General features: G+C 59.7%; 56 protein-coding genes and 1 tRNA gene (2 of these 57 cut by a window edge). 21 read left to right on the top strand and 36 right to left on the bottom strand.

Annotation, left to right across the window (positions count from 1 at the left end; translation table 11 throughout):
* The 4 genes from B3527_RS08555 to B3527_RS08570 all read left to right on the top strand — a co-directional run.
* A protein-coding gene (locus tag B3527_RS08555) for an SUMF1/EgtB/PvdO family nonheme iron enzyme (protein WP_290478946.1) crosses the window boundary here: on the top strand, positions 1–74 show its 3' portion. The gene continues 1,657 nt to the left of window position 1, outside the view; the window shows 74 of its 1,731 coding nt (coding positions 1,658–1,731); its start codon lies off the left edge, out of view; it ends in the stop codon at positions 72–74.
* Positions 75–77: 3 nt separating this feature from the next.
* Entirely contained in the window at positions 78–485 is a 408-nt protein-coding gene (locus B3527_RS08560) for a hypothetical protein (RefSeq protein WP_206992710.1), read from the top strand.
* On the top strand, positions 482–1,858 hold the full coding sequence (locus B3527_RS08565) for a hypothetical protein (protein WP_206992711.1): 1,377 nt from the start codon (positions 482–484) through the stop codon (positions 1,856–1,858). Before B3527_RS08560 ends, B3527_RS08565 begins: the two co-directional genes overlap by 4 nt.
* A gap of 79 nt (positions 1,859–1,937) precedes the next feature.
* Positions 1,938–2,144 (top strand): DUF3126 family protein, encoded by a 207-nt coding sequence (locus B3527_RS08570; protein WP_206992712.1) that lies wholly within the window; start codon positions 1,938–1,940, stop codon positions 2,142–2,144.
* A 21-nt stretch (positions 2,145–2,165) separates the two neighbouring features.
* Here the strand turns inward: B3527_RS08570 and B3527_RS08575 are convergent, their stop codons facing one another.
* The 4 genes from B3527_RS08575 to xseA all read right to left on the bottom strand — a co-directional run bounded on the left by B3527_RS08575 (position 2,166) and on the right by xseA (position 8,194).
* Entirely contained in the window at positions 2,166–2,609 is a 444-nt protein-coding gene (locus B3527_RS08575) for a hypothetical protein (RefSeq protein WP_206992713.1), read from the bottom strand.
* Between the two features lie 308 nt (positions 2,610–2,917).
* The gene (locus tag B3527_RS08580) at positions 2,918–3,964 is read right to left on the bottom strand and encodes a glycerophosphodiester phosphodiesterase family protein (protein ID WP_290478945.1); all 1,047 of its coding nucleotides are present in this window, start codon (positions 3,962–3,964) and stop codon (positions 2,918–2,920) included.
* A 61-nt stretch (positions 3,965–4,025) separates the two neighbouring features.
* Positions 4,026–6,467, bottom strand: a complete 2,442-nt coding sequence (locus tag B3527_RS08585) for a TonB-dependent receptor (protein ID WP_206992715.1) — start codon at positions 6,465–6,467, stop codon at positions 4,026–4,028.
* A 329-nt stretch (positions 6,468–6,796) separates the two neighbouring features.
* Positions 6,797–8,194, bottom strand: coding sequence for an exodeoxyribonuclease VII large subunit (xseA, locus tag B3527_RS08590; protein WP_290478944.1), 1,398 nt, complete (start codon positions 8,192–8,194; stop codon positions 6,797–6,799).
* Positions 8,195–8,317: 123 nt separating this feature from the next.
* Here xseA and B3527_RS08595 point away from each other — a divergent pair, with 123 nt between their 5' ends.
* The gene (locus B3527_RS08595) at positions 8,318–9,325 is read left to right on the top strand and encodes a sensor histidine kinase (RefSeq protein WP_206992717.1); all 1,008 of its coding nucleotides are present in this window, start codon (positions 8,318–8,320) and stop codon (positions 9,323–9,325) included.
* Between the two features lie 6 nt (positions 9,326–9,331).
* Here the strand turns inward: B3527_RS08595 and B3527_RS08600 are convergent, their stop codons facing one another.
* The 3 genes from B3527_RS08600 to B3527_RS08610 all read right to left on the bottom strand — a co-directional run bounded on the left by B3527_RS08600 (position 9,332) and on the right by B3527_RS08610 (position 13,743).
* Positions 9,332–11,188, bottom strand: a complete 1,857-nt coding sequence (locus B3527_RS08600) for a PAS domain S-box protein (RefSeq protein WP_290478943.1) — start codon at positions 11,186–11,188, stop codon at positions 9,332–9,334.
* A 225-nt stretch (positions 11,189–11,413) separates the two neighbouring features.
* A complete protein-coding gene (locus B3527_RS08605; protein ID WP_290478942.1) occupies positions 11,414–12,850 on the bottom strand; it encodes a TadE/TadG family type IV pilus assembly protein in 1,437 nt (478 codons plus the stop codon).
* A 185-nt stretch (positions 12,851–13,035) separates the two neighbouring features.
* A complete protein-coding gene (locus tag B3527_RS08610; RefSeq protein WP_290478941.1) occupies positions 13,036–13,743 on the bottom strand; it encodes a hypothetical protein in 708 nt (235 codons plus the stop codon).
* A gap of 261 nt (positions 13,744–14,004) precedes the next feature.
* Between B3527_RS08610 and B3527_RS08615 the strand changes: the two genes are divergently transcribed.
* Genes B3527_RS08615 through B3527_RS08625 form a run of 3 tightly spaced genes read left to right on the top strand, consistent with a single transcriptional unit; the run spans position 14,005 to position 17,464 of the window.
* A complete protein-coding gene (locus B3527_RS08615; RefSeq protein WP_290478940.1) occupies positions 14,005–14,625 on the top strand; it encodes a fatty acid desaturase CarF family protein in 621 nt (206 codons plus the stop codon).
* 58 nt (positions 14,626–14,683) lie between these two features.
* Positions 14,684–15,973: a phosphoribosylamine--glycine ligase gene (purD, locus tag B3527_RS08620; RefSeq protein WP_290478939.1), complete on the top strand. Its 1,290-nt coding sequence runs from the start codon at positions 14,684–14,686 to the stop codon at positions 15,971–15,973.
* Between the two features lie 18 nt (positions 15,974–15,991).
* On the top strand, positions 15,992–17,464 hold the full coding sequence (locus tag B3527_RS08625) for an amidohydrolase family protein (RefSeq protein WP_290478938.1): 1,473 nt from the start codon (positions 15,992–15,994) through the stop codon (positions 17,462–17,464).
* Here B3527_RS08625 and sigJ read toward each other — a convergent pair.
* The 16 genes from sigJ to B3527_RS08705 form a co-directional block, all read right to left on the bottom strand.
* Positions 17,457–18,329, bottom strand: a complete 873-nt coding sequence (sigJ, locus tag B3527_RS08630) for an RNA polymerase sigma factor SigJ (protein ID WP_290478937.1) — start codon at positions 18,327–18,329, stop codon at positions 17,457–17,459. The genes B3527_RS08625 and sigJ overlap by 8 nt on opposite strands.
* Positions 18,326–18,862 carry a hypothetical protein gene (locus B3527_RS08635; protein WP_290478936.1) on the bottom strand — a complete coding sequence of 179 codons (537 nt, stop codon included), beginning with the start codon at positions 18,860–18,862 and terminating at the stop codon, positions 18,326–18,328. The genes sigJ and B3527_RS08635 overlap by 4 nt, the downstream gene beginning before the upstream one ends.
* Positions 18,859–19,251, bottom strand: a complete 393-nt coding sequence (locus B3527_RS08640) for a hypothetical protein (protein WP_290478935.1) — start codon at positions 19,249–19,251, stop codon at positions 18,859–18,861. Before B3527_RS08640 ends, B3527_RS08635 begins: the two co-directional genes overlap by 4 nt.
* 93 nt (positions 19,252–19,344) lie before the next feature.
* On the bottom strand, positions 19,345–19,809 hold the full coding sequence (locus B3527_RS08645) for a hypothetical protein (protein WP_206992727.1): 465 nt from the start codon (positions 19,807–19,809) through the stop codon (positions 19,345–19,347).
* A gap of 208 nt (positions 19,810–20,017) precedes the next feature.
* The gene (locus B3527_RS08650; protein WP_290478934.1) at positions 20,018–21,895 is read right to left on the bottom strand and encodes an ABC-F family ATP-binding cassette domain-containing protein; all 1,878 of its coding nucleotides are present in this window, start codon (positions 21,893–21,895) and stop codon (positions 20,018–20,020) included.
* A gap of 505 nt (positions 21,896–22,400) precedes the next feature.
* Entirely contained in the window at positions 22,401–23,147 is a 747-nt protein-coding gene (locus tag B3527_RS08655; RefSeq protein WP_290478933.1) for a hypothetical protein, read from the bottom strand.
* Positions 23,144–23,920 (bottom strand): hypothetical protein, encoded by a 777-nt coding sequence (locus B3527_RS08660; RefSeq protein ID WP_290478932.1) that lies wholly within the window; start codon positions 23,918–23,920, stop codon positions 23,144–23,146. The genes B3527_RS08655 and B3527_RS08660 overlap by 4 nt, the downstream gene beginning before the upstream one ends.
* On the bottom strand, positions 23,917–24,648 hold the full coding sequence (locus B3527_RS08665; RefSeq protein ID WP_290478931.1) for a hypothetical protein: 732 nt from the start codon (positions 24,646–24,648) through the stop codon (positions 23,917–23,919). The genes B3527_RS08660 and B3527_RS08665 overlap by 4 nt, the downstream gene beginning before the upstream one ends.
* Positions 24,645–25,397, bottom strand: a complete 753-nt coding sequence (locus B3527_RS08670; protein WP_290478930.1) for a hypothetical protein — start codon at positions 25,395–25,397, stop codon at positions 24,645–24,647. Before B3527_RS08670 ends, B3527_RS08665 begins: the two co-directional genes overlap by 4 nt.
* A complete protein-coding gene (locus tag B3527_RS08675; RefSeq protein ID WP_290478929.1) occupies positions 25,394–26,107 on the bottom strand; it encodes a hypothetical protein in 714 nt (237 codons plus the stop codon). The genes B3527_RS08670 and B3527_RS08675 overlap by 4 nt, the downstream gene beginning before the upstream one ends.
* On the bottom strand, positions 26,104–26,850 hold the full coding sequence (locus tag B3527_RS08680) for a hypothetical protein (RefSeq protein ID WP_290478928.1): 747 nt from the start codon (positions 26,848–26,850) through the stop codon (positions 26,104–26,106). The genes B3527_RS08675 and B3527_RS08680 overlap by 4 nt, the downstream gene beginning before the upstream one ends.
* Positions 26,847–27,629 (bottom strand): hypothetical protein, encoded by a 783-nt coding sequence (locus tag B3527_RS08685; RefSeq protein ID WP_206992733.1) that lies wholly within the window; start codon positions 27,627–27,629, stop codon positions 26,847–26,849. The genes B3527_RS08680 and B3527_RS08685 overlap by 4 nt, the downstream gene beginning before the upstream one ends.
* Positions 27,630–27,635: 6 nt before the next feature.
* Entirely contained in the window at positions 27,636–28,124 is a 489-nt protein-coding gene (locus B3527_RS08690; protein ID WP_290478927.1) for a hypothetical protein, read from the bottom strand.
* On the bottom strand, positions 28,121–28,612 hold the full coding sequence (locus B3527_RS08695) for a hypothetical protein (RefSeq protein WP_290478926.1): 492 nt from the start codon (positions 28,610–28,612) through the stop codon (positions 28,121–28,123). Before B3527_RS08695 ends, B3527_RS08690 begins: the two co-directional genes overlap by 4 nt.
* The gene (locus tag B3527_RS08700) at positions 28,609–29,274 is read right to left on the bottom strand and encodes a hypothetical protein (protein ID WP_290478925.1); all 666 of its coding nucleotides are present in this window, start codon (positions 29,272–29,274) and stop codon (positions 28,609–28,611) included. The genes B3527_RS08695 and B3527_RS08700 overlap by 4 nt, the downstream gene beginning before the upstream one ends.
* Before the next feature lie 125 nt (positions 29,275–29,399).
* The gene (locus B3527_RS08705) at positions 29,400–29,981 is read right to left on the bottom strand and encodes a murein L,D-transpeptidase catalytic domain family protein (protein WP_206992737.1); all 582 of its coding nucleotides are present in this window, start codon (positions 29,979–29,981) and stop codon (positions 29,400–29,402) included.
* On the opposite strand from B3527_RS08705, the gene B3527_RS08710 reads away from it, so the two are divergent.
* The 8 genes from B3527_RS08710 to B3527_RS08745 all read left to right on the top strand — a co-directional run bounded on the left by B3527_RS08710 (position 29,980) and on the right by B3527_RS08745 (position 37,705).
* Positions 29,980–30,237 carry a hypothetical protein gene (locus B3527_RS08710; protein ID WP_206992738.1) on the top strand — a complete coding sequence of 86 codons (258 nt, stop codon included), beginning with the start codon at positions 29,980–29,982 and terminating at the stop codon, positions 30,235–30,237. The genes B3527_RS08705 and B3527_RS08710 overlap by 2 nt on opposite strands.
* A 48-nt stretch (positions 30,238–30,285) precedes the next feature.
* On the top strand, positions 30,286–31,374 hold the full coding sequence (locus tag B3527_RS08715; RefSeq protein ID WP_290478924.1) for a phosphotransferase family protein: 1,089 nt from the start codon (positions 30,286–30,288) through the stop codon (positions 31,372–31,374).
* Positions 31,371–32,627 carry an MFS transporter gene (locus B3527_RS08720; RefSeq protein ID WP_290478923.1) on the top strand — a complete coding sequence of 419 codons (1,257 nt, stop codon included), beginning with the start codon at positions 31,371–31,373 and terminating at the stop codon, positions 32,625–32,627. The genes B3527_RS08715 and B3527_RS08720 overlap by 4 nt, the downstream gene beginning before the upstream one ends.
* A complete protein-coding gene (locus B3527_RS08725; protein WP_290478922.1) occupies positions 32,620–33,405 on the top strand; it encodes an acyl-CoA thioesterase in 786 nt (261 codons plus the stop codon). The genes B3527_RS08720 and B3527_RS08725 overlap by 8 nt, the downstream gene beginning before the upstream one ends.
* A gap of 48 nt (positions 33,406–33,453) precedes the next feature.
* Positions 33,454–34,365: a hypothetical protein gene (locus B3527_RS08730; RefSeq protein ID WP_290478921.1), complete on the top strand. Its 912-nt coding sequence runs from the start codon at positions 33,454–33,456 to the stop codon at positions 34,363–34,365.
* A 10-nt stretch (positions 34,366–34,375) separates the two neighbouring features.
* The gene (locus tag B3527_RS08735; RefSeq protein WP_290478920.1) at positions 34,376–35,413 is read left to right on the top strand and encodes an alcohol dehydrogenase catalytic domain-containing protein; all 1,038 of its coding nucleotides are present in this window, start codon (positions 34,376–34,378) and stop codon (positions 35,411–35,413) included.
* Positions 35,414–35,437: 24 nt separating this feature from the next.
* Entirely contained in the window at positions 35,438–36,721 is a 1,284-nt protein-coding gene (locus tag B3527_RS08740; RefSeq protein WP_290478919.1) for a metal-dependent hydrolase family protein, read from the top strand.
* A gap of 114 nt (positions 36,722–36,835) precedes the next feature.
* Positions 36,836–37,705, top strand: coding sequence for an OmpA family protein (locus B3527_RS08745; protein WP_290478918.1), 870 nt, complete (start codon positions 36,836–36,838; stop codon positions 37,703–37,705).
* A gap of 63 nt (positions 37,706–37,768) precedes the next feature.
* On the opposite strand, the gene B3527_RS08750 is transcribed toward B3527_RS08745, so the two are convergent.
* From B3527_RS08750 to B3527_RS08775, 6 genes are all read right to left on the bottom strand, one after another.
* Positions 37,769–38,842, bottom strand: coding sequence for a DUF2855 family protein (locus B3527_RS08750; RefSeq protein ID WP_290478917.1), 1,074 nt, complete (start codon positions 38,840–38,842; stop codon positions 37,769–37,771).
* Positions 38,839–39,597, bottom strand: a complete 759-nt coding sequence (locus B3527_RS08755) for an enoyl-CoA hydratase/isomerase family protein (RefSeq protein ID WP_290478916.1) — start codon at positions 39,595–39,597, stop codon at positions 38,839–38,841. Before B3527_RS08755 ends, B3527_RS08750 begins: the two co-directional genes overlap by 4 nt.
* Positions 39,594–40,925, bottom strand: a complete 1,332-nt coding sequence (locus B3527_RS08760; protein ID WP_290478915.1) for a cytochrome P450 — start codon at positions 40,923–40,925, stop codon at positions 39,594–39,596. Before B3527_RS08760 ends, B3527_RS08755 begins: the two co-directional genes overlap by 4 nt.
* 48 nt (positions 40,926–40,973) lie before the next feature.
* A complete protein-coding gene (locus tag B3527_RS08765) occupies positions 40,974–41,924 on the bottom strand; it encodes a pseudouridine synthase (protein WP_290478914.1) in 951 nt (316 codons plus the stop codon).
* 20 nt (positions 41,925–41,944) lie between these two features.
* Positions 41,945–42,364, bottom strand: a complete 420-nt coding sequence (locus B3527_RS08770) for a hypothetical protein (protein ID WP_290478913.1) — start codon at positions 42,362–42,364, stop codon at positions 41,945–41,947.
* A gap of 70 nt (positions 42,365–42,434) precedes the next feature.
* Entirely contained in the window at positions 42,435–43,664 is a 1,230-nt protein-coding gene (locus tag B3527_RS08775) for a sensor domain-containing phosphodiesterase (protein WP_290478912.1), read from the bottom strand.
* 266 nt (positions 43,665–43,930) lie between these two features.
* Between B3527_RS08775 and B3527_RS08780 the strand changes: the two genes are divergently transcribed.
* Entirely contained in the window at positions 43,931–45,193 is a 1,263-nt protein-coding gene (locus tag B3527_RS08780; RefSeq protein WP_290478911.1) for a SulP family inorganic anion transporter, read from the top strand.
* Positions 45,194–45,199: 6 nt separating this feature from the next.
* Here the strand turns inward: B3527_RS08780 and B3527_RS08785 are convergent, their stop codons facing one another.
* The 5 genes from B3527_RS08785 to B3527_RS08805 all read right to left on the bottom strand — a co-directional run bounded on the left by B3527_RS08785 (position 45,200) and on the right by B3527_RS08805 (position 49,313).
* Entirely contained in the window at positions 45,200–46,159 is a 960-nt protein-coding gene (locus B3527_RS08785; RefSeq protein WP_290478910.1) for a lysophospholipid acyltransferase family protein, read from the bottom strand.
* Positions 46,156–47,151, bottom strand: coding sequence for a tetraacyldisaccharide 4'-kinase (gene lpxK, locus B3527_RS08790; protein WP_290478909.1), 996 nt, complete (start codon positions 47,149–47,151; stop codon positions 46,156–46,158). Before lpxK ends, B3527_RS08785 begins: the two co-directional genes overlap by 4 nt.
* Entirely contained in the window at positions 47,148–48,410 is a 1,263-nt protein-coding gene (locus B3527_RS08795) for a 3-deoxy-D-manno-octulosonic acid transferase (protein ID WP_290480595.1), read from the bottom strand. Before B3527_RS08795 ends, lpxK begins: the two co-directional genes overlap by 4 nt.
* Entirely contained in the window at positions 48,407–49,144 is a 738-nt protein-coding gene (locus B3527_RS08800; protein WP_051607698.1) for a lysophospholipid acyltransferase family protein, read from the bottom strand. The genes B3527_RS08795 and B3527_RS08800 overlap by 4 nt, the downstream gene beginning before the upstream one ends.
* Positions 49,145–49,238: 94 nt before the next feature.
* Positions 49,239–49,313, bottom strand: a tRNA-Val gene (locus B3527_RS08805).
* A gap of 473 nt (positions 49,314–49,786) precedes the next feature.
* Here B3527_RS08805 and B3527_RS08810 point away from each other — a divergent pair.
* Entirely contained in the window at positions 49,787–50,035 is a 249-nt protein-coding gene (locus B3527_RS08810) for a hypothetical protein (RefSeq protein ID WP_034813781.1), read from the top strand.
* On the opposite strand, the gene B3527_RS08815 is transcribed toward B3527_RS08810, so the two are convergent.
* The gene (locus B3527_RS08815) at positions 50,032–50,712 is read right to left on the bottom strand and encodes an HAD family hydrolase (RefSeq protein ID WP_290478907.1); all 681 of its coding nucleotides are present in this window, start codon (positions 50,710–50,712) and stop codon (positions 50,032–50,034) included. The genes B3527_RS08810 and B3527_RS08815 overlap by 4 nt on opposite strands.
* 85 nt (positions 50,713–50,797) lie before the next feature.
* Between B3527_RS08815 and glmU the strand changes: the two genes are divergently transcribed.
* Genes glmU through gor form a run of 3 tightly spaced genes read left to right on the top strand, consistent with a single transcriptional unit; the run spans position 50,798 to position 54,327 of the window.
* Positions 50,798–52,168, top strand: a complete 1,371-nt coding sequence (glmU, locus tag B3527_RS08820; RefSeq protein WP_290478906.1) for a bifunctional UDP-N-acetylglucosamine diphosphorylase/glucosamine-1-phosphate N-acetyltransferase GlmU — start codon at positions 50,798–50,800, stop codon at positions 52,166–52,168.
* Between the two features lie 6 nt (positions 52,169–52,174).
* The gene (rpiA, locus tag B3527_RS08825) at positions 52,175–52,876 is read left to right on the top strand and encodes a ribose-5-phosphate isomerase RpiA (protein WP_034813773.1); all 702 of its coding nucleotides are present in this window, start codon (positions 52,175–52,177) and stop codon (positions 52,874–52,876) included.
* Between the two features lie 50 nt (positions 52,877–52,926).
* Entirely contained in the window at positions 52,927–54,327 is a 1,401-nt protein-coding gene (gene gor / locus B3527_RS08830; protein ID WP_290478905.1) for a glutathione-disulfide reductase, read from the top strand.
* Positions 54,328–54,354: 27 nt separating this feature from the next.
* Here the strand turns inward: gor and B3527_RS08835 are convergent, their stop codons facing one another.
* On the bottom strand, positions 54,355–55,884 hold the 3' portion of the coding sequence (locus B3527_RS08835) for a caspase family protein (protein WP_290478904.1). The gene runs 45 nt beyond the window's last position; only the last 1,530 of its 1,575 coding nucleotides appear in the window; its start codon lies off the right edge, out of view; the stop codon is at positions 54,355–54,357.

The raw sequence follows: 55,884 nt of genomic DNA on the forward strand, positions 1-55,884 counted from the left end.
CGTTTCGTGACGGGTTTCCGGACACTGGGCGCGATGACGGGATCGGCTTCCGAGTGGCGAGGGACAGGGACTAGCGGATGAAAACGATCAGCCCCCTGATCAGCCACCACCGGGCTGAATTGAAGGCAGAGGCGCGGCTCAACCGCTATCTCTTGCTCGGGGCGATCTTCATGGCACTCGTATCTTTCAGTGTCTTCATCTCCACTCTGCTCGGGCATTATCCCCTGCCATTCGGTGAGGATTTGTTTGCGGAGAATCCGGAACGCATGATCGGCGCGTCCAATTTTTTCGTGGCGACCGCCATTGGCGCGGCGCTGCGCATGTGGCGCAAACGGCAGATGCGGATCAAACTCCTGATCGCCGAGGCGTTCATTCGGGAGGATGATGCAGACACCGGCCTTCGTCTGTTGCTGGAGCCCGTATTCGGACCAACTGTCTGGGACGGAGCCGACACGCCCATTCTCGCTCACAGGAGCCCAGCATGAGCCCGCAATCAGATATCGGCAAGACTCCGGTTACGTCACTGGACCTGCTTCGTGAGTTGCAAGGCGAGCAGAAAGCCTTTCGCTTCCTGATTCGGGCACTGGCGGTTCTGCTGGTGACGGCGGCGGTGATCGCGGTCGGCAGCGTGATCTATTTCTATATGGCGCTACAGGGGCTGAAATCCGAATATGCCTATCAAGCGCGCCTCAACGAGATAAACCTGCGCATTGTGGCAGGGGAAGCCAGCCGCCAGCGGGAATCGACGCAGGCTCAGCTGGTGGCTATCCGCGAAGAGAATGAGTCTGCCCGTCGTCAGGGCGAGCTTTCCCGCGAACTCCAACAGGCCGGATCTGCCCGCCAGATTGCGGCTTACAAGGACCGCGCCATCTCTATCGCGCGCAGCCATGTGCTTGGGAAGACGATGAATGATGTGACGTCCCAAGTGGTCAGCATGGTGCTGCGCGCCGATGATGGGGAAGTTCGCCTGCTGAAGGATGAAGAGCACCTGCTGCTGCAAGCGGCATTGAACGACTGGGGCGGCGAGGTCGAGTCGAGCGATGTTCGCGCAGCCTTTCAGCAACTCATGGATGCCGAGCAATTATCCGATCAGGCGATCGGGGCAGCGGGGCTCGCCATGCTGGAATACCGCGATGCCAATGATGCGTCCCTTGTCTGGAATGGTGGCTGCTCCACCGTTGTGGACTATGTGAACCAGGCGAGTGCCCGTGATCTGGATGAGCCGATGCTGCTGCTCTGGAAAGGCCAGTGCCTGCGCAAGCGGGGGGATGCGTTGCTGGCCTATCGGGCCTTCAGCGAGGCGGCGCATTTGATCCTGGCCGATCCTGAAGACATCACGCTGGAACAGGAACAGATGGCGCATCACGGCGTCGGGACAACTCTGGTGGCCCTTGCTGCCCAACGCCAGCTGCCGGAAGGGCGCCTCTATGAAGAAGCCCTGCAGGAAGCCTTGTCGGAACTTCGCATCGCCGCGCGTATCCGGGCCGAGCGGGGCGCGACACAAGTTGGCGTTGCCTATACTGAAGAGAATATCGGTTTCATTCACATTCTGGATGAGGATTGGCCTGCGGCGCTGGACCATACCAAGCGGATCGACGACATCCTTCCGCTCGCCTGGAATTTGACGGTTCGCCATATTGCTGCGCGCGAGAATGGTATCGCCCTGCGTCAGGCCGGTGCGAGCCGGGAAGCTCTGGAAAATATGGAAATGATCCAGGATGAGACCGCGATGGTGCTGTCCCTGATGGAGTGCAACCAGATCGACAAGCCGGAACTTCAGCGCTTGCTTCCGAGCCGGTTTGAGACTGTGCTGGAAAGCCTTTCGGCCCATTGCGCGCTGGAAGCAGAGCGCAGCTGATTTACAGGCATGGCGGTTGCAACCGTATCGAAAACCTCTACGTTGCGCCGCGAACCGAAAGACCTGAAGGAGCCCGATTATGGAGCGCGAAGAAACGCTGCGCCTTGAAGCCTATCTCAAGGAAAAACTGCATCCGGGCCTGCGCCTGGTCGCCCGCGACAAGACCGATGATTCCGTCGAATGCTATCTCGGCGCCGAATTTCTGGCCGTTGTTTACAAGGATGTGGACGAGGGCGAGACCTCTTACCAGTTCCAGATGACGGTGCTGGAAGAAGACATCAAATAAATGCCCCTGACGGCACCCGCGCTATGCGGGTGCCTTTGGGAATGGCAAATCCTTGAGGTCCGGCTCGATCCATTCGCGCCGGGCCTTTTTGTTGAACAACGTATCCTTTCGCCAGTATTCCAGCAGCCAGTCGGGCTTTCCATAGGGACCGGCCAGAAGGCGCGACAGGATTTCATGCAGGGGCATGCCGTCGGGCGCGCTCGTCAGGGCATGGGCCGCCACGCGCAGTGAGGCGATGGTAATGGTCTCGTGATAGCCTTCACAGTCGGTGTTCTGGCCGCCGACAGATTCGTTGAAGGCGCGGATCATTCCCGGCATGTCACGGAAAGCGGCGTGTTCATCCTCGGACAGCAGGCAGAGCGCGCCGGCCCAATGGGCGGCGTGGGTCCATCTTTCCTTGGGCAGCGTGCAGGCGCGGAACGCCTTGGTCAGCGCCTTGATATGGGCATCGGTTTCAAAACTCATGGTCCAGTTCCTTCAAAGTTTGGCGGGACCCAAACGAAAGCCCCGCCGGGTGGCGGGGCTTGTCGGTCGATCACCCTGTAACGATAGGTCGTCAGCAGGGCATTCGCCAGGCACAAGCATGCGCCAGCTTGGAAAGCTGAATCTGCTGTTGGAAGCGTGTCGCGGTCTTGTGCATGCGGACGGGATACCGAATCTTGCGGAATCTGGCAAGTGCGTACTTATCCGTAGGCGGAGGCTGACGACCCTTCTGGATCGCCAGCCCCGTCAGGGAGTAGGCCCGGCTTCTGCCGTGCTTGTTTCTTCAGCGACTACTCAGCCTCGTCGCGAACATTGATTGCCGTCTCGGGATAGTCAGTCCAGATGCCGTCAACACCCGCCTCGATCAGGACTTTCAGTTCCTGTTCCGCAGAGTCGAAGCCTTCAGCGGGCTCATCGTCGCGGACGGTGTAGACGTGCACGATTTTACCGAGTTCATGGGCACGGGCGACATAATCGGTCGTGCCGCCCTCCGGCGTGAGAATCATCGCCTTGTGAGCGCCGACGCCCATTGTGGGGATATCTTCCAGCTTCATGTCGAGGCCCAGCAGTGCGGCATAGGGCGGGCCGACAAGGTTCTGGATCAAAGGCAGGTCACTCTTGGCAGCGACTTGGGCGAGGAAGGTCGGCTCGAAGCATTGTATGAAGATCGGAATGCCTGCTTCGACCAGGCCGCGTTCCCTGATCGTGTTGAGGATTGGGTCGACCATGTCGAGCCCGGCAGCGGAGAAGTTCGCGGGCCATTTGGCTTCGATGTGCAGGCCGACCGGGCGGCCTGCTTCAGCATTTTCGAGAACCAGATCAATGATTTCGTCAAAGGTCGCGATGTCATACTGGCCGTCATGCTCATGCGAGCGGCCTTCGACGCGCTGGATGGCTTTCAGCGTTTTCAGTTCTGCCAGTGTGAAATCATCCGACCACCAGTCATCAAGATCCCCCATCGGAGTCTTGCGAACGGTTTTGCGATCGGCAAATTCCGCATGCTCGGAGACATTTGTCGTGTCAGACAGATACCCATCATGATTGGCAACAAGCACGCCGTCCTTTGTCATCACCAGGTCCGGCTCTATGAAGTCAGCTCCCTGATCAATGGCTGTTTGATAGGCTTTCAGCGTGTGTTCGGGATAGAGGCCGCTGGCCCCGCGATGCGCAATAATGATTGGCGGCGTACCGTCGAGCGTCTTGTAAGCAGCGGACGCTTCAGTCTCTGCGGCGCCATTTGTGTCTGTCTCCGCCGGAGATCCGGCAGGCGCTACCGTATCTGCCGCCTGGTTGCAGGCGGCCAGAAACAGGCTGGCAAGGATCAGGTATTTTCTCATGGAATGATTCCTGTGTGGGAAATCCGGGGCGAACACGGGTCCGCCCCGGTGGGTCAATCGCCTAGAACTTGATGTAGGCGCCAGCTTTCAACATTTGCGGCTTGCCACGGATGATCGTGTGCAGGCCGAACGCACCGCCGGTATTGCCAACGTCGATCAGGTATTCCTCATCGAAGATGTTCTCGCCGAGAACATAGACGCCCCATGCGTCATCTGCGCTGTCAAAACCGAGACGGAGATTGGCGACGCCATAGGCGTCCTGCTCTTCTTCCACAAAGGTTCCGTCCGGATAGGATTCACGCACACGAGCAAAGCCGCCCGCGCCGTCCGCCGCATAGTCGTAGCCATTGTCATCTTCGAAATAGTGATGATCTTTCCAGACATAGCTCGGTACGATCGAGAAGTCGCCGCGCTCGCCAGCCGGGATGGTGATGTCGGCTGCGAGGGAGAAGCTGTGCTCCGGGCTGATGCGGAAGCTGTTGCCGGCAAACTGCAGCGGGTTTCCATTGTCATCTTCGTCGTCATATTCCGAATGCGTGTAGGCATAGGTGCCGAGCAGGCGGATATTGTCGGTGACCAGGGCCTGACCATCGAATTCGAGGCCATACTGGGTGGCATTGCCCGAATTCTCGGTGATGAAGATACCCTGGATCGGGTCGAAGCGTGTGGTCTGGAAGTCCTTGTACTCACCATAATAGACCGAGCTGGTCATCTGGAAGCGGTTGTCCCAGAAGCGACCAAAGAAGCCAGCCTCGATATTGTCCAGCGTTTCCGCGTCTATGACATTATAGTCCGCGCCAGAGGCCGACAGCACTTCCGGGCGGCGGCCACGACCATAGGCAACCCAGGCGTTCACGTTTTCAGAGACACGGTAGGCCGCGTTCAGGCGCCAGGTGAAAGCGCCATCCGTATCAGCGGACCCGAAGGCTTCGTTATTCAACGTCGCTGCGCTGAGCAGCATGCTCGGGCCCATCGTCACGCCGTTCAGGCCACCAAGATATGGGTTGGACTTCAGGATCGCTGCGCGCGTACTGGCCGACAATTCCTCTTGCGTGTAGCGAAGACCACCGGTGACTTCGAGCCGGTCGGTCAATTGATAGGTCACGTCGCCGAAGAGATCATACGTGTCACGTCCGTAAGTCGCGACCTGTTGCTCGAGGTGTTCGTCATAGAGCGGAACAATGCTGCCCCCCAGCAGGAAGGCGAGCATGGAATACTGAAGCGGCGTATCAAAGCTGCCGAGGTTTTCACCGCCGGGCAGGCCAAGAAAGGCCAGCTGCGCACCCAATTGCTCGACAGACGCGCCGGGGGCCACAGCGGCAGCGAGAGACGGCGCAAACAGGGACTGCGCATAGGCTTCGTCGGTTGAGAAGATCAATTCGTCCTTGCCGCTGACCGTAAAGTAATTGCCACCGAAGAAGGCGGACAGTTTGCCACCATCATCATAGTTCAGGCGCAGTTCCTGGCTGAACGTATTCGCTTGGCGCCCCTGGTAGAATTGCAGAAGATTGAAGGCGGCGCCGTCGGAATCCCAGGCTTCGTTCGAGAACAGGTTGCGATAGTCAGTGAGCGAGGTCAGCGACCAGGCATCATTGAGATCGTATTCCACATTGGCGGTGACATAAAACAGCTCGCGGTCATTGCCGAGCTTGCCGCGGACCTGATCGTCATTGACGTTCATGGCGGTGGCGCCGAACGGGTCGACTTTCCCGTTCACTTCAAAGAAGCCGGAGGTGAACTGCGTGCCGGTGGAGTCGTCATCCTGATAGTTGACGAACAGGTCGGCGCGGAGCTTTTCGGTCGGCTCCCAGTGCAATGCGGAGCGCAAGGCCAGCGTGTCCTGACCCATCAGGTCGGGTGAGTTGGCTGTGTTCGGCACATAGCCGTCCATATTCTTGACCTGTCCAGCTACGCGCAGTGCCAGTGTGTCGCTGAGCACGTAGTTGTAGTGGCCTTCCGCGCGCACCGAGCTGTAATCGCCACCTTCGAGGCTGACCTTGCCGGAATTTCCGTCAAGAGAGGCGCGGTTCTGGATGAAGTTCACACCGCCGACCAGGGCGCCCTGGCCGAACAGGGTCGCTTGTGGGCCTTTGACGATTTCGACCCGTTCCATGTCATAAATGGCAAGGTTGGTGGCGAACGACACATTACCGATGGCAACACCGTTCTGGAACATGGCAACGCGAGGCGTGCCGCCATCTGAGACGACGCCGCGCAGGGAATAGCTCGGCGCGTTGAGGCTCTGGGCCTGAACCTGCAAGCCCGGAACAAAGTTTCCGAGATCTTCGAAGTCGTCTGCGGCCAGCAGGTCGATCAAGTCCTGGTCGGCGACCGAGACGTTAATTGGCACATCAATCAAGGATTGCTGCTGCTTTTGTGTGGTGACGGTGACGACCTGTAGGTGGCGAGTCTGTTCGGCTCCCGATTCCTGTGCGTGAGCGGACAATTGCCCGGAAAGGCTGAGCGCGGCCACGGCCGTCGCGGAAAGGTATGCATGTTTCATGATTGAACCCATTGTGAAGGCGCCCCGTGCGCTGTCGCGCGCTGGGTACTCAGCAGGGTGAATGGGCTCAAATGAAAGTTTTGCTACAGCAAATACTGCAGAACAGGCGTTCGCGCGGAGCGCGATAAATTCAACGAGATTGTCACGAAAACTTCTGGAAAGTTAGATTGTTGATACGTGCAAGAGGTATACGGATGAACAATTTCCAACTATGGCGCAGGCGATCAAGTGAAGCCATTTTGTCACACCGTGCACGTTTGCTTAACAATCTGGCAGCGCAGTGAGGGAATCACCGCGGAAGTTGTGAGGAGGCATTCAGCGCCGGAAAGCTAGAACAGGGAGCCTTGATCGCCCTTGGGCTTCGCTTTGGCAGGCTTTGCTGCCGTTGGGGGGCTGGATCCATCCGGGTGGGCGATTACGTCACCATCGCCAAAGCTGATCTTGAAAGCGTCGCTCGCCGCAGCAGAACTGGCCGAACGGATCAGGTTTCCGTTGGTGTCGCGCACAATAGTGTAACCGCGCTTCAGTGTGGACTGATACGATAGGGTCTCAAGCAACTTTCCCTGAGAGGCGAGGGCGGTGCGGCGGGTTTCGATCAAACGGGCCAGTGCCGGGCGGGCGCGAACAGCTGTGTCGCGCAGGCGCTGTTTCGACGCGCGTATGTCCGATTTCAGGCTGGCCGGACTAATCGCGAGCCGAGACAGCCGAAGGCGGGCCGTCTGGACGAGGGCGAGCGCGGCCTTGGGCAAGCTGGCGCTGGCATAGTCCAGGCGTTGGCGTTTGGGTTGAAGCAAGGCTTCTGGTCGGGGTAGGCGTGCCGCAGCCAGCTTGTCCCTGGCCTGCCCGGTGCGGCGGGCCAAGGCGCGCTTGAGGCGTTCACCCTGTTCGCCGGTTGTCAGCAGCAGCTCGGAGCGAACCGGTACCGCGATTTCTGCCGCGCCGGTCGGAGTGGGCGCGCGTGCATCAGATACATAGTCGATCAGGGTCGTGTCGGTCTCGTGACCGACGGCAGAGATCAGCGGGATCTCACTGTTGAAGGCCGCGCGGACGACATTTTCCTCGTTGAACGGCCAGAGGTCCTCGATCGAGCCCCCGCCGCGCGCAACGATCAGCACGTCGGGTCGGTCGGCGCCAGTCATGGCGTTGAAGCCCTGGATTCCCGCTGTGATCTGGCCTGCGGCGTTGTCGCCCTGAACCAGCGCCGGCCAGACGATGACGCGAACCGGGAAGCGGTCCCCGATGCGGTGCAGAATATCCCGGATGACTGCGCCGGTCGGGCTGGTGACCACGCCGATTGTGCGAGGCAGGTAGGGCAAAGGCTTCTTGTGTTCCGGGGCAAACAGGCCTTCGGCAGCGAATTTCTTCTTCCGCTCCTCCAGCAGCGCCATGAGCGCCCCCGCGCCAGCCGGGCGCATGGAGGCGGCGATCATCTGGTAATTTGAGCGCCCCTCATAAATGGAGAGTCGGCCAGTAGCGATGACTTCAAGTCCTTCTTCGGGCTTGAAGGGCAGGCGGCTCACTTGGCCTTTCCACATTACAGTGTTCAGGACTGCCCGTTCATCCTTCAGGTCACAATACATGTGGCCGGAACGCGCAATCGTGACCCGGCCGAGCTCACCGCGCACGACGACATGATCGTAATTGGTCTCCACCGTCCGTTTCAGGCTTGCGGCGAGATCAGATACGGACAGGGCGACATCATTGGAGGGGGGCGATTCAGAAGGCATTCCGACAGTCATAAACCTCGCAGCGGCAAGGGCAAGTGCGCTGACATTGGCCCTATTTGGTCATTCAAGGTTAACGGAAGTGCGCGAGGGTGCAGACCTTCTACGCAGTCCAGTGAGGATGTCATGGATCAGGATTCCCAGACGCAGGAAATCACCGGAGATTTGAGTTTCCGTGAGGTCGCTGACAGGTGGACGGTTCCGTTGATGGTGCTCGATCGGGACCTGTGCTTTGTGTATGCGAACAAGGCATATTTGACTGCGACCAATACGGAATGGGCAAGTATTCGGCAGAAATACATCTTTGAGATTTTCCCGGATGTCGAAGAACGTCAAGATCCCGTTGAGGCGAAGTTTCGTCGGGTGTTTGAGGGCGTGCAGACCCGTTTGGAAGCACAGCCCTACGACTTGAAACAGCCGGATGGCACGGTTCAAACCAGAATGTGGCAGGCCGTTCAGGACCCCTACCGGAATGATGATGGTGTCGTGACCCACATGATCCAGCGGGCCGAGGACATTACCGCCCAAATGGAGTTGCAGCGCCAGAATGACTTCATGCAAAATGAACTGGCTCATCGGATCCGGAACATGTTTTCGGTCATCATGGCGACCTCCCGTATTTCAGGAGAGAGCGCTGAAAGCGTCGACACATTTGTCGATGACTTCAATGAGCGGCTTGTCTCCATGAGCCGGGTCTATTCCAATCTCACGCGAAATGACTGGACGGGTTTGAGCCTGCGCAAGATCATGATCGAGGAACTCGACGGGATGCTGGGCCGGGGCAGCGAGCGCTACACGCTGAAAGGCAACGATACGATCCTGTCGGTGAAAGGCAGCAAGGACGCGGCACTGATCGTGCACGAACTGGCGGCGAATGCGCGAAAGTTCGGTTGCTTCAGCACGCCGACCGGGCATCTGACCGTAGAGTGGACCCTGAAGGGCGATACGTTGTATGTTACGTGGACCGAAACCGGCGTCCCCGGCATTCAGCCCCCGAAACGGGTTGGCTTCGGAACGCGGTTGTTCGATATGTTTCCAAAGTTGGTTTCAACTCGCACGATCACGGAGGATGGCCTTCAGATAACTGTTGAAGCGCCTCTGCTGAAAACGGAATTCGATTCTTTCGTGATGTGATTTTTCTTAACTGACCACGTGGTCAGGCTCGCGCAGGATTGTCGACAGTTTCGACAACAGCTTACTCGTCACAATTGGTTTTGACAGGAAAGGTGACTGACTGAATTCTTCAGTTATCGATTCTTGTGTGTTACCAGACACGGTCACAAAAGGAATTTCGCTTGTGAGCAGGCGACTTGCCAGGGGCGCTGAGGTTTCGCCTGCAAGGTTGATGTCCAGAACGGCGCAATCGCACACTTGCTCGTCCAGGAGTTTCATCGCCTCGTAAACAGATCCCACCGGACCGACCACGCAGAAACCGGCATCTTCCAGGGCGGCTGCCATGTCGATGGCGATAATTGCTTCATCCTCGACGACGAGTACGCGTCGTCCGGCAGTTGATGATTGAGCCGTCGCGGGCGAACGGGGAGAACGGGACAGGTCTACAGATGAGTCTTTCACTTCTGCCACGAAGTCGGCTTCGAAAACTCGGTCATCAACGCTGATGAGATGCCAGTGCAAGCCTTCAGGGGCAAAGTCTAGCTTGACTGGATATCCAAAGGCGATGCGCGTCATCCGCTCGATGACCGTGGAGCCAAAGCCGCGCCGGTCAGGGGCAATGACGGGTGGGCCGCCGCTTTCCGTCCAGCTGATTTCAAATCGGTTCGTACCTTCTTCCTGACGGATGTTCCAACGAATATCGACTTGGCCGGTATCATTGGACAAGGCGCCATACTTGCCAGCATTGGTGGCAAGCTCGTGGAGAGCCATGCCGAGCGACTGCGCCGCTGCGGAAGTCAGGCGAACATGAGGGCCTTCCAGTTTGATCCGGGTCCCGATGAAGTCTTCCAGGTGCGCGAGCTGGGAATTCATGATGTCTTCGACCCGCGCGCCGCGCCAGCCGGAACTGACCAGCAAGTCCTGACTGGAGGCCAGCGAGCGCATACGCTCAGCAAAGCGATCCATGAAATTGTCGCCGCTGGCCATGGTCTGGCGCGCAATCGCCTGAACAAGGGTCAGCATGTTCTTGGCGCGGTGGTTTACCTCGCCCAGTAGAAGCTGGATCTGCTCCTCGCGTTGTTTCTGTTCGGTCACGTCGGTATTGGTGCCGAACCACATCTCGATCTGGCCATCCTTGTCGTGGATGGGCAGCGCGCGAGACAGGAACCAGCGGAATTTTCCATTCTTGCCGCGCAGGGGGAATGTGTCTTCCCAGACTTGTCCGGTCTTCAGCGAATTCAGGAAATGTTCGGTGGCGCGCGCTTCATGTTCGGGATGGTGCACGGAGCGCCAGCCATGTCCGCGTGTCGTTTCTTCGTCGGCCCCGGTATATTCATACCAGCGCTTGTTGTACCAGAAGATTTGACCTTCAGGGTCCGACATCCAAGCCAGCTGAGGGATGTTGTCTGCGAGCGCCTTGAACTGGGCTTCGCTCTGGCGGAGGCGTTCTTGATTTTCGTGCTCGCGAGAGATGTCACGCACGATTTTCGAGGCGCCAACAATCGTGCCGCTTGTATCATGAACGGGAGAGACCGTGACCATGATGGGGATTGCGGTGCCGTCCTTGTGAAGACGGATCGTTTCGAAATCCGCCACGGTGCGGCCGGCCTGGATCGTAGCGAGGATTTCATCCTCTTCACTCTGGCGATCTTCCGGGATCAATACGCGGATCGACTGGCCTATGATCTCCTGAGGTGTGTAACCGAACACGCGCTCGGCGGCCGGGTTCCAGCTGGCAATGATACCGTCCAGGTTTTTTGAAATGATCGCATCGGATGACGATGTGATGATGGCGCTAAGCCAAGAGCTCTCCGCTGCTGACAAGGCAGGGGCAGGGGCAGGCGCAACCGGAGAGGGAGCGCTAGACAGACGATCCCGCTTCATGACGGGGCTCCCGAAAAAAATGTCCAACGCACAATGCGCTGTTATCAACATCTTTTTTACTGTGAATCAGAGGCATTTGTCCATAACCCAGATCAGGCGGCCGAGCCGCCCGCCCAGGAAGGGTGTGCCCTTGTGATCCTCGGGTCATTACATTGTAATGTAAGCAAAAAAATCTGGATGAAGAAACTGGCAGCGATGCGCCCGCACCGCTGCCAGAGTGAGAGATCAATACCGGATGCGCAGGTCCGAAATGGACTGGGCGATCTTGGTATAGGCTTCGGTCAGTTCCTCGGAGCTTTCCGGAGTAAACGCGAAGTCGTCGCCCGACGCGCAATAATTGAGGATGGCCTGACCCGAAGGCGGGGCCTGGAAGGCGACGGTGTAGACTTTGATGCCCTGATCCTTGATGGCGTCACACATCGTTTCAGCCTGGTCGAAGGAGTCACCGTTGGACGTGTCGTATTCCTGGTTGAACTCACCATCGGTCATGATGATCATGGCCTTGGCCGAATCCGGCTCATCATAGGGATAAGGGTCAGAGCCGGCGGGCCAGACGACGTCCCAATCCGGTGCAATCAGATACCAGCCCCAGGCGATGCCGAGGTGACCCGCCGTACCGCCGCTGGCGTTAAGGCCATCAATATAATCGAACAACTTGTCGCGATTGCTGGTCATGGGCAGTGGACCGATCGGGTTGCAGGATTCTGTGTACCAGCTGACATCGCCTCTCCAGTTGACGCTGCCATACGCTTCGGCGGCTTCGATCCACTGGAATGGACCTGGGTCTTCGTCGGTGAATTGCTCGTCACCCACACGTTCCTTGACGCAAGTATTGTTGATCGTCTTGGTTTCGGTGACTGTACGGGTGGCGTAGTTAGGCACCCACTCGTCGTCACAGGTCCAATACCATCTTCCTCTTTTCTTTTTCCATTTGCAGACTTCTTCCCAGTCGCCGCCAGACTCGTAGGTTTCATCGTACGAGAAGGTGTATGTGCGAATTGGCAATTGTCCGGTTGCCTTGAAGAAATAGTCCTCGCCTGCGTCCACCATGGAGGAATAGGAGGCCATTCCGATGCGGACTTCGCCGGTCGTGCCGTCATCGTCTGCAGGCACAAGCACATTGATCGCCGTGTCGGCCGCGCTTTTCAGAGCGGACATCTTGCTGCCGCCCATCGATCCGGAGATGTCGAATACGAAAGCGATGTCGACTTTACCGATACCATAGGTCGAAGCGGAGGTGACGGAGAAGTTCAATTCCTTCGTGCCCGTCATCTGCATGATCGATGTCGGCTGTGCACAGCGCACCTTCACCGAAAGATCCTGCGACTCGCTGGCAATGGACGCAACGGGTTCGGCACAATCGGTGCCTTTGCCCTGGGCCTTCATTGCCGATTTGAAATAGTTCTCGATATACGTCTTGATTTCGGTGTCGTTCTTGCCTTCCTGCATTTCGCGGGCACCCGCGATAACCGCGCTGTCCAGAATGAACTGGACGCGGTTTTTTGCGGTGTTGACCTGTTGCAGGTCAATCGCAAAGCCCATGAGAAGGAAGAGCGGAATGGTCATCAGCGCGAAAATGATCGCGATGTTGCCCTGTGTTTCGTCCTTGAACCGGCGAATTGTTTCGACGGTCCTCTTGATCAAATTCGTGTTCGTCATCATTACCCACCCCGGTTTTGGCCGCACCTGGCCCAAAGGTTCTGGTTTGCACATTGCCAGAACTGGATAACTTCTCGGTAAAATCAGGGGTCAGGATTTCTCCGCTGACGGAAAGGTTTGCTTAACCACGACCAGCGCCGCGAATGCCTTGTGGCACCGCGCGGGAAAGCTCATGTTTTCAGCAAATTTCACGACGTGTCCGGCGACAGGAAATCCCAAGTGGCCGCGTGCAATTGGCAGGCGCTATCCTGTTGTAAATGCCTCAGTTTTCGCGTCTTGAAGACGGGCGGCACAGCACGCTTCAGCACCGGGCCTGCTGACACCATTATCTGGCGCATTCTGGCGACGTATTCGGCCGCGTGATCCAGCGCGTGGTTAACAGCCAGCAAGTGTCGCACGAGCTTTCCGGCCGGTAAAATGTCAGTTGGGCTTGCAGGATAATCCCGCAAGTCTACGGGCGTCTCTTCGTCAAGGAACCGGATGCGGGGACCGGTACGAAACCGGGCTCTTGGCGGTGTGGCAGGGGTAGCTTTCGTCGCTTCGATGAGGCGGAAGCGGGGAATGGCGCGACGGGTGGAAGGGCGTGCCGGTTCAGAGGCATGAGCGGTGCCGGCGCGGGAGGTGGGCTTTGCGGTATCCGGCTCTACCCGGGCCGTCGCGGTGGGGGGCGGCAGGGGGCCGAGCTCAAGCGCCGCAAGGCAGAACAGGCGTCTCAGGATGGCTTCGAGGAAGCTTACGCGCCCGGCCAGTTCCTCAAGCTCTGCGCGCGGCAGGAAGGGTTTGGCGGGCACCGGCCAGAGTCCCAGCCGCTTCTGGGCCACTGAGGCGAGATAATCGGCGGCATCCCACCAGAAACGGGTGAGGCTGTGAACGGCGAGGGGAAATGGCGATTTCATGCCTTTAGCGTCGCCTCTTCGGCAGTACGACGAAGTGGGTCGGCCGATAGAGCGATCTCGAATATCTATATCATTGAAAAGATGCCGAAATTTGGAAGCCGTCCAGCTTTGTGACGGGGATAGGGGCGTGCCGCTCCTCTGCTTGCCCCGAGGGAATTCATCGTTTCCCGCTTGAAAGGCGGGCCATTTCTTGCGAGAGAAGTGAGTGATCACAAACTTGGAGCGCTGTTTTTGTATTTTCCTGATATATTGAACACAGTGATGTCGCTTGCGCCGTGGGAGGGGCTGGCCGGATGGCTGATAGTGATTGCATGGACAGCCGCACAGTTCGTCGCGGGCTGGCTGGTCGCCGATCTTGGCAGCGGCGTGATCCATTGGGCGCAGGATCGGTACGGCTCACCGCGTTGGCCATTGGTGGGGCCGATTGTTCGCGACACGATCCGGCACCATCGCAAGCCACGGGGCTTCCTCTCCAAAGGCGTCTTGGCGCGCAGCGGGCGCATGTTTGGCTTTGCTGTGGCGGTTGGAACTGCTGCCCTGCTGATCGGCGCGCCAATTGCGTTCACGGCTGCACTCGTACTTGGCATATTCGTTTCGAATGAAGTGCACGCGGCCGCCCATGCGCGCCCGAGCGAGTTGCCGGGCTGGGTACGCCGCCTGCAGCGCGCCGGCGTGATTCAGTCACCCTTGCACCATGCCGCGCACCATCGGGCGTTGAAGAATGTGAATTTCTGTACGTTGACGGATTGGACCAATCCGGTTTTGGAGCGGGTCCGGTTCTGGCGTCGCCTGGAGGCGCTGATCCGCTTGAGCCGCGGCATCCGCACACGCCGCGACCCCGTGGTGCGCCGTCAGCAGCGGCGCAGATGGCGGTCCGCCTGAGCGCTGGCCGCCGCTGAGGGCTTGATTCCCGCCGCCAACCTGCGCATTGAGCGCAGTCATGAACATACTTCTGATCGGATCGGGCGGGCGTGAACATGCCCTGGCGTGGAAAATGGCGCAGTCGCCATTGGTGGACATGGTGCATTCGACTCCGGGCAATCCCGGCATGGATGAGGAAGGCCCGTGTTTTGATGTGACCGTCACCGACATTCAGAAACTGGTGCAGCTGACCCTGCAGGTCGAGCCGGACCTGATCGTGATCGGGCCGGAAGCGCCGCTGGCCGAGGGCCTGTCGGACATCTTGCGGGCGCGCGGCTTTGACGTGTTCGGGCCGAGCCAGCAGGCGGCGCAGCTGGAAAGCTCGAAAGCCTTCTCCAAGGCGCGCATGGTTCAGTATGGCGTGCCGACCGCGGCCTATGGCGAGTTCACCGATCCGGTGCTGGCGAAATCCTATCTGCGGACGCTGGAAGCGCCCTATGTGCTGAAGGCCGATGGCCTCGCCGCCGGCAAGGGCGTCGTGATTGCCGAGACGCTGGACCAGGCCGATGCCGAGATCGACGAGATGCTGTCGGGCAAGTTCGGCGATGCCTCCGCCACGCTGGTGATCGAGGAATTCATGCATGGCGAGGAAGCCAGCATTTTCGTCATCACCGACGGCACGGGGGCGATCTATCTGCCCGCCGCACAGGACCACAAGCGCGCGGGCGATGGCGATACCGGGCCGAATACAGGCGGCATGGGCGCCTATGCGCCGGCGCCGGTCGTAACGGATGAGATTCTTGCCCGCGTGAAGGCCGAGATCGTCCAGCCCATGCTGAAAGGCATGAAGGCGGACGGCATGCCGTATCAGGGTGTGCTCTATGTCGGCATCATGGTGACAACGGACGGGCCGAAAGTGGTTGAGTTCAATGCGCGCTTCGGTGACCCCGAATGCCAGGTTCTGATGAAGGGCCTCGCGGGCGATATCGTGCCGGCGATCCTTGGTGCGGCGACGGGCGGCCTTGAGGGCAATGAAGAAGCGTTTGAGGCGCTGCTGGAGCTGGACCGGTTCGAACCGACGGCGACGATTGTTCTGGCCACGGAAGGTTATCCGGGCAGCTACGCCAAGGGCTCTGTCATTCGCGGCGTGAAGTCTGCCAATGACTTGCCCGGCGTGACCGTGTTCCAGGCGGGCACGGACATGGACGAAGGCGGCGCGCTGCTGGCCAATGGCGGGCGCGTGCTGGCCGTGACGGCCAGTGGCGACGATTTGCAGGAAGCTGTCACACGGGCCTATGCTGGCGTCGATGCCATCGACTGGCCGGAAGGCTTCTGCCGCCGCGACATTGGCTGGCGCGCCCTGAAGTAGGAGATTGGAGCCCGGATCATGCGCAAATCTGTGTCCGAGGTGTTCCGATCAAACGCGCGCAAATGGGCAGGCCGGGCAAGCTTGGCACTTGGCACACTGTTGACGGCCTGTGCCACCCAGCCCGCCACCCCGCCGCTCGAAGGCGATCTGCTGATCTCGCATGTAAGAGTGGTCGACTTTTCGGGCGAGGCGCCAGACGTACGCGAAGATGTATTCGTGCTGGTGGATGAGGGCGCGATTATCGCCGTAGCGGATACGCGGGAGAGCCTGATTGCGGACGCTGAGCAGGATGCCAGCGGGCTAACCATGATCCCCGGCCTGACGGACATGCATGTCCATATCTGGGATGAGGCGGAGCTGGGCGCGTATCTCTCCTGGGGCGTGACGCGGGTGCGCAACATGTCGGGCCTGCCCTTTCACCTGACCTTGGCCGAACAGATTGAGGCGGGGAGTGTGCTTGGGCCGCACCTGGTCACCACCGGGCCGATCCTCAACAGCGCCGGCCCGAATGCGCAGGTGAACCACCAATTGGTCGAGACCGAGGAGGAGGCGCGCGCCGCGGTGGCGTGGCAGGCCGAGCAGGGCTTCACGCGGTTGAAAGTGTATTCGAATTTGACCCGCGAGGCCTATGACGCGGTGCTGCAAGAGGCAGAGGCGCGGGGGATGATCGTGACGGGCCATACGCCGGAAGGCGTGCGCGGGCCGGGCGTGCCATTTGAAGCGCCGTTCGACATTGCGTTCGATGAGGTGCTGAATGATGGGTTCGAGACGATCGAGCATGTGGAGTCGCTTGTCTGGCATGGGTTGAGCGATCGGGAAGATGCAGTTGCCGCGCAGGCGCTGGCCGGTCAGATCGCCGAGGCTGGCGTGCCGATCACGCCGACGCTGCTGGCCTTTCACAATCTCTGGCGTGTGGCAGACACACAAGGCGCGGCGCTGACCCGTCCGGAGACGGACCTGTTGAATCCGTTGGTGCAGGCCACTGAAACGGACATGTACGAATACTGGTCAGGCGCACCGGCAGGGCCCACCGCAGAGCGGGATGCGTTTCACCTGCGCATGACCAGATGGCTGCGCGCGGCGGGCGTCACGCTGGTCGCAGGCAGCGATGCCGGGATCTTCACCAATGTGCCGGGCCTGTCGCTGGTCGAGGAATTGGAGCTGATGGTGGCGGCGGGGCTGACGCCGTTTGACGCGCTGAAGGCGGCGACGGATGCGCCCGCTCAGGTGTTGGGACGCAAAGGTCTGGACGGCTGCGCGCTTGAAGGCTGCGCGGCGGATCTGGTGCTTTATGCCTGTAATCCGCTGGCGGACATATCCTGCCTGCACTCGCCTGAAGCCCTGATCCGAGGCGGAGGCTGGCTGAGTAAAGCGGATCTGACGGCCCTGCGCGACAGTGCCCGCAATCATAATCTGGAACGCACACAGGAAAACGTACTGGGCGGCCTTGCCGCGCAGGGCGTCGACATCACCGCGTTGGGCCTCAATTAGCGGGCAGTTTGTCCGGGTTGCGCATGGCGTAGAGCCAGGCGATGCGGCCGGTTGTGTCCGGGGCGAGGGTGAGGACGAGATCGACCTTTCCGTTCAGTCTACGGAGGAGTGCCGGGGCGCCATTGGCGAGAGCGGGCTCCATGGTCCATGTAGCGTCAGACTTGGCATCCTTCATCATCACGGCCATCAAGACCTGAACAATGTCAGCCGGTCCGCGCAGCGGACGTAGTGCGGCGCGGGCCTTGCGGCCGCCATCGGTGTAGGCGGTGGCCTCTGGCGCGAGCAGGCCAAGCACGGCGGCATGATCCTGTACAGCGGCGGCGGCCATGAAGCGCTGGAGGAGGTCCGCGACTTCAGACGGGGCGGCGTCAAAGCGCGGGCCGCTCTCCTGCAGGCGTTTGTGGGCGCGGCTGACCAGTTGGCGGCAGGCGGCTTCGGACTTGCCTGTGACGGCGGCAATTTCGTCATAGCCGGCGTCGAAGGCTTCACGCAGGATGAAGGCGGCGCGCTCGGTTTCCGACAATCGCTCCATCGCCCACAGCAAGGCGAGCTCGCATTCCTGGGCGAGGGCGAATTTCTCCTCGACGCCAAGCGAGGGAGATTCGACAATGGGTTCGGGTAGCCACGGGCCGGGATAGGTTTCCCGGCGTGCGCGAGCCGAGCGCAGCGCGTCGATGGCTATGCGGGCGGCGGTGCGACGCAGCCAGGCGCGGGGGTTCTCGATGCGCGTGCGGTCTGTTCGCTGCCAGCGCAGCCATGTGTCCTGCACCGCGTCTTCCGCGCTGGCCCGCTCGCCCAGCATGCGATAGCACAGGGCGGTCAGGCCGGGGCGTTCGGCCTCGAAGATGGCGGTGTCGGCGCTCATGCGGGGAGGATCACTTCTTTGCCGGCAAAGTCCAGCCTCTGGCAGGCCTTGCCATGGCCCATGCCGCGCTTGAGCACGGGATAGATCCGGCCGGAGGCGGCGGCGAAGGCACAGGAGAGGGCGGCCTGCTCCCCGAATTCGGAGATGATCTCGCTGCGCAGATCATCCGCCACCGGATCACCAGATATGGCGGCCTTGGCAAAACGGTAGCCGAGCCCCATCGCGCCAGCCTCCAGCGGGCGGCCTTCGGCGCAGGCCTGCAGGGCGTCAGCATCTGCCCCCCCCGCCAGCGCCATGTCGACGACCAGTTGGGCGCAAGGCCCGCAATCGCCGTCAAGCGTGGAGGCGAGCAATGCGCCGGTCCACGGGATTTGTCCGGCGGGCGCGCCGCGATATTTGTAGAAGGCGGGCAAGCGGGACAGGCCCCAGGCCGCGCCGGGCGAGATGTCGATGATCTCGTGCATATAGCTGGTGTCATAGTTGAAAGCGCGCTGCATCTTGCGCGCCTGAGCATGGAAGAGTTTGCGGATCATCGGGCGGCCTCCTTGCGGGCAAAATTGAGCGCGGCGGCGAGGGCGAGCCAGACCGGCAGCTGGATGGCGGTGAGATTGGAGGAAGCCACATGATCCAGCGGAAAGCCGCGGCTGATCCAGATCCAGATATGGAAGAGCGCATGCAGGGCCGGCCATGTCGCGCCGATGATGGCGGCGGCCCGGTTACGCGCATAGGCGCCATAGGCGAGCGCCCCGGCGCTCATGCCGAAGACCAGCGCGATGTCGCGGATAAAGTGGAGGTTGAATGGCCCCATCATCGCAACGCCGGGGACGGCTTCGTACCAGAAATGCGGCGCAAACCACATCACCAGTCCATTGGCAAAATGAAACGCCGCAATGGCGATCAGGCACAGTCTCCACATGTTCATAACTCCCTGTTTCAGGAGTCAGACGAGACAGGGACGGATTTTGTGACAGGTGAGGCCCGGCTGCCGAAAGACAAGCGGGCCTCAGACCAGGATTTACTCGCTGCTGGAGTCCAGCATGGTGAGTTCATGCATCAGGTATTGACCCGTAATCTTGCGGAGTTCGGGATATGTCTTCGATGTCTCGCGTGAACTATCCTGATTGGCTTCACCCCAGGCCGCCATGAACGCATCATATTTTTCCCTGGAAGGGCCGATATCTGCCATGCTCGCATACTTCACGCCGAGGAGGATGTTGAAGTGTCCACTGTCCGGCATGGCGCTGACCATGATGGTGTAGTCTTCAATATGGCCGAGTGATTTGGCCACGTCATTGGATTCAACCCATGTGGATTTGATGCCTTCGAGGTAATAATCCCCCATATTGGAATCGACCTTGATTGTCGCGATCTCCCACACGGTATCGCTGATCGTATAATCTTCGTATGCGTTCAATTGCGCCAGTGCCGGAGTCGCGAAAGCCGTCAGCGCTGCTGACAAAAGTAGTCCCTTGATGTTCATTATCTGTCTCCAAGACGAAAGAGCGCCTGCGCGCTCGTCAGTGGCCCCACCGCCACCATGACAACAGGTTAATGTTGGTTAACGTCCGAGGCAAGCAAAAGACGGTCCGTAATCAAATAAAAATAGTCAGAGGGCGGCGTATTTTGCGTGCCGGTCATATCTGGTACTGATGCGGCTGTTGCAGGTCGCGTACTCAGGAGGCCGTCCCTTATGAGCTCGCCAATTCAAGCGCTTCCGCAGCGTCCATCCATTCGGTTTCAGCGGTTTCGGCTGCGCTGACATGTTTTGCGCGGTCTTTCAGGAGTTTTTCCAGTTCGTCCGCAGGAGGTGTGCCGCTGGCGAGCTTGGCGTCGATCTTCGCAATGGCGGTGTTCGCCTTTTCGAGCCGGTCTTCGGCGTCGCGGGCTGTTTTCTTGAGGGCGCTGAGGCGTTTCTTCTCTTCGGGAGTGATCTCCTTCGGAGCAGCCGGCTTGGCCTGTTTGGCAGGCTTGGCCCCCTTGGTGTCGTCGCGGTCGGCCTTCATGACGAGGGCGCGATAGTCGGCAAGGTCGCCATCATAGGGCGCGGCGCGGCCATTATTGACCAGCCAGAGCCGGTCGGCCGTGGCCTCGGCAAGGTAGACATCGTGGGTGATGAGCAGGACCGCGCCGGGGAATTCGTTCAGTGCGTAGATCAGCGCTTCGCGGCTGTCGATGTCGAGGTGGGACGTCGGCTCGTCGAGGATCAGGATGTGCGGCGCGGCCGATGACATCAGGCCGAGCAGGAGGCGCACCTTTTCGCCACCCGACAGCTTCTCGACATTGGTTTCCACTTTCTCGTGGCTGAAGCCCATCGCCGCGGCAGCTGCACGGACTCGCGCTGGCGGTGTGCCGGGCGGCATGATGCGCTGGACGTGCATCAGCACGCTGTCACCTTCGGAGAGTTCGTCGAGCTGGTCCTGCGAGAAGTAACCGATACGGACCGCCTTGGGCACGACCCGGTCGCCGCCAATCAGCGAGAGGCGTTCGCCGATGGATTTGACCAGCGTCGTCTTGCCTTGTCCGTTTGCGCCGACAATCGCGATGCGGTCGTCCGGGTCCAGACGAAGGTTGACCTTGTCGAGGATGACTGCGTCCTCGCCGTAGCCGAGGGTGGCATTGCGCAGCTCCAGCATGGGTGGGGCGAGCTTGTCCTTTGGCGGGGCAAAGTGGAACGGCGTCGTGCGGTCACCCACCGGGATGGAGATGTCCTGCATCTTTTCCAGCATCTTGATGCGCGACTGGGCCTGGCGAGCCTTGGAGGCCTTGGCGCGGAACCTGTCCACGAAGGCCTGCAAGTGTTCGCGGTCCTTGTCCTGTTTGGCTTTCTGGGATTCCAGCTGGGCGAGCTTGGCCGCGCGCAGTTTCAGCCAGTCATCATAGCCGCCCGGCGTGATTGAGAGCTTGCGGTGCTCCAGCGCCATTGTGTGCGTGACACAGCGGTTCAGCAGCTCGCGGTCATGGCTGACGATCAGGACGGTGTACGGATATTTCTTGATATAGGTTTCGAGCCAGGCCGCGCCTTCAAGGTCGAGATAGTTGGTCGGCTCATCGAGCAGCAGGAAATCCGGCTGGGAGAACAGGACACCGGCAATCGCCGCGCGCATACGCCAGCCGCCGGAGAATTCTTTCGTGGCGCGGCCAAGGTCTTCAGTGGTGAAGCCGAGGCCGTTCAGCACTTCGGCGGCGCGCGCTTCGGCGGTCCAGGCATCAATGTCGAGCAGGCGCTCATGGATTTCACCGATGCGGTCGGGGTCGGTCGCGGTCTCGGATTCCTGCATCAGGGCGTGGCGCTCTGTGTCAGCGGCCAGCACGACGTCGAGAATGGTCTCGTCAGTGGCGGCGACCTCCTGCGCGACCCAGCCGAGCCGGGCGCCGGTATTCAGGCGGATGGCGCTGTCATTGCGCGGGTTTTCCACATCCTCGCGGATCAGGCGCAGCAGGGTGGATTTGCCCGTGCCGTTGCGGCCCACAAGGCCGACTTTCCAGCCGGCCGAGATCTGCGCCGTGGCAGATTCAAACAGGGGCCGGGCTTCGACCTGAAAATCGAGATTTGAAATGGTAAGCATGCGCGGCGGTCTACTAGAGACTACCGTGAAAGCAAGGGCGTGGGTGCGCTATCGGATGATGCGGGCGATCCCGGGCAGATTGCGGGCATCTGCGGGCGGGAGAGATCAGAGAGTATGCCCGCCATGCCACCAGTAGGGGGAGAACTGTAAATGGCATGACGGGCGGTTCGCTGCATTACTCTGGGGGGAGGGGGACAAACGCAGCGAACGCAAACCTCTCTCTCCAACCAGATATAGGTAGCAGGCTGGCCGGGTCCAAGCGGCTCACGCCTTCGTGAAGCGTGAAGTTTGGGTAATGTTGGAGGAGAGCCCTCAAGCACCCCGGCGCGGGGTCAGGGGGCGATGTCCCTGGCAAATATTTCGTTCATGCCAAATGTTTCAACGGTGGTCACAAGGTCAGTTACTCGGCCGTCGACTTGCGCATTGCGAAGCTTCAGCGCCTTGAGACTATCCGGAACGCTTCGCAGCGCGCGAACGCCTTCGGCCAATTCATCGGCGCTGGCGTCTATTGCGCCGCCTCATGTGTTATCTCAAGTGCGGTGTCGATCAGGCGATGAATCTCAGCGAGCTGGGCTTCCCATGGCAGCAAACCGTCGCGCAGGTAAGCGTCATAGGCGTCAAGGTTTTCGGCCACCGCATTCAGAAAGGCTCGATCCTCTCTCATAGCTTCCAAATCGCAGTCGGGTCGTGTCTGCATTTCGCCCAGCTCGGCGTCAAAGACCGGTTGAACCTTCACAAGCTCTGGTCTGAGCATCAGCAAATTATTCGCCAGGGCGTGATCTTTCTCGATATAGGCCAAAAGCGCTTCAACGCGTTGCTCATAGTCAACAAGTGCTGCGCGTAGCGCCGGGTCCCTGATAATGGAAAGCCGCCCGGCATTTGTCAGCTCCGTGACCGAGGGCAAACTGAGGACGTTGATATTGTAGTAATGAGAGGTGGCGATCGCCATGCATTCGGCTTGAGTCAGCCGGTCTCGCTCAACAACGTCAAAAATGACTTCGGTCGCTGAGCGAAGATCATCAACGACAGACACCCTGCGCGCACGAACGCGCTCTGACGATTGCTCAACCCTGACAATATCAGGGTGCAGGCGTTCCATGAAATCGGCCTCGGCGACCCGGTTGCCGCGCACCACGTTCCAGTTGTTCACCTGCAGACCGAGGAAGACACCCAGCACGACAATCAGCGTTTCGATGACGACCGTGAACCAGTCCCGCCTGCGGATCGCATTGGTGAGACGGCGGAGGATCATGGGGCGACCCCGTCATTGCGAAGCCCGTCGATCACGACTTCGAGGCTGGCGATGTTTCCGCCAATATTGTTGCGCACGGTGGCAACCATGGAATACTGGTGGCGCAAGGCTTCCCGAATTGACGGCGAAGATTTCAGTTCATGCGCCGTTGCCTCGAGCAGGGCCTCATCCACATCTATACGACACTCCTCCACAAAGCCGGTAATGGTGCCGGCTTCGCCGACCGTGTCACTGCACCCTTCCCTGATCGCCAGCTGGAGGGGCAGCGGAATGAGTGCCCGGACTGCAAACCTGTAGGGCGTGCCCTGCAGCAGGCTATTGGTCTCGTCGTTCAGATCCTGAAACTTGTAATATTCGGACAATCCATCCGCCACCTCCTGGCTTGGCAGCAGGCCGAGATGCCCGGAAGAGACGATCTGATCCCACGTCGCCCGGTCGGTCGGATTGTTGCTGAACTCGCTCGCCCGGTAAGCGGCGGCAACGAGGTCCTTCGGGTTTGCATCAGGGCTGGCCAACAGCCGATCGGCCTCCACGACACTCGCGAGCACCTGATCATAATAGGCGAGCAGAACCAGATTGTCGGCCAGGTCCTGTTCAAGGTCGGCGACCAGACGAATTGTGTATTGGTCACCCAGCTCCCGGTCTGCCCGCGCGCCATTCCAGTTGCCAAGCTGGATACCGAGGAAGACACCGAGCACGACGATCAGCGTCTCGATCACCACGGTGAACCAGTCCTGCTTACGCAGCGCGGTGGTCAGTCGGCGAAGGATCATGAGGCCCGCTCCCGCTCTTCCGCGAGGAGCTGAAGGATGTCTTTGATCTGGTTACGGAAACGGATCAGGAACAGGTGATAATTGTCCTGGGTAAGATATGCGTTCTGCAACGCAATGTGGATATCCGGATCCTCGAGCAGGACCGTGTGATCGACTGTTTCCACCGCTCCGATCTGGGCGAACGTCTCGGACGGGGTGCCCGGTGCAACCAGTGTTTTCGCCTTGAAAAGCACACGTGCCAACTCATCGACCGGCGCGGTGAAGGAGCCACTGAAAACTTCGCGGCCAAATTTGATCGAGCTGTCGAATTCGTAGAGCCTGTCTCGCAGGTTGCCATTCGCGATCAGGCGCATGCGCCCGGTAGAGACGAGCTCCTGAAAGGCCGCCGAAGGTCCGGGGAACGTCGCCACAGAGTCCACGAGCGCGAGGTCTTCGTTTAGCGTCTGCTCATTGAGGTCGCCGGTACGAATGCCCGTGATGAGCCGGCTGGTTGCTTCCAGCACCAGGGCTTGCTGGCCAATACCGCGATTGGTGAGCGTGAGCTGCAGCTCGAAATCACGCTCCAGCCTTTCCAGAACATTCTGCGTATCTGCCTGCTCGAACCGCGCCTGGTTCCAGTTATTGACCTGCAGGCCGAGGAAGACACCGAACATGACGATCAGCGTCTCCACCGCGACGGTGAACCAGTCCTGCTTGCGTAGCGCGGTGGAGAGGCGGCGGAGGATCATTTCGCTATGTCCCATCCGCGCGCGCCGATTTCTTGCGCGAGCGCCTGTTCGGCCTCGTCGACACGGTCAAGGACGGCGTTGTTCCAGTGGTAGAGGTTGCGCGTGGCTTCGCGTGTATTGCCCACGGCTGAAAGAAATTCGAAGTCCTGACAGGCACGTTCCAGCTCGAATTCCAGATTCTCCCAACGTTCCCAACGCCCGGAATCGACGCCTTCCGGACTGTCAAAATAGTAGAAGCGCCGCGCATAACTGGTCCACGGCGCGGCGTGCTCGAGCCATTGGGGTTCGACGCGTAGCTGGCCGTCGGATTCCTGAGACATCAGATTTATGGCCTCACGGACGTCGGGGTTTGAGATCACTTCGAACTGGCCGGATGCCCGCAGCTGGTCCACCAGCTCCCTGTCGACAACCGCAAAATTGTACTTTCCCAGCGAACCGAGCGCCGCGACCACCGCCTGCCGATCTGTTTCGGCTATTTCGCAAGTGGCGAGGCTGGACAGAAGAACACCTTCATTCTCGACCTGACGTACCAGGAACGAGCCTGAACTCCGGATGGCTTCAGCGCTTCGCTGCATGTCGCTATGCAGACGCAAGATGTACTGGCGCTCCATGGACCGCTCGCCGCGGGCCTCATTCCAGTTATTGACCTGCAGGCCGAGGAAGACACCCAGCACCACGATCAGCGTCTCGATCACCACGGTGAACCAGTCCTGCTTGCGCAGCGCGGTGGTCAGGCGGCGGAGGATCATGGGATGATCTCCGGATTCAGGGGTTGATTCAGCAGCGAACCTTCAGGTATCGATTGATCGGTTCTCAAACAGCTTGCGGAGAATTCCTTTCCGGACTCAAGCCTTTCTGTCAAACAGGCAGACCAGCTTGAAAGGCGCCGGACCTCGCCCCGATACTCACGCAACCGCTCCATGTTCGCCTGGTATGTTGGCCGCAGTGATTTTCCGTCTGGTGTATAAAAATGCATCGAGTCAGATTTTTCATAGGGCAGGATCTCTGTCTCGACGAAGGTTACATAACGAACGTATTTTTCCCCTACGCCGTCCAACTCGGAGTAGTAGAAGTTCAAATCAAAGAGCATGACCGGATCAAACAGGCCTGCGATGTCCATTTGTTGTAGCACTGTCCATGTGAGGGGGGCCTTGTCCGATCCGTCAATCCGGAAATAGAAGGGGACCGGCTGCTCGCCGCGTTCGTAGGCCGCGTGCCAGACGGTAAGCCCTGTGTCGATCACGCAAACTTGCAATTGCTCCTGAACGTAGATGGCGTCTCTTAGGTCGGTGGCCAGCGCCCTGATAATCTCGGCCCGGCGCGATTCTGCCGCACGCGCCTCATTCCAGTTATTGACCTGCAGGCCGAGGAAGACACCCAGCACCACGATCAGCGTCTCGATCACCACGGTGAACCAGTCCTGCTTGCGCAGGGCGTCTGTCAGGCGGCGGAGGATCATGTGCTGGTCTCCTCACTGAGAGTCGCGAGATAGTCGTCGAGTGCCCTCTCAACCTGTGCCAGATAGTCAACATAGATGGCCTGCAAGACGGCCACATTGGCGGCGAGACCGATGATTTCGGTATTCCCGCAAATCTTTCCGGGGGTCAGCAATTCATAGCTGCCGGGATCGTAGCCACCCATGGGGACCACCACGATTTCGCTGCGCCCGGTCAAAGAAACCCCGGCCACTCTTTGCGCTTCCCGATTGGCATCCTGCTTTACGCGGATATAGCGTTGCCACTGGCGATCGACGAAACCCATTTCATCCGTCATGGTCTGAATATTGGCGCGGATACTGGTCGACCGGATAAGCGACAGACTGCCCGTGTTCAGCGCTTGCTCAGCGTTTGCCAGGGAAAACCGTGGCGGCGGAAAATCCGCGATACTGATAATCAGGATCGTCAGTTCGTTCCCCATGGCCATGCAGGAGTCTTTGTCCCTGAGCGCCAGGGCGAACCGGGCAGCATCATCGCTGATCCCCTGATGGACCTCTATGTAACGCGACATTTCGCTGCGCGCTGTGGTGGCCTCAGACACTATCCGGGTCATCAAATCAGCCGCCTGTCCCCTGTCTGCGCGCGCGTCATTCCAGTTTGCGACCTGAATACCGATGAACACCCCGACCACGACGATGAGGAAATCGAGCGCCACCGCGAACCAGTTCTGATCTTTTACATGTTTGGTCAGGCGGCGGAGGATCATGGGTTTCTGCCTGCGATGGTGCGGAGACTTTTTAGCGTGTCCGCATTGACGGTTTCGAGATCGGTGATCGCGGTTTCCAGGTCGGCGAAGCGGATCTGCAGCGCTTCCACAATTCCTGCGTCAGTGCGTAACAGCGTGGCGGCAGCGGCGATGGCATCCGGCGCAAGCCCCAGTTCGCATGGATAGGCCAGCGAGCCGATGATCGCATCATAGTCGCCAGTCGGTGCGAACCGGTCGCCGCACTTTTCAAGCAGCGCCTGCTGGACATCGGCAGGCACGCGGCGCCGGAACAGTGTCCTTATGGGCGCCTCACGCCCCTCGTCGGCAATCACATCGATCAGCGTCGTCGTGTAGATAGAGACGGCCGTCGCTCGAAGCTTATCACTCGCGATCAGCCCGATATCGCCAGTCGAGATCAGCTCGTCAAACGTCGCACGGTTCCGGTCCATGTATTTGTACTGGGTCGCGCGATAGGCGCTGACCAGGAATTGCTCATCAGACAAGGGCCCCGTGCCCGACAGTGCGTCGATCGCAGCCTTCGCTCCGGCGCGGACGTCCCGATTGTAGGCGATCAGGTATTCATAGGCCCAAGCTTCATAGCGCAGGTCCTGCGTCAGGCGCTCGCTGAACACGGCCGCGCGCTGGCGCGTTTCGCGATCGTCGTTCCAGTTCGACGCCTGCAGGCCGATGAACACACCCGTCACCACAATGACGAAATCCAGCCCCACCGCGAACCAGTTCTGGTCTTTTACATGCTTAGTCAGGCGGCGGAGGATCATGCCCGTCTACTCCACAGCCTGCAGCTGGTCCCAGAGATCAATCGGCGGCGTATCATTCACCATGCCGTCGACCATGTCCGCGAACCCCGCATTGAAATAGCCCCGGCAGAGCTGCCACAGGGCCCGTCCGCGCGGCGTGCCAAGGACGAAATAGATGACGCCCTGATACGTCTCCCACGATTCTTTCGTGATCGCGCCGTTCTGGTATTGCAGCCATTCATACTCGCGCGCCCGCATCTGGCCGATCATCCAGAAAAACAGCTTGGTCTTCTCCTCGAAGCTCGGTGTTTCGGTTTGCGAAAAAATGCGGCCCAGTTCGGGGAAGTCGACGAATTTGTAGACGCCGGTCTGGTCATAGGTGAGCTGCGCCTGCCGACCTTCGGAACGCATCTGCTGGGCGCCCTGATGGACCTGCAGGGCAAGATAGATGAGGGTCGCTGCTACAACGACGACACCGGTGATCTGTGCAATGAGGGCAACTTGTTCGAGGGTCATGGCTCCATCTCCAGCAATGGGGCGGTCGGCCCGGCCTTGATCAGCCCGTCGACAAGCTCGCGGAAGCCGGGCGGGAAGTGATGGCGGCGCGCCTTCCAGAAGCCCTGATAATATTTGGAAGCCAGATGGTCGCGAAAATGGTTTTGCGAATGCAGCCAGAAGTCTTCCTCGAAGACCTTCTTGCGGGCCTGGTAATGCATCACCTGATAGCCGCGTGTGACCATTGTGTAGAACACGTTGAGCCGCGTCCTGTCAGCGGCTTCAAACTCCTGTGGATCCGTGTCCAGCCCCCGCAGGAACAGATCGACCATTCCGGCTTCGCTGAGGATTTTCATATGGTCGCGGAAGATGTCATAATAGCCAACCGCCGCTGCGATGCGCTGCTGGTCGGCAGAGTGTCTGAGCTGGAAACCGACGAAGATCAGCGACGCAATCACCGCAACCGACGAAATAATCCCGGCAACGAAATAGAGCTGTTCCAGCGTCATTCTTGCGCCCCCTCATCTGTTTCGTCGGCCGCCGCTTCTGCCGGCACTTTCAGTGCGTCCAGGTACCCGACGAGGAAATCCTCATCGAGGGCGGCGATGATCGGGCCGGCGTCCCTTTGCATCGCCGTGCCTTCCCAGCCGGGGGCCTGCAGTGCCCACCAGTGTTTGGCGAACCGCGATCCGAAATAGAAGGGGGCGGTGTTCGCGATATGCTGGCGCACGCGCTCGTCCGAGATCAGCCCGGCATCGCGCATCATGAACATCTGGTCCCATTGCAGCATGATCGCGACGAGGACGCTGCCAACCGCCTGGTTCTCGGTGTCGCTCAAGGCTTCCGGCGTACGGATCGCCTTGACCCAGATGACCGACATCTCCGGCCTGGCGATGTTGAACTCGATCTGGGCCAGCAAATCATTCTTCTGCTGGTCCATCGCCGCGCGCGTCAGAGCCGCGTTCTGGCGAACTTCCACGATCAGGACGACAAGGCCCAGCAGGACACCGACATTCGCGGCAAGGGTCAGCCAGCGATTGAGCCGCTCCAGCGGGGCTGGGTGCGGCGCCGCGGGTGGCACTGTCGGGGAAGTCGCGGCGGGCGGTAGAGGCGGTGGATCAACACGCGCTTGCTTGCGTCGCAGACGGGACAGGACGGTTGGAAGTTTCACGAGGCGTCCGGCCTCGCACAATTTGTCCCAAGATGATCAGACATGTCGTCCGCCAGCATGTTTTCGTCCCCCAGCCGCGCACTTTAGGCCGGGAATGGGGGGTGACAAGTATTTTCCGGGGAGGCTTAACGCCCGACATATATCAGCGTGCCTTGCGGGACGAGGGTCATGAAGGTGTCGAGGTCGGTGCGCGAAAAGGCGATGCAGCCATTCGAGCGCCCCAGCTTGCCATAGTTGTCGATCATCGCAGGTTCGGCATAGGCGGCAGAATGGATGACGATGGCGCGACGACGGGCATTGGCATTGGTCTTGTCGAGGCCATCGAGACGCAGCGAGCGGCCATGCTTGCCGTAATATTCCTCGGCCGTGAGATAGGCGCCTTGCGGACTCGCCGAGGAGCCGGGCACATCAGAGAAGGCATCAAGGAAGCCATCATGATCCTTGTCGGAACCCCGGCCATGCGTGGTGCGATAGGCGTTGACGAGGCCGGTTTCGAGATCGACCACGAAGAGGCGTTTCTGCGCAGAATGCAGGCCGTAATCGACGATGACCAGTCGGCTCGGATTGGTTCGGTCGGAATGCCGGCTCATCGCCTGTATGGCCTCGCCCAGCAATTCCGGTCGGATCATGCGATCGGGATCAATCTCGGCGGCGTGCGACGGGAGCGGAAGGAAACAGAGATAAAGCAGGATCAGCAAGCGGCGCATGGGCTATCGGGCTTTCGAGCGTGTGAACGAGGTGTCGATTGGCTGGACGGGGGGGCGGATGAAAGACGCCGCGAAGACGCCGGAAGACAAATACGATTTCGCGGGCGAGGATGATAATCATGACCGCCACGAGGGTGAGCATGGCAAAACTGAGCAAGGCGAGGGCGGTGACGAGTGTTTCCAATTTTCGCACAGTGCGAACCTTTCGTGTGAGCTGGCCAATGCGGACGTCGCGGAAGGCCTTGGCGTCGCGTAAGCCGTGAGTATGGTGTGACAGCAAAACTTGTAGAAAAGAGGGCAGAAAATGGCCGAGGGAGAAACCGCTGCAGAATTGTTCACGGGCACCAAGCCTGTGGTCGAGTCGCACAAATTCGATGAGGCGAAGCTCGCCGCGTGGATGGAGGCCAATGTCGAGGGTTATCAGGGCCCTCTGGAAGTGCGCCAGTTCAAGGGCGGACAGTCCAACCCGACCTACCAGTTGGTCACGCCCAACAAGAAATATGTCATGCGCCGCAAGCCGCCGGGCAAGCTGTTGCCGAGTGCGCACGCCGTGGACCGTGAATTCCGCGTGATTTCCGCGCTTTACCCGCTGGGATATCCCGTCGCCCGGCCTTATGGCCTGTGCACCGATGAGAGCGTCGTGGGCACGATGTTTTACGTCATGGACATGGTTGAGGGCCGCATTCTGTGGGATGGCACGCTGCCGGAATATGAGCCTGCTGAACGTCGCGCCATCTATGAGGCAAAGGTGAAGACGTTTGCCGATCTCCACAATGTCGACTGGCGCGCCGCAGGCCTGGAAGGCTTTGGCAAGGAGGGCGATTATGTGGCCCGCCAGATCCATCGCTGGACGAAACAGTACAAGGCATCCGAAACCCAGCATATCCCGGAAATGGAACAGCTGATCGAATGGCTGCCCAAGAATATTCCACCGGGCGACAAGACCACGATCGTGCATGGCGACTACCGTCTCGACAATATGGTGCTGCATCCGACCGAGCCAAAAGTGATCGCGGTGCTGGATTGGGAGCTTTGCACGCTGGGCGACCCGCTCGCGGACTTCTCCTATCACCTCATGAACTGGGTGATGCCACCGGGGGATTCCTCGCGCGGTTCGATCATGGCGATTGATGACCTCGCGGCCTGGGGCATTCCGAGCATGGACGAATATGTCGACATGTATTGCAAGCATACGGGCCGCAATGGCCTGCCGGAGCTCGACTATTACTTCGCCTATAATGGCTTCCGGCTTGCGGGAATCCTGCAGGGCATCATTGGGCGCGTCCGCGATGGCACGGCCAACAGTGCCAATGCCGAGTCGAACGCCGCGCGGGTGGTGCCGCTGGCGCAGTTTGCGGCCGAGTATGCGCGCCGGGCCGGGATGCCGGGGTGAGTTCCGTCCCGCCCGGCCTGCCGGGCAGCGGGTCTGATTACCGGTATCTGAGCCGACGTGACATCTGGCTGTTGACGCTGGCCTGCGCGGTGGTGACGGCCAACGCCTATTACATCCATCCGATCATCGCTCTGGTGGCGGACGATTTTGGCGCGTCGCCGTCGGAAATTGGGTTGGTGCCTGCGTTCAACCAGATTGCGCTGGCGCTCGGCATTTTCCTGTTGCTGCCGCTGGGGGACCGGTTCAGCAACAAGCGGCTGGCGACCGTGTTTGCCGCAGGCCAGTTCGCGGGCATGCTGGCCATGGCATTCGCGACCGATTTCCGGCTGTTCATTGCAGGTTCGACATTTCTCGGATTTTCAACGATCACGCCCTATTTGCTGCCGGCCTATGCGTCGAAGCGCGTGCCGCCCGAACGGCTGGGCCAGACCATGGCGATGCTGACCACGGGCGTCATCTCCGGCATTCTCGTTGCGCGCGTGGGCGGCGGCTGGCTGGGTGAGCATTATGGCTGGCGGTCGGTATACTATGTTGCTGCAGCATTGATGGGCGGGGTGACGCTGTTGCTGCCGCAGATCATGGATGAGCGACAGGGGCGCGGCGATGCGCAGGAAAAGCAAAGCTATGTCGGACTTGTCATGTCGGTGTTCCCGGTTGTGCGGCGACACCCGGAAGTTCTGCTGTCTGGTGCGATGCAGGGGCTCGGCTTCGGTGTCTTCCTGGCGGTGTGGCTCGGGCTCGGCCTCTACCTGACCAGTCCTGAAATGGGCTATGGTGCTGATACGGTCGGCTATCTGGCGGCGCTTGCCCTGATCAATGTGTTCACCACGCCGTTCTTCGGTGGTTGGGCCGACCGGATCGGGCCCCGACGGCTGAGAGCATTCGTAGCGCTGGTGCAGTTTTCCGGCGTCTGCCTGCTCGGCGTGTTCGGCCACAGCCTGTGGATGTTGCTGGTGCCATTGATGCTGATGAATGTGGTCGGGCCGCTGATTGATGTGACCGGGCGGATGACGTTCCTGAATCAGCCGCCGGAAGTGCGCACCCGTCTGATGACAGCATATATTGTGCTGATGTTCATCGGAGGCGGGCTGGGCAGCTGGGCGGGCACATCTGTTTATGAACTCTGGGGTTGGCCGGGCACGGCGATGATGGCGCTTTGCTTGTCAGCTACCTTGTTGGTGTTGGCATTGATTGCCGTGCGGCTGGATCCAAAACGGTCGAAAACACATGCTGAGGAGGACGCAGATGGCTGACAGTGAGGGCCCACGCCCGACCTTCTGGATACCAACCCAATCGACAGAGGACCCCAACCGGTTTGAATTCGTCGCGCGCCAGAGCGCCTGTGCGGGACCGCCAGACCGGCAATTCCTGATGGGCGGCGTGTCCATGGCCGCAGGCGTGCATGCATTGGAGACTGCGATCGGGCGCCCTCTGCTATGGGCAACGGCACAGTTTGCGGGCGGCGCGACGCTGAACTCGCGCATCGACATCACGGTGCGCAAGCTGGCCGAGGGAAGGACCGTTGTGCAAGCGGTTGCCGATTTGACGGAAAACGGTCGCTCAGTCTTGCACGTTTCAGCCGCCTTGGGCGGATGGGATGACAGCGAGGGGCGGCAGTTTTTGAACATGCCCCCTGTGCCGCCGCCAGCGGAATGTGCGGAAAGTCACGAGATTCCCTTCTCGCGGGACGACAATCTTGCCGGACGGATCGAGCGCCGGTCTGTGCATCAGGATGATGCGACAGCGGAGGAAATGGTCTGGGTGCGGGTGAAGGATACCGGACCCGCGGATGCCGCGCGACTGTCGCTGATCTCAGACTTTTTCCTTGGCGCACATACCCGCACGCGAGGCGGGCGAAGCCTCGACAACACAGTGCGCATCCACGCGCTTCCGAAGACAGACTGGGTGCTGAATGTGACGCGCATGTCGGGCTTTGCTGCCGGCGTCGCTCATGGCGTGCTGTACCAGTTCGGAGAAGACGGCACCTTGCTGACAACGGCCAGCCAGACAGGCCTGTTGCCGCCGCGATAAACCTTGCCGGAACACCCCAGATAGAAGACGATGAAGGACGGAGGAAACATGACAGAGACAATCAAGGGGCCACTGCGCGCGCCCGCTCAGATGCTGCAAGAGCAATCTTATGATGGGCACAAGAGCCTTCATGATGACAGCGAAGCGGAGCGACTCGGCATCAAGGCCGGGCCGATTGAAGGGCCGACGCATTTCTCGCAATTCGTGCCATACCTTGCCGAAATCTGGGGCGACGCCTGGTTCGAGCGCGGCTGTTTCTCCAGTCATTTCCTGAACATGGTGTTCGAGGGTGAGAAGGTGCGTGTCGAAGTCGATCGCCCAGCGCCGGGGGCGACGCGGACAATGTGCCGGGCGTTCAAGGAGGATGGTACGCCGGTGCTGGAGGCCAGCGCGTCGATTGGGCCGGATCATGGTGAGACATTGCTCGAAGCGCGCATGGCAAAGCTGCGCCCGGCGGGAGACCTCGTGATCCTCGCTGATATGAAAGTGGGCATGACCGGCGCAGCCGACGAAATGGTTTCGATGGACCCGGATCAGCATATGGGAAATCTCTATCCCTTCTCACTGGCTGACAAGTTGAAGGTCATCACAGAGCCGATGGATGTATACTCTGATGGCGCTGCGGGGCCGTGGGGCAAACCAATTGTGCCCCTGGAAATGGTCAGTGTGCTGGGAAACTACTCCAACCGAAATTCCAAATTCCCGGTCAAGCAACCTGCGATTGGTCTGTTTGCCGATCTGGAAATTCGCATGGTTGATGGGCCGCTCCTGGTGGGAGAGACCTATCTGTTGCGTCGCGAGGTCGTGGCACTGTCGGAAAGTCGCCGGGTCGAGAATTACTGGATCCGCACACGCTTCTTCGATGCGGCGGGCGAAAAGCAGGTCGCCGAGATGCTGCTGAATCATGGCGTGATGAAAGCGAGCTATCCGCACTATCCTGCCGACCGGCTGCCGGCCTGAGGAGGATCGCATGAAGGGATTGCTGTATCAGGGCACGCGCGACATTGCTTATGGCGAGGCGCCCGAATTGAAACCGGAAGATACGCGTAGCGCCATCGTCAAGATGACCGCCTGCGGGATATGCGGGTCGGACCTTCATATCTATCAGGGCCACGGTTTCAGCGAGGAGACTGGCTATTGTGTCGGGCACGAAGCCGTGGGCGAGATTGTCGAGACGGGCAGCGGCGTGTCGCGATTCAGGACAGGCGACCGGGTCATGATCTCGGCCGCTGTGGGCTGTGGCGCGTGCCTGCCTTGCATGTCGGGCAATATGAATGAATGCGACACGCATGGCGGGCGTTGCTATGGGCTCGGCCCCGGCCTGCAGGGCGTGCAGGCCGAATATGCGATGGTACCGGTCGCGGATTTTGGCCTGGCGCGCATTTCGGACGGGATCAGTGATGACCAGGCCGTTCTGTTGACGGACAATTTGCCAACGGCCTGGCATGGGCTGAAGGGTGCGGACATTCATCCCGGTGCGACTGTTGCCGTGGTCGGGTGCGGTCCGATTGGCCTGATGGCCGTGGAAGGCGCATTCCTGATGGGCGCGGCGAAAGTCTATGCGGTCGATCTGGTTGCGGAGCGGCGCGCCATGGCAGAGGCGATGGGCGCGATTGCGCTCGATGCGAGCGAAGCCAAGGCCGTGATCGAGGAACAGACCAGAGGCCGGATGTGTGACAGCGTCGTGGAATGCGTCGGGGCAGACCCGGCGATCCATCTGTCGCTGAAACTGGCCAAGGCGGCGGGCACGGTTTCTTGCATCGGCGTGAACCAGACGATGGACTTCAAATTCCCGATGGCGCTCGCCTTTATCAAGAATTTGACCTTCCGGACGGGCACCTGTTCGGTGCCGCAGCATTGGCCGGAATTGATTCCGCTGGTGCAGGCGGGCAAGCTGGCCCCGGAGCGCACCATTACCCACCATATGCCGCTGTCGGAAGGGGCAGAGGCGTATCGTATGTTTGACGCACGCGAGAATGGTGCGATGAAAATGATCCTGACACCTTGAGGGAGGGCTGACCTGATGACTTCGATGATGAGCAAACTGGCTGCGAGCGCGGCGCTGGTAACCGTGATAACCGGCGCAGCACTGGCCGAGACAACCCTGATTCATGCCGGGCACGTGCTGGCCGAACCGGGGGAAGGTTACCTGACCCGCCAGACGATTACGGTGGAAGACGGCGAGATCGTCTCGATTGAAGCGGGCTACAAGCGCGCGCCGCGGGGGGCGGACCTGATAGATCTCAAGGAGGCTTATGTCCTGCCCGGCCTGATCGACAGCCATGTGCACATCACCGGCGAGAATGGGCCGAATGAGCGGATCAAGGCGTTCGAGGACACGGATGTGGATGCGGCTTTCGATGGCGCGGGCTTTGCCTACAAGACATTGTTGACCGGCTTCACAACGGTTCAGGATGTCGGGGCCTCGAACGCAGCGATCTTCGGCCTGCGCGACGCAATTGCGAATGGCAACGTACCGGGGCCGCGTATTCGGGCCGCAGGCCAGGCGATCAGCGTGACCGGCGGGCATGGCGACATCAATGGTTATTCTCCGGAAGTCATGGCGATGTTCACCGGCAAGAATATCTGCAATGGCGCGGATGATTGCCGCCGGGCGGTGCGCCAGCAGATCAAGGAAGGCGCAGACGTCATCAAGATCACCGCGACCGGCGGAGTGCTGTCAAATACGCGGGCCGGACTGGAACAGCAGTTTACGGATGATGAACTGGTCGCGATTGTCGAGACGGCGCATTCGATGGGCCGGAAGGTAACCGGGCATGCGCATGGCAAGGGCGGCATCGTGTCGGCGTTGAAGGCTGGCATCGATTCCATTGAGCACGGCACCTATACCGACGATGAAACGATCGCCCTGTTCAAGGAACATGACGCTGTTCTGGTTCCGACGGTGCTGGCCGGAGCGACGGTGACGGGTTGGGTCAATGAGCCCTGGCTGCCGGCACCGAGCCGGGAAAAGGCCGCAATTGTCGGGCCGTTGATGCTGGATATGTTGCGTCGCGCGCATGAAGGCGGGGTCAAGGTGGCGTTCGGCACGGATACGGGCGTGTCCAAGCATGGCGATAATGCGCAGGAATTCGCGCTGATGGTGGAGGCGGGGTTCACGCCGGAAGAGGCCATCCGCGCAGCGACTGTGATTGCGTCAGAACATGTGGAGATGTCCGATGTCGTCGGCACGATCACGGCGGGCAAGCATGCCGACATCATTGCGGTCATGGGAGACCCCCTGAAAGACATTACTGAATTGCAGGATGTTGATTTCGTGATGAAAGGCGGAACGGTCTACAAGCAGGCGCAATGACCGGTCCGAACTTCGCCTCAGCCGCGAAGCGTTTTGACTTTCCCAATCAATCGCCAGAGACTTGGCGATTGATGAGGAAGCGGCGCAAGCCCCGCGATATTTAGAGTGAGTTGCATGAAACGAGATCTTTTCCTTGCCCGCGCGATTGCCGGGGCTGCGCTGTTCAGTGTCGCGGCGTGTGGAGGGGAATCGGCAGATGCGCCGAAAGCAGTGGCCGCCGAAAGCGGACCTCAGTGTGTTCAACTCGCTGAAGGCGACTATTACTGGGACGGGACGGCGTTTGTTGTCTCCAGTACACCCCCGGCATCACAACCCGCCGCCACCGAGACGGGGCCAGCAAGTGTTGGCTGGGTGGGCGCGCTAGAGCGGACATTCCCGGATGCCGGGTTCCCGTGGATGGGCCTGCATGTCAGTGGGCCGGTTGCCGTTCTGACCGGCCTGGCGCCGGATCCGGCCGCCAAGGAGCAGGGCTTTCTGGTCGGACAGGCGGCCCTCGAGGACAATGCCGAAGTCGCCTCAGATGTGACCCTCGTCGTGGATGGCATCTCGGTTGAAGAAGGCGAGCGGGGCGTGGGCGAGGCGCTGGCGGCATTGTCTGATGGCGAAGCCAATGCCGGGCGGTGCCAATCTGCGTTCAATGCCACGATGGATGACCGCACCATCATGTTCCAGAGCAATCTGGCCATCATCTCGCCGACCAGCGAACGATTGCTGGATGCGCTGACCGGGGTGGCGTTGCTGTGCGATGCGTATGCCATCGAGATTGGCGGCCATACGGATTCTCGCGGCTCCAATCAATATAATGAAGTGATCTCCCAACAGAGGTCAGAAGCAGTGCGTGACTATATGATCGAGCACGGCGTCGAGGCTGAAGCGTTGACGGCGATGGGGTATGGGGAGTCCCGTCCGCTGGACAGGGCGGAAACCTACGAGGCCTGGGCAAAGAACCGACGCATGGAATTCAAGGTCTCGGAGCGACGCTAGAGCGCTCCAGGTGTGCGACCTGCCCCCGCTGTTTGGCCGCAGCGGGGGCTTTTGTTTTTGCGATCAGGAGATTGAGAGGATCAGTCCTTCGGAGGGGCTGACCTGGGCGTCGATGGTCTGCGTCCATGCTTTCGTGATTGCGTCTGCACCTTTGGCGTGGCGCGGCGTGACGAAGTCCTTCGAGGCCGTGTAGAAACTCTTCAAGGCAGAGCCGAGCCGACGATTGATCTCAGCGCCGCCGAGCGTGGCTGCGCGTTCAGCGGCATAAGTCGGCACGAAGAAGAATTCCGGCTGAGGATCTGGCAGCGCGATGGGCGAACGGTCGCCTTCCCAATCGGTCACGCCGATGACGAGACTGCGAACAAGCCGGTCTTTCAGGGCATTATGGACATCTGCCGTCAGTGTGGGGCGTCCGAGGAAATCGACAAAGGCTGTCAGGCCGCGCGCATGCAGGCGGTCGGCGTCATCATAGGTGCGGACACGCCCGTACAGGCCGGTCTTCTCCAGAAAGTCCTTGTTGCCGGGCGAGGTCAGCGCAACCGTGTCGACACCGCCGCGAACCTTCAGGCAGTGAGCCAGCGCCATGGCGGTCTTGGACGAGGCCGAGGAGATCACAACGGTTTCCGGAACCGGGTCGCCGGTTTCCATCAGGCAGTCATCAATCATCCAACCCGTCGTGAAGAGTGGACGGAAAAGCATTTGCTGGTCTTCGAGCGCGGCATCGTAGGAAGGGTCGCCAGCAGTGTTGATGTATGTGTTGTAGATGGGCGCGAGGCCCTGGCGGTGGGCGGCGCCATCCATGAAACCATGTTTGCCGACGCTGACCGGCTCAACATCAAAATGTTCGGAGATGGGGAGATATCCGTACAGGCGGTCACCCTCATTCACATGTTCAGTCTTGGATTCAACCACGGTCGCGAACCCCCAGACGGGCACTCGGCCAAAGCTTGCATCTGCGGCGGGGAAGAAGTTCCAATACTGCATCTGGTCGCCAAAAGTGGCGTAGGTGACATTGTTGGCCGTCAGGGCAAACGTATCGACCTTGAGACGGGCAGCGCCGTCGGCCAGGGCAGGCAGGTCGGCTGGGGTCCAGCGCGTGTCGCGCAAATCATCACGGCGGATCAGGAAATCACTCATGTCTTCGCTTTCTTGCTCTTGCCCGTAAAGGCCGCGATTCGGTCCTGCATGTCAGGCCCAACCCCTTCGCAATTGAGTATCTCCCATTGCAGGCCACTATCCAAGTCTCGCGCGTCGGTCGCCTCCAGCAGACGCTTGTTTGCCGCATGGGAGAATGGCGAGTTGGCGAGTATGCGATCCGCCAAGTCCTGACAGGCGCTGTCGAAGTCGGCGTCTGCCACAACTTGCTCGACGAGGCCGATGCGGAAGGCCTCATCAGCACTGATCATGTCGGCGGTGAACATCAGGCGTTTTGCCGTGGCAATCCCTACACGGCGTGGCAGGCGCTGGCTCATGCCCCAGATCGGGGTAAGCGCCCATTTGGCATGTGTGTCTCCGAAACGTGCGCTTTCCGCGGCGATGATGAAATCAGCCGCGAGGGCAACTTCCAACGCACCTGTATAGCAGTGGCCGTGGACGGCCGCGATGACCGGCTTGGGCAGGCGCTCCATCAGGCGGAGCGTTTCAGAGTGCCACCCCGGTGACGGGACTTTTTCACCTTCGGCAATGTCGCCAAGATCATGCCCGGCAGAGAAGCATTTGCCCGCCCCGCGCAGGATAACGCAATTCACACTGTCATCCGCCTCGAGGTCGAGCACATGATGGCGAAGTTCGCGGAACATGCCGACCGTGAGTGAATTGAGTTTGTCGGGCCGATTCAGGGTAAGAGTCGCAAGGCCGTCTTTGTCCTGACGAAGGACCAGCGGCTCGCTCATGTGCCGAGGTCCACCATGAGGCTTGAAATGGCGTGCACGAAATTGCTGGGCGCGAGGGTTTGTTCGCCAGTCCACTTTATGTTCGGGAAGCGTGAGAGGATGTTGCGATAGGCTGAGTCCAGCTGCATGTTGGCAACGCGCTGGCCCAGGCAGACATGCGGGCCATGGCCGAACGCCAGATGTTCCTTCGCATTGGCGCGGGTGATGTCGAAACGGTTCGGTTCGGGAAACTTGGACGGGTCTCGATTGGCCGCAGCATAGTACATGACCACTTTGTCGCCCTCGGCGATGGTCTGGCCGCCAAGGTCCGCCTCCGATGTTGCTGTGCGGCGCATATAAGTGACGGGACTGACCATGCGGATCGATTCATGGACGAAATTGGGAAACAGATCCTCGTTCGCGATCAGCTTTTCCTTCTGGTCGGCGAATTCGGTCAGAAGGCGCATTGTGCCCGACAGCGAGTTGCGGGTCGTGTCATTGCCAGCAAAGACGATCAGGAGCCAGGAACCATCAAGGAATTCGGGGCTCAGTGGCTCGCCGTCAATCTCGACATTGGCGATCGCGGACAGAAGATCGTTCTGCGGATCGGCACGGCGCTTGGCCAGCATATGTCGACCATAATCGAACATGGCCTGAATCTCTGACATGAAGGCCATGATCTGTTCGGGCGTGACATTGCCGAGACCTTCCTGCTGGGCCTGGTATTGCGAATTTTCCAGGAAGTGCATCCAGTGGACAAGTTTCGGCCGGTCCTCTGGTGGTACGCCAAGGATTTCGCACAGCGTGAATAGCGGCAATTCGGCGGAGAACAGCTCCACCATGTCGACCACAGGGCCCTGTTTCTCCATCGCGTCGAGCAGGAGGTTGACCTGTACATCAACGCGTTTGCGCAACTCCGCCACGAATCCGGGCCGGAAGAATTGCATATGTTCCATACGGAGTGTCGTATGGTAGGGACGGTCGAGATTGATCAGGCTGTTCAGGCTGGATGAGTGTAGCAGCGGATGGCGGGGCGTGTCTTCCTGACCATAGGTCATCAGGATGCCACCGCGCTGCGAGGAATAGATAACCGGGTCGAGTTCGACTTTCTTGACGAGATCATAGGAAGTCACCGCCCAGAAACCGGCGCCGACCTGTTCGGGGTGCCACATGACCGGGGCCTTCTCGCGCATTTCCGCGAAGGCTTCATGAGTGTAGCCGCCGCGGGAAGAGAAGACGGTCGGGTCCGTCAGGTCGACTGGCGGCGCGAGATCGAAGACAGGCTTGTTCTTCGGTGGCCGCGGCGCGGTATCGACCTGATAGGTCTCGGTAACGTTCTGAAGTGGCATGAGGGACCTCCGTATGGCTTTGCCGCCGGAGACCTATCAATGGCCGTCTCAGCGAGGCTTTGTGCGTTTCCTGAAAGTCAGCTTACCTGAAGGTGACCTGCTGCCAAGGCGTGACTTAGGGGCAGGCTTTTTGGAGGTGCGAGCCGGCTCGGCAGGCCGGGCAGCGTGCTCATTCGTCATCAAGTGGCCGATGGCTTGTTGTAGCAGGTCTGTCGGCACTTCCTCGACCGCGCCGGGGCGAAGATCGTCCAGCAGGAACGGGCCGTACTGCACGCGGATCAGGCGGTTCACCATGAGATTCACCGCTTCCAGCGCACGACGGACTTCGCGTTTCTTGCCTTCCGAGAGGGTGACGGTTAGCCAGCTGTTTGCGCCGGTTTCCCGATCGAAAACGGCGGTGATCGGCTTGTAGTCGACACCATCGACCGTGATGCCTTCGGCCAGTTCGGCAATCTTGTAGTCGGTCACAGTGCCCTTGGCCCGCACACGATAGGTGCGTTCAAGCTCGTTCTTCGGCAGCTCCAGGGCGCGGGCAAGCGCGCCATCATTGGTCAGTAGCAGAAGGCCTTCGGTGTTCAGGTCTAGCCGGCCGACGGTGACCACGCGTGGCAGGGATTTGGGCAACTCGTCAAAGACCGTGCGCCGACCCTCCGGGTCAACAGTGGTGGTGATGAGGCCAGCCGGTTTGTGATATCGCCAGACGCGCGTCGCATCAGGGGCCTGAATGGTCTTGCGGCCCACGCGGATCAGTTCGCGGCCTGTGACCTTGAAGGCAGGAGAGGTCAGCTTGACGCCATCGACCGTGATCTTGCCATCCTCGATCATGCGTTCGACCTCGCGGCGCGAGGCGACGCCAGCGCGCGCGAGGTATTTGGCGATCCGTTCGCCTTCGCTCCAGTCTTTCTCTTCGGCTGGACGCTTGGATTTTGGGGCTGGGCGTTGCTTGCTCGGGCTGGAAGGTTTCCGGCGCGGGCGGCCCGTCTCTCGACGCTCCGTCATGGGATATTCTTTCTGTTGCTTTAGAGCAGGAAGTGAAGGAAGGGCGCCGCAATAGCAAGGCCCAGTATGATCTCCATCGGAATCCAGATCGGGATCAGACCGGGCTCCCGGTTCTTGGCTCGGTCGAAGACCAGGGACATCAGGCGACCGGTGCCAGCGCCAACCCACCCTGCAGCGAGCGGCAGGACAACGAGCGTCGTCAGGATGTCTTCGGAACCCGTCGACAGATTCACAACCAGAATGGCCGTCATCAGATGTGCGAACAGGAACAGGCCGCCATAAGTGGCGCGAAATTCCGAATAGCCACCGGGGCGGAGCGGGTCCGGATCCTCGACGAGGCGGACAATGCGGCTGGCCCAAGCCGGGGAAAACATGGCGGACAGGCCGAGAACGGCCCCAAACAGAAGGGTGACGACTGAAATGATTTCACCGATATTCATGAGGCGCGTGCTCCGGGGTTGTCGGCTCAATCTAGAACGATTTTGCGGAATGCACAGGGTCTGAATGCTGTCAGGATGCCTTGCTGAACAAATTGATCGTCTTGGCGATATCCTGCTCCGGGCGGCCAAGCAGATAGCCCTGGCCCCTGCGAACGCCCAACAGTTTCAGTGTATTCAGCTCTGCCTCGGTCTCGATACCTTCGGCAATGATGTGAGCCGAGGTTTCTCGCGTATAAAACAGCAATGCGCCGATCAGTGCGCGACGGGCCAAGTCTGAATCCACATTCCGGGTCAGGCTCATGTCGACCTTCACATAGTCCGGATTGAGCTGGACAATGTGGCGCAGCGAGGAGTGACCGGCGCCAGCATCATCCACGGCGAGCCGCAGGCCTGCATGGCGTAATGGGCGCAGCACCTTGGTGAAGCTCTCATAGTCGTCGATGACGGCGTGCTCGGTAATTTCCAGCAGGATGCGGTCGAGCGGCAAATTCAGGAAGGTGCTCGCGAATTGATCGCTGATCACTGTGGAAGGTGAGGCATTGACGGAAATGTATTGGTCGGGCGCGATCTCGCGGATCTTTTCCACCGCCTGCCGGATTGAAGCCAGTTCCAGTTCCACGGACAAGCCGACGGCAGCCGCCTCGTCAAACCAGACATCCGGTGACCGATAAGGTTCAGCCGAGAAGCGACAGAGGGCTTCATACCCGCTGGGGTGCATCCGGCCGAGGTCAACAATTGGCTGGTAGGCAATGGCGAACGCGCTTGTATTCAGGGTCTCGAGGATACGCTCGCGCTTCTCCTCCAGGATGCGGCGTTCCTCGTAATCCTTGTCGATCTGTTGTGCGGCCAGGTTTGCGAACAAGCGCATGGTTTCCAGATCGCGATCGTTGAGACTCGTGTTCGCTTCCGGGCTGAGGCAACAGAACATGCCGTATGGCGTGCCGTCCACAAGCCGGATTGGAATGCTCATATGCGCCCCAATCGGAATTTCGCGCGTGATCGGCATGGCCAGGGCGAGGGGGTTTTTGGAGGTATCCGGAATAAGTTCGGGTAGGCGACCTTCCAGTATGTGAAGGCAATAAACATCCGTCAGGTCTCTACTGTCTCCCGGCTTGATCAGGTTTTCGAGGCCCGGTGCGTCTACATATCTAAACACGGACTCACCATCTACGAATTCCGAAATATAGGCGATCGGCATTCCTAGGTGCTGGCGAATGGCTGTCAATGCAGAGTTGATTGCCTGCCGGGATGTTTCCTCACGTCCGTCTGGAATCGTTGAAGGAAGTGAGAATCCGGTCATTCGTTCAAGCCCCTGAGACTCGCAATGGTTTACTGGCAAAGAAAACCAGTTTCAGCGGCAACCGTATCCCAGTGTCCCTTAAACTCCGTTCCACACTTCATTGAAGCCCAACACTCTTTCTTCGGACTTTCGTAAGAATTTTCGAAGGCGATTTGCCAGATCGAAAATCTATCCATCGCGACAAATTCGGCCCTTTTCGATGCGCGTGGTGCGGGTGTAGGCGTACTTGTATGGGTAACGGGGTGGCATGGCATGGCCGGGCACGAATGAAGCCGAAGATTCTGACAACGATCCAGACCTATTCGGGACCGCTCTTTGTGGCGGACCTGTTTGCAGGTGTGACAGTGGCGCTCGTCGCCATCCCGCTAAGCCTGGCGATTGCCATTGCGTCAGGAGCCGACCCGGCGGCGGGTCTTGTCACGGCAATCATCGCGGGGTTCCTGATTTCATTCCTGGGCGGCAGCCGGGTTCAGATCGGCGGGCCGACGGGCGCATTCATCGTCGTCGTGTTCGGCGTAATCGTTGCGCACGGTTATGACGGACTCGTTCTGGCGACGTTCATGGCAGGGATCATTCTGATTGTCGCCGGACTGATGAGGGCAGGCAACCTGATCAGTTTCGTTCCGGAAGCGGTCGTGAACGGTTTCACCATCGGTATCGCCATTATCATTGCGGCGAGTCAGCTGAATGATTTGTTCGGCCTGACAACTTCCGGCCTGCCGGCGGAATTCTTCAGCAAACTGGAAGTGCTCTGGGCGGCGCGCGGGACGGTAAATTGGGCATCCGTGGGAATCGGGGCTGTGACAATGGTTTTGATTGTCGGGTTGAGGCGGGTTGCACCGAAATTCCCGGGCCTGATCGTGGCCGTGGGGCTGACATCAGCGGTCGTGTATTTGTTTCACCTGCCAGTCGATACAATTGGCAGCCGGTTCGGGGCATTGCCGAGCCAGTTGCCGATGCCGAAACTGCCCGAGCTCAGTCTGGACCGTGTGACGGAACTCCTGCCATCAGCTTTTGTGATTGCCTTCCTGGCGGGTGTGGAATCCCTTCTGTCCGCTATGGTGGCGGACCGGATGACGGGCGGGCAGTACCGACGCAATGCCGAAGTGATGGCACAGGGGGCAGCGAACATGGGATCTGCATTGTTCGGTGGCCTGCCTGCGACGGGCGCGATTGCGCGCACGGCGACGAATGTGCGGGCGGGCGGAAAGACGCCTGTCGCTGGTATCGTTCACGCGTTCACAATCCTGATGGCCGTTTTGTTTGCGGCGCCCCTGGCGGGTTATCTGGCGATGCCCGCACTGGCGGGACTGTTGATGTTGACGGCATGGAACATGAGTGAGCCGCACAAATGGCGAGCTTATATGTCGGACGAGAAAGCGAATGTCGCTCTGTTGCTGATCACGCTTGTGCTGACCGTGGTGGCTGATCTGACAATCGCGATCGGCGTAGGTGTTTCTCTGGGACTCGCGATCCGTCTGCGGCGTCGGCATGTGGGGCCTGCTGATTGGAGCGAACCGGAGCGCTAGCTCGGATCAGGTGATGCCGGCGGCCTTCCAGGCCTCCTTGGGCCAGCGGCGATGCTGCCAGAACCATTGGCCCGGATTTGCGCGGACCTGTTCTTCAATGAAATCCGTAATACGCTGGACGCTGCGCTGGATGTCTGCGGTCTCGTCCCCGGTCGTTTCCGGCATGAAGGGGTCATGGAAGGTGATCCGGAACCGGGCTGGGCCTGTGCGCACGGTCGAGACGGGCACGATCGGCACACCGTATTTCATGGCAAGCCGTGTCGGCCCCGGCGCGGTCATGGCGTCATGCCCGAAGAAGGGGACGGCGACGCCCTCATTGAATTTCTGGTCGTTCATCAGCGCGATGGTTTGGCCCTTGGCCAGAGCACGCATCAATTCGCGGGTGCCGACGCCCTTGGGTGCGTTGATCTGGGTGCCATAGGCCGCGCGGAGATCCGAGATGCGTCGATCAATATGGGGGTTGTTCAAGGCGCGATAGGTCATCACCGCGTCCGGCAGGCGCTGGGTGATCGTGGCGGGCATGATTTCCCAATTGGCAAAGTGGCCGGAAATGAAGACCGCACCCTTGTCGCTGGCCTTCAGGCGATCCAGCACGTCAAGACCGACAATGTCTACTCTTCCAGACGTGTACGGATCGATGGATGGCAGGTGCGGCAGCTCGCCTGCGACGCGGCCGGCACTCTCCCATGCATCGAGTGCGGTCTGCTCGATCTGTACATCTGTCCAATCCGGAAAAGCGAGCCGGAGATTGCGCTTCACTGTCTTGTGCTGGGAAAGGCGCGGGCCGATCTTCTTCATCAGCCAGCCACCAAAATTGGAGGCACGATCTGGGCCGAGCAGCTTCATCGGCCCCCAATAGAGTAGATCCCAGCCAATGGTTTCCAGCCGCCACTGAACGCGCTGCCAAAACGTCGCTCGATTGTCGATATCTTTTGGGCGAATATATTTCGGGGCGGTCTGGGTCATGAATCATCTGGATAGAGGAGCGGGTTGAGCAGCGCGTCAAGTTGGCGGATGTCATCAAACTCTGCGGTGACCGGGAATTGCAGGATGCCGCCACGATCATCAGGATGGATGCGGACATAGTCCTTGCTGGTCGTGATCAGGCGCGCGCCGCGGGATTTTGCGAGCTTGTGGAGGAAGCCGAGTTCCTTCGGGGAATAGTCGTGATGATCCGGATAGCCGACCGCTTCGCTGATATCGCCGCCATGATCTTTCAGGCTCTCAAAGAATTTCTGCGGACGTCCGATGCCCGCGAATGCCACCAGCGGGCCAGACGGCGCTGGCCCCGACGGGACAATTCTGGCGCGCAGCACGGGCAGGCCGCTCTGCTGCACGTGTTGAGGGACATCGCCATCCCCCATCAGGATCACCGCATCGGCGCGGGCGAGTCCATCCTCAACAGGTTCCCGTAATGGGCCTTTGGGCAGGACGTAGCCATTGCCGAAAGGGGCAGCCGCATCAATCACGACGAACGACAGGTCCTTCACGATGCCGGGATTCTGATGGCCGTCATCCATGATGGCGACCTTGGTGCCATAAAAGGCCATCAGTTGGACCCCGGCGAACCTGTCCTTGCCGATCCAGCTTTCGCCGGTCTGGGACAGCAGAAGAGGCTCATCGCCGCACATGTCTGCGGTGTGCCAGGTTGGATAGATCTTCTGTGGACTGATTTCGGAGCCACCATAGCCGCGTGACAGGCTGGACGCGTGAATGCCTTTCAGCTCGATATGATGGCGGATAGCCTGCACGATGGGCGTCTTGCCGACGCCGCCGGTCGTCAGGTTGCCGACGCAAATGACGGGGATTGATGTGCGCGCCGGGGTGGCCTTGGCCAGCTTGCGGCGGATGCCCCATGTATAAAGAGCGGCAAGAGGGCTGAGCAGAGCGCGAGTCAGGGGCGCAGCTTCCCGAGATTTCGGATCGAGCCCGGCCGACCAGAAGTACGGCGCCTTCATTGTAGCAGGCCTGGTTCGGGAAGAAGCGGCAACAGGGCTTTCAAAGTCACCGTCATGGGCGCATCAGCCGCTTCATTCAGGGCGGCGAGCGCTTCGGCAGCTGGCGGTTCCATTGTCAGCAGTGCCTTGCCTATGGCCTTGGGCGTCTTCAGCCGCCGGATTAGACCGCGCTTTTCCAGATCATCCATCATTGTGGCGAAGTTGAACACATCGGGACCCGTCACGACAGGGCGACCGAGGCGAACAGGTTCCAGCGGATTGTGTCCGCCGACGCCTTCCGTGTGCCCGCCGCCAAGAAAGACGGCATCTGCCAGGCGATACCAGAGGCCCATTTCTCCCATAGTATCAGCGAGCAGGATTCGGGTACGGGGTGTGGGCGTCTCGCCGCGGGACCGGCGCGCCAGCGGCAGGCCGCGAGTCTTGAGCAGGCTTTCGATGGCGTCGCCGCGGTCCGGATGGCGCGGGGCAATGATCAGCGCGGTGTCGTCATTGCCTTTGAGGGCATCGAGGAAAATCGCTTCCTCGCCGTCATGCGTCGATGCGGCCAGGATACAACGCCGGTCGCCAAGGAAGTTCTCGCGCAGGCGACGGATCTCCACGTCACTGGCCGAAGGCGGCGGGAGGGCAGACTTCATGTTGCCGGTGGACTGGACTGGCTGATCGAGCAGGGTTTCCAAACGTCGGGCCGTGTCGGTGTCGGCGGCAAGGACGACATCAAACCGACCGACCAGACGTTGGAAGGCTCGGCTGAGCTTCTGCCAGCCTTCGGCAGACGAATCCGTCATGCGTCCGTTCACTAGTGCGCGTTTCGCGCCGGACTTTTCCGCTTCGAGGATCAGGTTGGGCCAGAATTCGCCTTCGCCAAAAATGCAAAGATCAGGTTGCCAGTGCTGGATGAAGCGGCGCGCAATCGCCGGTGTATCGAGTGGTGCCATGAGATGGATGGCACGGTCGGGCAGGGCGGGGCCGAGCAGGCGCGCCGATGTCTGGGTCTGGCTGGTGAAGAGGAGCAGCAGGTCCGGGCGCTTTTCGAGCAGTCGCTGGCCCAGTTCGAGCAGGAGTTGGCTCTCACCGACACTGGCACCGTGTAGCCAGACGAGCGTGCCGCCCGGCATGCGGCGGGGCATGTTGCGCGCGAGCCGCTCATTGATGCGGCCATAGTCTTCCTTGCCGGCGCGGGCACGACGTTTCATTAAGCCGCCCAGAAAAGGCGAGGCGGCCTGCGTCAGGGTCCGGTAAAGATGGATCGCGGCTGTCATGTCTTGTCTGAATCCGATTGCGTCTCAGCAGGATAGCCCGCCAGCATGTCGGCTCTCCGGGTCGCCTCATCAAGCCGTTTCTGCAATTCGGCCTGAATCTGCTGAGGATCGCTGTCGCGTGATACGAGGATTGGTTCGCCATATACAATGGCACCTCGTGCGAACGGATAGGGAATAATCAGGCGGTCCCAGGTCGACAGGCGCGAGGCCGGTTTTACCGAGAGCGCGTAGGGCAGTATTGGCACGCCCGCGCGCTGGGCAATCATGACCGCACCGGGGCTGACGATTTCCGCCGGACCGCGGGGGCCATCGGGCGTGATACAGACCACAGTACCCGATTTGAGCAAACGGACTGCTTCGGCAATCGCGCGGATGCCACCCTTGTCCTTCTTTGCCTTTTTCTTGTTCCCGGCTGAGCCCCGAATGGGGTGAAGCCCAAGATGGGCGATCGCGCGGGTGACGGCCTCCCCATCGGGGGACAATGAAACCAACATCGCGCCGTTCTGTATCTGTCCGGGCCAATGCTTCATGTTGCGGATCCAGCCACTGGGCAGGAGGAGGATACGAGAATGCCAGCCCGTAAGGACGACGCCGTTATAGTTGGTCCACAAGCTGCGCGCTGACTCTTCCCCTTCGACCTTCCACCGGACGGAACGCGCAATGAGGGACATCCAGCCCCAAATCAGAACGCCGAGTATGGAGGTCATAACCTTGGATCGGAACAGGGATTTCATCGCACCGCCTTATACTGCGCTTCGGCGCGCTCACCATGAATTAGATGCGCGGGATAAGTGAATGACAGGTTGAAGCAGGGCGCAACGGGGCGAATGGTGGGCGATAGTGGGTTCGAACCACTGACCCCTGCCGTGTGAAGGCAGTGCTCTACCACTGAGCTAATCACCCAATTCAGCGAAGCAGATGGCGTAATCTGCGCCTGAGTCGAGGTCAAGTCCGGATGTCTGCTGGCGCTGAGTCGCGTAAAATGACTGATTATAGCTATGCAGAAACACATTCCTCGCATGCATTACAATCGTTTGCGCATGCACCCTTGGGGGGACGACTTCTCGCGCTAAGGGTAGAAATGCCTCGCTGTACCATGATCTGGTTACAAGGATTTGGTAGTTCTTTAGATTTTTTCTGATTGCGAGCAGATTTTTGTTTGCGATAACATGAATATGAATAGGCGTTCATTATGAACGGATGTTCATCGGAGAACCTTACACTAGTTTCATTCGAAATTAGCCTTGAGAAAACCACAAAAAATGGTCATGTTCCGGTCACACAAGACAGCCCGACGAACGGACTGCATAAACATGTAAGAAGGACAGGCGGGGGCCTAAGGCCCTAATAACAGTACAGCCTGGAGAGAGAGAAAAATGAAAGACTGGTGTGACGAAGACGGCGCAAAGCGCCTTCGTGAGAAAATTAGTGCCTATTGGGCAGAGCGTGGCTATGAAGTTGATGTCGACCTGATCGATGCTGGCTTTGTTCCTGCCATGCGGTCTGCACGCACTGATGTACGCAGCAACATGGTGAACGGCATGCCGCGTCGCCGTATTGCAAATGAAACGGGCTCTGCCCGTCCTAGCTACCGTCCACGCGAACAGCGTGAACTTTCGGCTTAGCTGACAAATCCATCCACAACTGAGACCAACCTGGAATAGTGCTCCAGCACGATGTCAGGTTCAAGCTGTTGTGGTGATTCCTCTTCGTACCCGAATGGGACGAAAATGAAGGGCAGTCCGGCATTCCGGGCTGCCCTTTCATCTGTGCGGGAGTCTCCGATCATCAAAGCGCGTTCGGGCGAACCGCCGGCGGCCTCGATCGTGCGCAGGATATGGTCTCCATCCGGTTTCCGGTTGGGTACGCTGTCTGCTCCCACAATCGCGGCGAAGTAACGGGTAAGGTCCAGTTCCGCCAGCAACTGGTCGGTAAGGGCCTGTTTCTTGTTCGTGCAGACAGCCAGCGTTGCGCCACCGGCGGACAGGGTGGTCATCGCTTCAACTACGCCATCAAAGGCATGCGAGTGGTCTGCGATGTTTGCGGCGTAATAGTCCAGAAACTGCTCAAGAAAGACATCCAGGTCCGAATCGGACGGCGTGATGCCGTGCGCCAGCAGGCCTTTTACGATCATCGCGCGGGCACCGTGACCGATCATCGTGGCGATTGTGTCCAAAGTGACCGGCGTGAGATCGGCATTGGTCAGCACATGGTTCAGCGCTTCCAGCAGATCGGGCGCCGTGTTCACAAGCGTACCATCCAGGTCGAAGACTATTGTCCATCCGTCGAAGGGTTTTGACATATGCGCCGCAATTCCTTTTCGGTCTCGCCTTGAATCGGCCTTTGGTCTAGGCGAAAGGACTAGGGAAAGCGAGAGGGCAGAACCTGTGGAAAAACCGGCCAGAGAACGTGCAGCGGTCATTCTTGCGGCTGGTAAGGGCACGCGGATGAAGTCCGATCTGCCCAAGGTGATGCACAAGGTGGCTGGCAGGCCGATGATCGACTGGTCAATAGCGCTTGCCAGAGACGTCGGATGCGACCGGATCGTTGTTGTTGCACACCCATCGCAAACGATTCTGATCGATCATGTTGGCGCGTTGCTGGGAGCCGACTCTCTTGCCTATCAGGATCCGCCTATGGGAACTGGTCATGCTGTGCGGTGCGCCGAGGAAGCGCTTGCGGGTTTCGAAGGCGACCTTGTTGTCCTGTATGGCGACAGCCCGCTCGTGCCGGCCTCTGCGATCGGGAGCCTGTTCGACAGTCTGAGCGACGGCGCGGCGATTGGGGTGCTGGGCTTTGATGCGGCCGAGCCCGGTCTGTATGGCCGCCTCATCACCTCCGGTCATGGAGACCTCGAAGCAATCGTCGAAGCGCGTGAGGCGACCCCCGAGCAATTGGATGTAACGCTCTGCAATTCCGGCGTCATGGCAGGCGATGCGGTCACCATGTTCAGCCTTTTGCAGAAGGTGACGAACGACAATGCCAAGGGCGAATACTATCTGACTGATCTTGTCGCATTGGCGCGGGCCGAGGACATGACCTGCAAGGCCGTGCGCTGCGATGAGGACGATCTGATCGGGTGTGATTCCAAGGCCGACCTTGCCGAGGCGGAATCCATTTTCCAAAATCGCCGCCGCATGCAAGCCATGGCGGATGGGGTATCTCTGATTGCGCCGGAAACGGTCTGGTTTTCCCACGATACTTTGCTTGAGGCCGATGTGACCGTGGAGCCGAATGTTGTGTTCGGACCCGGTGTCATCGTGCAGTCTGGTGCGGTGATCCGGGCCTTCAGCCATCTGGAAGGTGCGCAGGTTGGGCCGGGTTGTTTCGTCGGTCCATATGCCCGGCTTCGCCCCGGTACGGTTCTGGAGAAGGACGCCTTCATCGGAAACTTCGTTGAGGTGAAGAGTACAACGATGGGAGAAGGGGCCAAGGCGAGTCATCTTTCCTATCTGGGTGATGGGCAAGTTGGTGCGGATGTGAATATCGGCGCGGGCACGATCTTCTGCAATTATGATGGCTTCCTGAAGTATCAGGTCCGCATTGAAGATGGCGCGTTTATCGGTTCCAACAGTGCGCTCGTGGCACCGGTCAGGATTGGGCGCGGAGCGGTCGTTGGCTCTGGCAGTGTCGTTACGGACGACGTTTCTGCCGATGCCCTGGCATTGGGGCGCGCCCGTCAGACGGAAATCAAGGATTGGGCGATTGAATTCCGGAGCCGGAAGGCATCGGAAAAGGCAGACAAGCAAAAGGGCTGAAGGCTGATGGCGAACGAGCACGAGAAAGAGAATGCCGCGATGGCGGCGATGGAATATGTCGAGGACGGCATGACCATCGGCCTCGGCACCGGTTCGACGGCGAAGTATTTTGTCGAGATGTTGGCTGAGGAAGTGGCTGACGGACTTGTGGTCCGGTGTATCGAGACAAGCGAACAGACACGCCGTCTTGCCAGCAGCCTTGGTGTTCCGCTGATCCCCTTCGAACAGGTCGAGCGCATTCATTTGACTGTAGACGGCGCGGATGAGGTCGATCCGCAGGGGCAATTGATCAAGGGCGGCGGCGCCGCTTTGCTGCGCGAGAAGATTATCGCCAATGCCAGCGATCACATGGTGGTGATCGCGGACCCGTCAAAACAGGTCGAACGGCTCGGGAAGTTTCCTCTGCCGGTGGAAGTTACGCCGTTCGGATACACAATCACTGCGAAGCTTGTTTACGACGTGTTGGCGGCTTCCGGTATTGACCGCCCACGCGTGCAGCTGCGGTCGCTGACCAATGGTGAACTCGTGGTCACTGATGGCGGCAACCATATCCTGGACTGTCATTGCGAGCGCATCCCAGACGCTGAGGCGTTGGCGGCGCGATTGTCCAATGTGCCGGGCGTTGTGGAGCATGGCCTGTTCATTGGTCTCGCGCGGACTGTCATCATCGGCAATGAGAATGGCGCTACGGTGTTTGAATTCTCCTGATCCCGCCTCATATGGGTGGTCGAAACCTGTAAAGATTCAAGGACCCTCCCATGACCGACGCGACACATGACTTTGACTTATTCGTAATCGGCGGAGGGTCGGGCGGTGTCCGTGCGGCGCGTCTGGCAGCATTGTCTGGTGCCAAGGTTGGACTGGCGGAAGAGTATCGCATGGGCGGCACATGCGTGATCCGCGGGTGCGTACCGAAGAAGTTCATGGTTTACGCCAGCAAGTACGGCAAAGACATCAAGAAAGCGGCTGGCTATGGCTGGTCTACGGGGGAGGTCAGCTACGATCATTCGGCGTTCGCAACGGCAATGCATGCTGAAGTCGACCGTTTATCCGGCATCTATTTCCGTAATCTGAAAAATGCTGGCGTCGAGATTTTCGAAGATCGGGCCGAGTTCGTGGACAAGAATACGCTACGCCTGAAGAACAGCGGAAAGACCGTGACGGCAAAGAAAATTCTGGTGGCCGTTGGCGGGCGTCCGTGGCGACCCTCTCCGGAAGAGCTGCCGGGTGTTGAGCATACAATTACCTCTGACGAGATTTTCCATCTGGAAGAACTTCCGAAGCATCTCGTTATCGCAGGGGGCGGATACATTGCGGTAGAGTTCGCACACGTGTTTGCCGGTCTCGGCGTGCCGACCTGCCTGGTCTATCGCGGCGAGGAAGTGCTGCGCGGTTTTGATGCCGATGTACGCACCGAAGTGCATGAGGGTCTGAAGGAAGCTGGCGTGCAGGTCATCACCGGGACGGTGTTTGAGAAAATCGAGAAGCGGGACGGGGCGGATCTGCCCTTGCACCTGACCATGACCAATGGCCATACGCTCGACTGCGACGTTATCATGATGGGCGTTGGGCGCCGTCCGAACACGGAAGGCCTAGGTTGTGAAAATGCCGGCGTCGAATTAAATGAGAAGGGTGCCATTCCGGTCAATGAGTGGTCGAAGACAAATGTCGATACGGTATGGGCTGTTGGTGATGTGACCGACCGTGTCGCGTTGACGCCTGTGGCCATTCGCGAGGGCCACGCGTTTGCGGAGACGGAATTCTACGACAAGCCTTGGCATTTTGATCACAGTGACATTCCGACGGCCGTATTCACTCAGCCAGAAGTCGGCACGGTTGGAATGACCGAGGCCGATGCTCGAAAAGAGTTCGGCGAAATCGATATCTACAAGACCAGGTTCAAGCCGATGAAGAATGCGCTGAACGGTGACCAAACACGCATCCTGATGAAGCTGGTTGTGCGCGCATCCGACGAAAAAGTCCTGGGTGTTCATATTGTTGGCGATGATGCCGCTGAAATGATCCAAATGGTTGGTATCGCCGTGAAGATGGGCGCCACAAAGCCGGACTTCGACCGGACCTGCGCGCTGCACCCCTCCTCCGCCGAGGAGTTGGTAACCATGCGCCAGAAATGGATACCGGACGTGCAGGCGACCTAGCCGACGCTCCGGTCAGTGCTCCGGCGCCTAATTCTCCACGGGGAGATAGGCGTTGGAGGCGGCATTGAAGGCATGGACATTGTCGGAATCACAGACGAGCAGCGATAGTCCGTTCTGTCGGGCATTCACGATACCGAGGCGCTTGCAGGCGGTATCAACCGGGATGGGTGCAGGTTCTTTCGCGAGCGTCACCTTGCAATCGCTGAGCCTGCCCCAGCGGGACCAAAATCCGCAGGTCAAAGTATCGGCTGTGCCATCATCGTCCATGTCGAATGAGATCGACTGGGTAGCCGCGGCGTCATCAGTGTCCAAGCCGAACATGCTGGACCGAAGCTCGACGAGCGCGGTGACCTCGCGCTTGAACGTCTTGAGGACAAGCTCCGGCGTGTCAGCCTTCAGGGCGTACAGGTGAACATCCTGTTTGAAATCGTCCGTGTTCATGCCTTCATTGGAAGAAATGAACTTGGCAACCCAGCGCCCTTCATGGAGTTCTGCGGTCGGTGGATCCCAAGCATAGATGTCCTTAATCTTGCTGACGAGGAAGTGGCCGCTGCCCGTGTCGGCGACGAAGAAGTATTCAGCCGGACAGCAATTGCCGCCGCCATGCACGGACACGATGGCGTCCAGCGTGCCGTCCGCATTGAAATCCTTGAGTAATTCCACCGTTGGGGCGCCGTAGCCAAATTCGTGAATTGTGTACTCTAGGCCATTGACGGTTGCCTTCAGGACGACATTCTCCTGCAGGAAAGAGAATTCGTCTTCCTTCTCAAACCAGTATTCCGCCTTGCGCGTCGGCTCTTCAGGCTGAGCGGGCGCGGCGGGGCCGGCCGTGCAGCCCGCAAAGCAAAGCCCACGTGGCAGTTTTCCCGGCGCCATGAAAGGGCGGCTGGAAGATTTGCGCTTGTCGGAAACTTCAGCGAGTGCCTGATAGAACGCAACGACTGCGTCCTGTCCGGGGCGGCGAATTTCCTCTGCCAGCGTATCGGCGAACAGGCCGTCATCCGGCGTGGTCTCTCCTGCTGCTGTGGCGAAGGCAACCAGCATTCCGGGACGTTGCGATACGCGCGTCATGCCTTTGTCGGCAATGGATTTCGAAAAGGCGAATTTCAGCTCGTTGCGGCAGGCATCGGACACGACGAAGACCGCTTTTGCCCTGGAGGCCTGAAGGCTGGCGAGGACTTCTTCGAGTTCGACCCCCTTGCGGAATATGTGGCTTGCCGCGGTGATGGTTTCCTTGGCGGGGATCAGGTAGTTGCGCGCTTCGCGATCATCGTAGGCGGCCGCGCCGTGCCCGGAATAGTAGAAGAACGCGATCACTTCATGGCCAGCATCGGCTTCTTCTCCGATGCTGGCCTCGAACTTGTCGAACGCATCTTCCATCCCGTCTTCGTCAAGATCAAACCGGGGCAGGGTCTCGAACCCAACCGCGGCCAGCGCTTCTTCCATTGTGCGCACATCCTTGTGCGTGTTGGTCAGAGCGCCGACTTCTGCCGGGTAGTCCTGGTTTCCGATCAGCAGGGCAATGCGTTTTTCGTCAGCCCGCGCATGGCTCACAAG

The organism is Hyphomonas sp. UBA4505 (genome assembly GCF_002388685.1).
Lineage (GTDB): Bacteria > Pseudomonadota > Alphaproteobacteria > Caulobacterales > Hyphomonadaceae > Hyphomonas.

Bases quoted from the DNA above. Each gene is read 5' to 3' on its own strand.
- B3527_RS08690 (WP_290478927.1), bottom strand. From the start codon at position 28,124: ATGACCCTCGAACAAGTTGCCCTCATTGCACAGATCACCGGTGTCGTC.
- B3527_RS08770 (WP_290478913.1), bottom strand. From the start codon at position 42,364: ATGAATATCGGTGAAATCATTTCAGTCGTCACCCTTCTGTTTGGGGCC.
- B3527_RS08605 (WP_290478942.1), bottom strand. From the start codon at position 12,850: ATGATGACGAACACGAATTTGATCAAGAGGACCGTCGAAACAATTCGC.
- B3527_RS08695 (WP_290478926.1), bottom strand. From the start codon at position 28,612: ATGACGCTGGAACAGCTCTATTTCGTTGCCGGGATTATTTCGTCGGTT.
- B3527_RS08730 (WP_290478921.1), top strand. From the start codon at position 33,454: ATGACAGAGACAATCAAGGGGCCACTGCGCGCGCCCGCTCAGATGCTG.
- B3527_RS08650 (WP_290478934.1), bottom strand. From the start codon at position 21,895: ATGCTTACCATTTCAAATCTCGATTTTCAGGTCGAAGCCCGGCCCCTG.
- B3527_RS08715 (WP_290478924.1), top strand. From the start codon at position 30,286: ATGGCCGAGGGAGAAACCGCTGCAGAATTGTTCACGGGCACCAAGCCT.
- purD (WP_290478939.1), top strand. From the start codon at position 14,684: ATGAACATACTTCTGATCGGATCGGGCGGGCGTGAACATGCCCTGGCG.
- gor (WP_290478905.1), top strand. From the start codon at position 52,927: ATGACCGACGCGACACATGACTTTGACTTATTCGTAATCGGCGGAGGG.
- B3527_RS08665 (WP_290478931.1), bottom strand. From the start codon at position 24,648: ATGATCCTCCGCCGCCTCTCCACCGCGCTACGCAAGCAGGACTGGTTC.
- B3527_RS08775 (WP_290478912.1), bottom strand. From the start codon at position 43,664: ATGACCGGATTCTCACTTCCTTCAACGATTCCAGACGGACGTGAGGAA.
- B3527_RS08725 (WP_290478922.1), top strand. From the start codon at position 32,620: ATGGCTGACAGTGAGGGCCCACGCCCGACCTTCTGGATACCAACCCAA.
- rpiA (WP_034813773.1), top strand. From the start codon at position 52,175: ATGGCGAACGAGCACGAGAAAGAGAATGCCGCGATGGCGGCGATGGAA.
- B3527_RS08625 (WP_290478938.1), top strand. From the start codon at position 15,992: ATGCGCAAATCTGTGTCCGAGGTGTTCCGATCAAACGCGCGCAAATGG.
- B3527_RS08735 (WP_290478920.1), top strand. From the start codon at position 34,376: ATGAAGGGATTGCTGTATCAGGGCACGCGCGACATTGCTTATGGCGAG.
- B3527_RS08675 (WP_290478929.1), bottom strand. From the start codon at position 26,107: ATGATCCTCCGCCGCCTGACAGACGCCCTGCGCAAGCAGGACTGGTTC.
- B3527_RS08575 (WP_206992713.1), bottom strand. From the start codon at position 2,609: ATGAGTTTTGAAACCGATGCCCATATCAAGGCGCTGACCAAGGCGTTC.
- B3527_RS08750 (WP_290478917.1), bottom strand. From the start codon at position 38,842: ATGAGTGATTTCCTGATCCGCCGTGATGATTTGCGCGACACGCGCTGG.
- B3527_RS08655 (WP_290478933.1), bottom strand. From the start codon at position 23,147: ATGATCCTCCGCCGTCTCACCAATGCGATCCGCAGGCGGGACTGGTTC.
- xseA (WP_290478944.1), bottom strand. From the start codon at position 8,194: ATGCCTTCTGAATCGCCCCCCTCCAATGATGTCGCCCTGTCCGTATCT.
- B3527_RS08685 (WP_206992733.1), bottom strand. From the start codon at position 27,629: ATGATCCTCCGCCGCCTGACTAAGCATGTAAAAGACCAGAACTGGTTC.
- B3527_RS08670 (WP_290478930.1), bottom strand. From the start codon at position 25,397: ATGATCCTCCGCCGCCTGACCACCGCGCTGCGCAAGCAGGACTGGTTC.
- B3527_RS08595 (WP_206992717.1), top strand. From the start codon at position 8,318: ATGGATCAGGATTCCCAGACGCAGGAAATCACCGGAGATTTGAGTTTC.
- B3527_RS08640 (WP_290478935.1), bottom strand. From the start codon at position 19,251: ATGAACATGTGGAGACTGTGCCTGATCGCCATTGCGGCGTTTCATTTT.
- B3527_RS08635 (WP_290478936.1), bottom strand. From the start codon at position 18,862: ATGATCCGCAAACTCTTCCATGCTCAGGCGCGCAAGATGCAGCGCGCT.
- B3527_RS08645 (WP_206992727.1), bottom strand. From the start codon at position 19,809: ATGAACATCAAGGGACTACTTTTGTCAGCAGCGCTGACGGCTTTCGCG.
- B3527_RS08795 (WP_290480595.1), bottom strand. From the start codon at position 48,410: ATGACAGCCGCGATCCATCTTTACCGGACCCTGACGCAGGCCGCCTCG.
- B3527_RS08785 (WP_290478910.1), bottom strand. From the start codon at position 46,159: ATGACCCAGACCGCCCCGAAATATATTCGCCCAAAAGATATCGACAAT.
- B3527_RS08560 (WP_206992710.1), top strand. From the start codon at position 78: ATGAAAACGATCAGCCCCCTGATCAGCCACCACCGGGCTGAATTGAAG.
- B3527_RS08755 (WP_290478916.1), bottom strand. From the start codon at position 39,597: ATGAGCGAGCCGCTGGTCCTTCGTCAGGACAAAGACGGCCTTGCGACT.
- B3527_RS08660 (WP_290478932.1), bottom strand. From the start codon at position 23,920: ATGATCCTTCGCCGACTGACCACCGCGCTGCGTAAGCAGGACTGGTTC.
- sigJ (WP_290478937.1), bottom strand. From the start codon at position 18,329: ATGAGCGCCGACACCGCCATCTTCGAGGCCGAACGCCCCGGCCTGACC.
- B3527_RS08740 (WP_290478919.1), top strand. From the start codon at position 35,438: ATGATGAGCAAACTGGCTGCGAGCGCGGCGCTGGTAACCGTGATAACC.
- B3527_RS08710 (WP_206992738.1), top strand. From the start codon at position 29,980: ATGGGCTATCGGGCTTTCGAGCGTGTGAACGAGGTGTCGATTGGCTGG.
- B3527_RS08610 (WP_290478941.1), bottom strand. From the start codon at position 13,743: ATGAAATCGCCATTTCCCCTCGCCGTTCACAGCCTCACCCGTTTCTGG.
- B3527_RS08810 (WP_034813781.1), top strand. From the start codon at position 49,787: ATGAAAGACTGGTGTGACGAAGACGGCGCAAAGCGCCTTCGTGAGAAA.
- B3527_RS08600 (WP_290478943.1), bottom strand. From the start codon at position 11,188: ATGAAGCGGGATCGTCTGTCTAGCGCTCCCTCTCCGGTTGCGCCTGCC.
- B3527_RS08615 (WP_290478940.1), top strand. From the start codon at position 14,005: ATGTCGCTTGCGCCGTGGGAGGGGCTGGCCGGATGGCTGATAGTGATT.
- B3527_RS08565 (WP_206992711.1), top strand. From the start codon at position 482: ATGAGCCCGCAATCAGATATCGGCAAGACTCCGGTTACGTCACTGGAC.
- B3527_RS08705 (WP_206992737.1), bottom strand. From the start codon at position 29,981: ATGCGCCGCTTGCTGATCCTGCTTTATCTCTGTTTCCTTCCGCTCCCG.
- B3527_RS08760 (WP_290478915.1), bottom strand. From the start codon at position 40,925: ATGCCACTTCAGAACGTTACCGAGACCTATCAGGTCGATACCGCGCCG.
- B3527_RS08800 (WP_051607698.1), bottom strand. From the start codon at position 49,144: ATGAAATCCCTGTTCCGATCCAAGGTTATGACCTCCATACTCGGCGTT.
- B3527_RS08780 (WP_290478911.1), top strand. From the start codon at position 43,931: ATGAAGCCGAAGATTCTGACAACGATCCAGACCTATTCGGGACCGCTC.
- B3527_RS08815 (WP_290478907.1), bottom strand. From the start codon at position 50,712: ATGTCAAAACCCTTCGACGGATGGACAATAGTCTTCGACCTGGATGGT.
- B3527_RS08765 (WP_290478914.1), bottom strand. From the start codon at position 41,924: ATGACGGAGCGTCGAGAGACGGGCCGCCCGCGCCGGAAACCTTCCAGC.
- B3527_RS08580 (WP_290478945.1), bottom strand. From the start codon at position 3,964: ATGAGAAAATACCTGATCCTTGCCAGCCTGTTTCTGGCCGCCTGCAAC.
- B3527_RS08680 (WP_290478928.1), bottom strand. From the start codon at position 26,850: ATGATCCTCCGCCGCCTGACCAAACATGTAAAAGATCAGAACTGGTTC.
- B3527_RS08585 (WP_206992715.1), bottom strand. From the start codon at position 6,467: ATGAAACATGCATACCTTTCCGCGACGGCCGTGGCCGCGCTCAGCCTT.
- B3527_RS08745 (WP_290478918.1), top strand. From the start codon at position 36,836: ATGAAACGAGATCTTTTCCTTGCCCGCGCGATTGCCGGGGCTGCGCTG.
- lpxK (WP_290478909.1), bottom strand. From the start codon at position 47,151: ATGAAGGCGCCGTACTTCTGGTCGGCCGGGCTCGATCCGAAATCTCGG.
- B3527_RS08570 (WP_206992712.1), top strand. From the start codon at position 1,938: ATGGAGCGCGAAGAAACGCTGCGCCTTGAAGCCTATCTCAAGGAAAAA.